General features: G+C 43.4%; 46 protein-coding genes (2 of these 46 only partly in view). 33 read left to right on the forward strand and 13 right to left on the reverse strand.

The features are described from left to right. From K7G75_RS00770 to K7G75_RS00785, 4 genes are all read left to right on the forward strand, one after another. Positions 1–286 carry the end of an NAD(P)/FAD-dependent oxidoreductase gene (locus K7G75_RS00770; RefSeq protein ID WP_222981778.1) on the forward strand. The gene continues 1,058 nt to the left of window position 1, outside the view, so only the last 286 of its 1,344 coding nucleotides appear in the window; the start codon falls outside the window, past its left edge; the stop codon is at positions 284–286. A gap of 75 nt (positions 287–361) precedes the next feature. Further along, positions 362–1,966 carry a 4Fe-4S binding protein gene (locus tag K7G75_RS00775; RefSeq protein WP_222981781.1) on the forward strand — a complete coding sequence of 535 codons (1,605 nt, stop codon included), beginning with the start codon at positions 362–364 and terminating at the stop codon, positions 1,964–1,966. A 102-nt stretch (positions 1,967–2,068) separates the two neighbouring features. Further along, positions 2,069–2,758, forward strand: coding sequence for a glycosyltransferase family 2 protein (locus K7G75_RS00780; protein WP_222981783.1), 690 nt, complete (start codon positions 2,069–2,071; stop codon positions 2,756–2,758). 1 nt (position 2,759) lies between these two features. Next, positions 2,760–4,244, forward strand: coding sequence for a cellulose synthase family protein (locus K7G75_RS00785; protein WP_222981784.1), 1,485 nt, complete (start codon positions 2,760–2,762; stop codon positions 4,242–4,244). On the opposite strand, the gene K7G75_RS00790 is transcribed toward K7G75_RS00785, so the two are convergent. Next, positions 4,241–5,353: an alpha/beta hydrolase-fold protein gene (locus tag K7G75_RS00790; RefSeq protein WP_222981785.1), complete on the reverse strand. Its 1,113-nt coding sequence runs from the start codon at positions 5,351–5,353 to the stop codon at positions 4,241–4,243. The genes K7G75_RS00785 and K7G75_RS00790 overlap by 4 nt on opposite strands. A 122-nt stretch (positions 5,354–5,475) precedes the next feature. Between K7G75_RS00790 and K7G75_RS00795 the strand changes: the two genes are divergently transcribed. Both K7G75_RS00795 and K7G75_RS00800 read left to right on the forward strand, forming a co-directional pair. Beyond that, positions 5,476–6,351, forward strand: a complete 876-nt coding sequence (locus K7G75_RS00795; protein ID WP_262420213.1) for a winged helix-turn-helix domain-containing protein — start codon at positions 5,476–5,478, stop codon at positions 6,349–6,351. Between the two features lie 92 nt (positions 6,352–6,443). Further along, complete coding sequence (locus tag K7G75_RS00800; protein ID WP_222981789.1) at positions 6,444–7,166, forward strand: helix-turn-helix transcriptional regulator; 723 nt, start codon at positions 6,444–6,446, stop codon at positions 7,164–7,166. Between the two features lie 149 nt (positions 7,167–7,315). On the opposite strand, the gene K7G75_RS00805 is transcribed toward K7G75_RS00800, so the two are convergent. After that, entirely contained in the window at positions 7,316–8,290 is a 975-nt protein-coding gene (locus K7G75_RS00805; protein WP_222981791.1) for a hypothetical protein, read from the reverse strand. A gap of 198 nt (positions 8,291–8,488) precedes the next feature. Between K7G75_RS00805 and K7G75_RS00810 the strand changes: the two genes are divergently transcribed. From K7G75_RS00810 to K7G75_RS00880, 15 genes are all read left to right on the forward strand, one after another. Beyond that, on the forward strand, positions 8,489–8,947 hold the full coding sequence (locus K7G75_RS00810; RefSeq protein WP_222981793.1) for a GyrI-like domain-containing protein: 459 nt from the start codon (positions 8,489–8,491) through the stop codon (positions 8,945–8,947). Positions 8,948–9,065: 118 nt separating this feature from the next. After that, a complete protein-coding gene (locus tag K7G75_RS00815; protein ID WP_222981795.1) occupies positions 9,066–10,442 on the forward strand; it encodes an MptA/MptB family glycosyltransferase in 1,377 nt (458 codons plus the stop codon). Between the two features lie 204 nt (positions 10,443–10,646). Continuing rightward, positions 10,647–11,261 carry a GNAT family N-acetyltransferase gene (locus K7G75_RS00820; protein WP_222981797.1) on the forward strand — a complete coding sequence of 205 codons (615 nt, stop codon included), beginning with the start codon at positions 10,647–10,649 and terminating at the stop codon, positions 11,259–11,261. Further along, positions 11,258–12,448, forward strand: coding sequence for an argininosuccinate synthase (argG, locus tag K7G75_RS00825; RefSeq protein ID WP_222981799.1), 1,191 nt, complete (start codon positions 11,258–11,260; stop codon positions 12,446–12,448). Before K7G75_RS00820 ends, argG begins: the two co-directional genes overlap by 4 nt. Continuing rightward, the gene (gene argC, locus K7G75_RS00830; protein ID WP_222981801.1) at positions 12,441–13,415 is read left to right on the forward strand and encodes an N-acetyl-gamma-glutamyl-phosphate reductase; all 975 of its coding nucleotides are present in this window, start codon (positions 12,441–12,443) and stop codon (positions 13,413–13,415) included. Before argG ends, argC begins: the two co-directional genes overlap by 8 nt. A gap of 2 nt (positions 13,416–13,417) precedes the next feature. After that, positions 13,418–13,813 (forward strand): VOC family protein, encoded by a 396-nt coding sequence (locus K7G75_RS00835; protein ID WP_222981803.1) that lies wholly within the window; start codon positions 13,418–13,420, stop codon positions 13,811–13,813. Positions 13,814–13,834: 21 nt separating this feature from the next. Then, positions 13,835–14,629 (forward strand): pyrroline-5-carboxylate reductase, encoded by a 795-nt coding sequence (proC, locus tag K7G75_RS00840; RefSeq protein WP_222981805.1) that lies wholly within the window; start codon positions 13,835–13,837, stop codon positions 14,627–14,629. Between the two features lie 78 nt (positions 14,630–14,707). Then, positions 14,708–15,835, forward strand: coding sequence for an aspartate aminotransferase family protein (locus tag K7G75_RS00845; protein WP_222981807.1), 1,128 nt, complete (start codon positions 14,708–14,710; stop codon positions 15,833–15,835). Next, positions 15,832–16,770 carry a Rossmann-fold NAD(P)-binding domain-containing protein gene (locus tag K7G75_RS00850; protein ID WP_222981809.1) on the forward strand — a complete coding sequence of 313 codons (939 nt, stop codon included), beginning with the start codon at positions 15,832–15,834 and terminating at the stop codon, positions 16,768–16,770. Before K7G75_RS00845 ends, K7G75_RS00850 begins: the two co-directional genes overlap by 4 nt. Then, complete coding sequence (gene argB / locus K7G75_RS00855; protein WP_222981811.1) at positions 16,767–17,546, forward strand: acetylglutamate kinase; 780 nt, start codon at positions 16,767–16,769, stop codon at positions 17,544–17,546. The genes K7G75_RS00850 and argB overlap by 4 nt, the downstream gene beginning before the upstream one ends. Next, positions 17,543–18,613 (forward strand): M20 family metallo-hydrolase, encoded by a 1,071-nt coding sequence (locus K7G75_RS00860; RefSeq protein WP_222981813.1) that lies wholly within the window; start codon positions 17,543–17,545, stop codon positions 18,611–18,613. Before argB ends, K7G75_RS00860 begins: the two co-directional genes overlap by 4 nt. Positions 18,614–18,666: 53 nt before the next feature. Next, positions 18,667–19,953: an argininosuccinate lyase gene (argH, locus tag K7G75_RS00865; protein ID WP_222981815.1), complete on the forward strand. Its 1,287-nt coding sequence runs from the start codon at positions 18,667–18,669 to the stop codon at positions 19,951–19,953. 184 nt (positions 19,954–20,137) lie between these two features. Further along, on the forward strand, positions 20,138–20,767 hold the full coding sequence (locus K7G75_RS00870) for a hypothetical protein (RefSeq protein ID WP_222981817.1): 630 nt from the start codon (positions 20,138–20,140) through the stop codon (positions 20,765–20,767). A 361-nt stretch (positions 20,768–21,128) separates the two neighbouring features. Then, entirely contained in the window at positions 21,129–22,694 is a 1,566-nt protein-coding gene (locus K7G75_RS00875) for a tetratricopeptide repeat protein (protein ID WP_222981819.1), read from the forward strand. A 186-nt stretch (positions 22,695–22,880) separates the two neighbouring features. Then, positions 22,881–23,738 (forward strand): hypothetical protein, encoded by an 858-nt coding sequence (locus K7G75_RS00880; RefSeq protein WP_222981821.1) that lies wholly within the window; start codon positions 22,881–22,883, stop codon positions 23,736–23,738. Positions 23,739–23,752: 14 nt separating this feature from the next. On the opposite strand, the gene K7G75_RS00885 is transcribed toward K7G75_RS00880, so the two are convergent. The 5 genes from K7G75_RS00885 to K7G75_RS00905 form a co-directional block, all read right to left on the reverse strand. Beyond that, a complete protein-coding gene (locus K7G75_RS00885) occupies positions 23,753–24,595 on the reverse strand; it encodes a pseudouridine synthase (RefSeq protein ID WP_222981824.1) in 843 nt (280 codons plus the stop codon). A 214-nt stretch (positions 24,596–24,809) separates the two neighbouring features. Continuing rightward, complete coding sequence (locus tag K7G75_RS00890) at positions 24,810–25,760, reverse strand: carbon-nitrogen hydrolase family protein (protein WP_222981826.1); 951 nt, start codon at positions 25,758–25,760, stop codon at positions 24,810–24,812. Next, entirely contained in the window at positions 25,760–26,665 is a 906-nt protein-coding gene (locus tag K7G75_RS00895) for a geranylgeranylglycerol-phosphate geranylgeranyltransferase (protein WP_222981828.1), read from the reverse strand. Before K7G75_RS00895 ends, K7G75_RS00890 begins: the two co-directional genes overlap by 1 nt. 9 nt (positions 26,666–26,674) lie before the next feature. Continuing rightward, positions 26,675–27,613, reverse strand: a complete 939-nt coding sequence (locus K7G75_RS00900; protein ID WP_222981830.1) for a mevalonate kinase family protein — start codon at positions 27,611–27,613, stop codon at positions 26,675–26,677. A gap of 111 nt (positions 27,614–27,724) precedes the next feature. Beyond that, entirely contained in the window at positions 27,725–28,822 is a 1,098-nt protein-coding gene (locus tag K7G75_RS00905; RefSeq protein WP_222981833.1) for a diphosphomevalonate decarboxylase, read from the reverse strand. Positions 28,823–28,915: 93 nt separating this feature from the next. Between K7G75_RS00905 and K7G75_RS00910 the strand changes: the two genes are divergently transcribed. Continuing rightward, positions 28,916–29,392, forward strand: a complete 477-nt coding sequence (locus tag K7G75_RS00910; protein ID WP_222981835.1) for a TspO/MBR family protein — start codon at positions 28,916–28,918, stop codon at positions 29,390–29,392. On the opposite strand, the gene K7G75_RS00915 is transcribed toward K7G75_RS00910, so the two are convergent. Continuing rightward, entirely contained in the window at positions 29,382–29,927 is a 546-nt protein-coding gene (locus K7G75_RS00915; protein WP_222981837.1) for a DUF1697 domain-containing protein, read from the reverse strand. The two genes, K7G75_RS00910 and K7G75_RS00915, sit on opposite strands and share 11 nt — an antisense overlap. 67 nt (positions 29,928–29,994) lie before the next feature. Here K7G75_RS00915 and glpK point away from each other — a divergent pair, with 67 nt between their 5' ends. Both glpK and K7G75_RS00925 read left to right on the forward strand, forming a co-directional pair. After that, on the forward strand, positions 29,995–31,491 hold the full coding sequence (gene glpK / locus K7G75_RS00920; protein WP_222981839.1) for a glycerol kinase GlpK: 1,497 nt from the start codon (positions 29,995–29,997) through the stop codon (positions 31,489–31,491). Positions 31,492–31,550: 59 nt separating this feature from the next. Further along, the gene (locus tag K7G75_RS00925; RefSeq protein WP_222981841.1) at positions 31,551–32,279 is read left to right on the forward strand and encodes an MIP/aquaporin family protein; all 729 of its coding nucleotides are present in this window, start codon (positions 31,551–31,553) and stop codon (positions 32,277–32,279) included. Here the strand turns inward: K7G75_RS00925 and K7G75_RS00930 are convergent. Both K7G75_RS00930 and K7G75_RS00935 read right to left on the reverse strand, forming a co-directional pair. Beyond that, positions 32,276–33,544, reverse strand: coding sequence for a BaiN/RdsA family NAD(P)/FAD-dependent oxidoreductase (locus K7G75_RS00930; protein WP_222981843.1), 1,269 nt, complete (start codon positions 33,542–33,544; stop codon positions 32,276–32,278). The two genes, K7G75_RS00925 and K7G75_RS00930, sit on opposite strands and share 4 nt — an antisense overlap. Beyond that, complete coding sequence (locus tag K7G75_RS00935; protein ID WP_262420214.1) at positions 33,544–34,296, reverse strand: glycerophosphodiester phosphodiesterase; 753 nt, start codon at positions 34,294–34,296, stop codon at positions 33,544–33,546. Before K7G75_RS00935 ends, K7G75_RS00930 begins: the two co-directional genes overlap by 1 nt. Before the next feature lie 178 nt (positions 34,297–34,474). Here K7G75_RS00935 and K7G75_RS00940 point away from each other — a divergent pair, with 178 nt between their 5' ends. Beyond that, entirely contained in the window at positions 34,475–34,897 is a 423-nt protein-coding gene (locus tag K7G75_RS00940) for a hypothetical protein (RefSeq protein ID WP_222981845.1), read from the forward strand. A 51-nt stretch (positions 34,898–34,948) separates the two neighbouring features. Here K7G75_RS00940 and K7G75_RS00945 read toward each other — a convergent pair whose 3' ends face one another. From K7G75_RS00945 to K7G75_RS00955, 3 genes are all read right to left on the reverse strand, one after another. Beyond that, positions 34,949–36,820, reverse strand: coding sequence for an alpha-amylase family protein (locus tag K7G75_RS00945; protein WP_222981847.1), 1,872 nt, complete (start codon positions 36,818–36,820; stop codon positions 34,949–34,951). Continuing rightward, entirely contained in the window at positions 36,817–39,123 is a 2,307-nt protein-coding gene (locus K7G75_RS00950) for a glycoside hydrolase family 65 protein (protein ID WP_222981856.1), read from the reverse strand. The genes K7G75_RS00945 and K7G75_RS00950 overlap by 4 nt, the downstream gene beginning before the upstream one ends. Before the next feature lie 64 nt (positions 39,124–39,187). Continuing rightward, on the reverse strand, positions 39,188–40,207 hold the full coding sequence (locus tag K7G75_RS00955) for a LacI family DNA-binding transcriptional regulator (protein WP_222981858.1): 1,020 nt from the start codon (positions 40,205–40,207) through the stop codon (positions 39,188–39,190). 375 nt (positions 40,208–40,582) lie between these two features. Here K7G75_RS00955 and K7G75_RS00960 point away from each other — a divergent pair, with 375 nt between their 5' ends. From K7G75_RS00960 to K7G75_RS00995, 8 genes are all read left to right on the forward strand, one after another. Continuing rightward, positions 40,583–43,693 (forward strand): SusC/RagA family TonB-linked outer membrane protein, encoded by a 3,111-nt coding sequence (locus K7G75_RS00960; RefSeq protein ID WP_222981864.1) that lies wholly within the window; start codon positions 40,583–40,585, stop codon positions 43,691–43,693. An 18-nt stretch (positions 43,694–43,711) separates the two neighbouring features. Further along, positions 43,712–45,310, forward strand: coding sequence for a RagB/SusD family nutrient uptake outer membrane protein (locus tag K7G75_RS00965; RefSeq protein ID WP_222981865.1), 1,599 nt, complete (start codon positions 43,712–43,714; stop codon positions 45,308–45,310). A 186-nt stretch (positions 45,311–45,496) separates the two neighbouring features. After that, entirely contained in the window at positions 45,497–48,766 is a 3,270-nt protein-coding gene (locus tag K7G75_RS00970) for a VCBS repeat-containing protein (protein WP_262420215.1), read from the forward strand. Beyond that, entirely contained in the window at positions 48,763–52,104 is a 3,342-nt protein-coding gene (locus tag K7G75_RS00975) for a VCBS repeat-containing protein (RefSeq protein ID WP_222981868.1), read from the forward strand. Before K7G75_RS00970 ends, K7G75_RS00975 begins: the two co-directional genes overlap by 4 nt. Next, on the forward strand, positions 52,097–55,336 hold the full coding sequence (locus K7G75_RS00980; RefSeq protein ID WP_222981870.1) for a VCBS repeat-containing protein: 3,240 nt from the start codon (positions 52,097–52,099) through the stop codon (positions 55,334–55,336). Before K7G75_RS00975 ends, K7G75_RS00980 begins: the two co-directional genes overlap by 8 nt. A gap of 11 nt (positions 55,337–55,347) precedes the next feature. Then, the gene (locus K7G75_RS00985) at positions 55,348–56,682 is read left to right on the forward strand and encodes a vanadium-dependent haloperoxidase (RefSeq protein ID WP_222981872.1); all 1,335 of its coding nucleotides are present in this window, start codon (positions 55,348–55,350) and stop codon (positions 56,680–56,682) included. A gap of 8 nt (positions 56,683–56,690) precedes the next feature. Then, a complete protein-coding gene (locus K7G75_RS00990) occupies positions 56,691–57,593 on the forward strand; it encodes a GyrI-like domain-containing protein (RefSeq protein ID WP_262420216.1) in 903 nt (300 codons plus the stop codon). Then, a protein-coding gene (locus K7G75_RS00995; RefSeq protein WP_222981873.1) for an NHL repeat-containing protein crosses the window boundary here: on the forward strand, positions 57,590–57,671 show its 5' end (the start). The gene runs 779 nt beyond the window's last position; only the first 82 of its 861 coding nucleotides appear in the window; it begins with the start codon at positions 57,590–57,592; its stop codon lies off the right edge, out of view. Before K7G75_RS00990 ends, K7G75_RS00995 begins: the two co-directional genes overlap by 4 nt.

Below are 57,671 nucleotides of genomic sequence, written 5' to 3' on the forward strand. Positions count from 1 at the left end.
CTGGCGACATGCGGAGGACAAAGTTTGTATCACTGTGGCTTTTGATAAGGATTCAAGAAAATTTTTGGGCATCAACACCTTCGGTATTCGCATGCGGCATGAGATCTTCGACCGCTGGTTGACCGAAGAAAGAAACGTGGATCATGTGATGGAGCACCTTATCGATGCCAATTTTGATCCCGAGTTTTATAGGAATTATGAATCTGAAATTGTGAACAAATTCAACGCAGATCACGGAAAATCCATCACGCCAAAAAAGAAAAGCTTTGCCCGCATTTTCGGTTGAGGCAGTAATAAAAAAATTGATTTGAATTTGAACTTGACATTTGAACTTTAACTTGATACTTGAACTTTAAAGCATATGAGCACATACGATAGAAGCATGGCCCTTACCGGCCAACCTCCAAAAAGCCTCAACAGAAATCAGAAAATGGCAACACTGCTGGGCATGTTCGGCCTTGCCATAATGCTGTTGGCCGTTTTCAATGTTTCTTTTCCCCAAAAAGGACTTTGGCTTTCCATATCGTTGGCTGCCATTTTTACCGGAACACTTTGGTTTTCGTGGGAAGCCTACTCGGAAAAACTCCCGGGCATAAAAAATGATGGAGTTTGGTTCAAGTCCATTTCAAGTAAAGGTTTCTGGGGGTGGATTGCTGGCATCTCCTTGACCGGGTTCTACATCATACTCTATTTCTACCCGGAATATCTCGGCCTCGTGCAAGGGGGCGACAATAAAGGCGTAATCGCCCTATTTGATCCCCTAAGCAAAGCATTGAGCGGAAACGCTGCCAGTCAGTGGTTTGTTTACGGAACATTGTACACCGTGGCCATTTTGGCCTTTGGTATCAAGTTTATGTGGAAATACCGCCATAACCGATACGAGCGTATCCGCACCATGAGCGTCATGTTCTTTCAGACAGCCTTTGCCTTTATCATTCCAGAGCTTATGGCCCGTTTGAATGGTGACAAAATATTGAATGGCGGTAGTCTTCCCTATTATGATCTGAAAAATGTCTGGCCCTTGAACTATTATAATTTTGAAGGGTATAGGATCAAGGCTTTCCTAAGTTCTGGAGACATCGGTTTTGCTTTGTTGATATTTGGTATCCTGTCCATATTCGTCATCACACCCATCCTTACCTATAAATATGGTAAAAGATGGTATTGCTCCTGGGTCTGTGGTTGTGGTGGATTGGCGGAGACCGCGGGAGATTCTTTCAGACAATTGAGCGATAAATCCCTGAAAGCATGGAAAATTGAACGTTGGGTGGTCCACAGTGTGGTGGTTTTCGTCACGTTGATGACCACTGCGGTAATTTATTCTTATTTGGGAACCGACACCAGCAAGTATTGGCTCACCAAAAGCACATTTTTGATTGGGATTGCCACCTTGCTGACCCTGGTATTCGCTTGGGTGATGCTTTTCAAAAGAGCGCAGTTGCAAAAGGATGCACAATATGGGGCCATCGGATACTTCGTAATCATCATGGCCCTGATCGGCATGCACTTTTTCAGTGGTGATGGCAATGTATTTCTGTTTAAATCGGAAACACTACGCAAATCCTACTCCTTTTTGATTGGAAGCATTTTTTCCGGAGTTATTGGCACAGGCTTCTACCCCATTTTCGGAAATAGGGTGTGGTGCCGCTTTGGCTGCCCCATGGCCGCCATTTTAGGGTTTCAACAACGACTTTTCTCCCGATTTAGGATCACCACCAATGGCGGACAGTGTATTTCCTGCGGAAACTGTTCCACCTACTGCGAGATGGGCATCGATGTGCGTGCCTATGCACAGAAAGGAGAGAATATTGTGCGCTCCAGCTGTGTGGGATGCGGGATATGCTCCGCGGTTTGCCCAAGAGGTGTTCTAAAATTGGAAAACGGCCCATTGCAAGGTAGAATCGACAGCAACCAAGTCCTTTTGGGCAACGATGTCGATTTAATGACCTTAGTAAATCAAAAATGATTTGGGCTTTGGGTTTTTCAACCAATTTTTCCTCATACAAAAGTACAGAATAGTTTAGTTTTGGCATCCTCAACCGCAAAACAAAAACGCCCAATCCAGGCCATGGCAGTCATCAAGGTCATCATTCCAGCCATAAACGAAGGGGATTCCATCGCCAAGGTCATTTCAGAATTGCCAGCTTCGGTCTCCGAGATCATCGTGGTGGACAATGGTTCTTCCGACAACACAGCCGAAAATGCAAAAAAAGCCGGGGCTACCGTAATCACCGAAAACCAGAGGGGATATGGTTCTGCCTGTTTAAAAGGACTGCATTACGTCGACGAACAATCCAAAGTGCCCGACATCATCGTATTTATTGACGGTGACTATTCAGATTATCCTGAAGAGTTGGACAAAGTGGTCGCCCCCATTTTGGAACAGGACATTGATTTTGTGATAGGTGCGCGAAAAAAATCGCTCAGGGAACCCGGTTCCATGACACCGCAACAGGTTTTTGGTAACCAATTGGCCACCTTTTTAATGAAAATCCTGTTCGGGGCAAGATTTACGGATTTGGGACCTTTTAGGGCGATTAAATATGAAAAGCTCAAAAAATTGGACATGCAGGACCAAACTTATGGATGGACGGTGGAAATGCAGTTGAAAGTATTGCGCAACAACATGTCATATACCGAAGTACCAGTACGTTACAAACGAAGAATTGGGGTGTCAAAAGTTTCAGGTACGGTAAAAGGTACTATATTTGCAGGCGTAAAAATTTTAGGTTGGATTTTTAAATACAGTATAAAGTAACATGGGACTAGCTATTACATACATCATTATTGCTATTTACAGTACGGCCTTGATCTTGATTTTTCTGTACAGTCTATCCCAATTAAATCTTTTGATCAACTACTTGGGATACAAAAAGCGTAATGAGGTAGCTCCCAAATTCAACCTATTGGATCCCAAGGAAATTCCATTTGTCACCATCCAACTGCCCATCTACAACGAGGAATATGTGATGGAGCGCCTGCTGGACAACATTGCAAAAATAGAGTACCCAAAAAGTAAACTGGAGATACAGGTTTTGGACGACTCCACCGATGATTCCGTCATTGAGACGGCAAAACGTATCGAGGAACTTCAAAACACCGGTCTTGATATCCAGCACATCCGAAGAGAAAACAGGCAAGGCTATAAGGCAGGTGCCCTGAAAGAGGGATTGGAACATGCCAAGGGAGAGTTTATCGCCATTTTTGATGCCGACTTTCTTCCGGAAAGTGATTGGTTAAAGAAAACGGTTCCCTATTTCAAGGATGAGGAAATTGGTGTGGTACAGACCCGTTGGGGACACATCAACAGGGATTATTCCACGCTTACCCGTATTCAAGCTTTTGCTTTGGATGCCCACTTTACCTTGGAACAGGTTGGAAGAAATTCCAAAGGCCATTTCATCAACTTCAATGGCACCGCCGGTATCTGGAGAAAAGAATGCATCTATGATGCAGGCAACTGGGAAGGCGATACCCTGACCGAAGATTTGGACTTGAGCTACCGTGCCCAATTAAAAAACTGGAAGTTCAAATATTTGGAAGATGTGGAAACTCCTGCTGAGCTTCCCGTGGTGATCAGTGCAGCACGTTCCCAGCAGTTCCGATGGAACAAAGGTGGTGCGGAAAACTTTAGAAAAACGGTTTGGAATGTCATCAAAGCGAAGAACATTCCTTTTAAGACCAAATTCCACGGAGTGATGCACTTATTAAACAGTTCCATGTTCCTTTGTGTGTTTATCGTGGCGCTCTTCAGCATTCCAATGCTCTACATCAAAAATACATTTGGGCATCTGGATTGGGTTTTTGAAGTGACCAGCTTCTTTATCGTGAGCACAATTATCTTGTTCATCTGTTATTGGTTCACCTACAAGAGCATTCAAGGCAGCAGTTTTGACAATTTTGTGGACTACATCAAATTGTTTTTTACCTTTTTCTCCGTAGCGCTCGGGTTTTCCTTGCACAATACGGTTGCTGTTTTGGAAGGCCATTTGGGCAAGCGCAGTGAGTTTGTGCGAACCCCCAAATTCAACATCAATAACCTGACGGATTCTTGGAAAGGCAATAAATATTTGGCGAAAAAACTATCCCCCAACATGATTTTGGAATTCGCTCTGATGATTTACTTCCTGTTCGGTATGTACAGCGCTATTCCTTTAAATGATTTCGGATTATTTCCTTTTCATTTAATGTTGTTTTTGGGCTTTGGTTTTGTATTCTTTAAGTCGCTCACTTCCAAAGCTTAATCTAACAATTTTTCAAGGGCTTCAATTCTTTTCTTTACATAATCCGTAGGGAATAATTTGTAGGCCATCTCGTAGTTCTCCTTGGATATTGCGTATTTTTTCAAATCGAAATTAATGTCTCCCAAGGCCGTGTAGGGAATAGGGACATTGGGATAGACTTGCTTGTAGTAATTAAATATTTTCCTTGCTTCAATGCTGTTGTCAGCTTCAAGTGCACCATAACCCCGATTGAATAAAATACGCTGAGGCACACGCTTGTCATAGTCAAAAGTGCTTCCCACTTTTTCATAATACTCCATAGTCTTTGAAAAATCAAAGTTATTATACTCCTCCGGTAACTGAAAAGAGTCGAAAATAAATTTAATACCATCAAAATAAGCCTTCCAAGGAACCGTAACATGGGATTCATCCAAATATTCTTTATAGGTAAAACCTAAAAAACTGTGGGATTCCAGTAGTTTCTTCAATCGTAATACACCTTCACGCTCCGGTCCAACTTCATTTCCTATCCCTATAAAAAATGGTTTTTCGGATTGTGTCAATTTCTTCATGAAATCTGGTGTAAAACTATCCAGCAGTTTAAAATTATCCCATCGTATGGTAGGTGTTATCGTGACTATGGCGTTAAAAGCATCCATATCTTGAGTTATGGCATATGTGGCAAACAACCCACCCAAGGAATGTCCCAGTAAGGTTCTGAAATCAGATATCCTATAATCCTCCTCCAAACGCTTCAACAATTCCTCATTGATGAACCGACAAAAACTATAAGCATTGCCACTACTGTCAATTTCAGGTGTATTGGAAAAAGTCAAATCCCTTCCTCTATTGGTATTCACAATAGCGGCCACAATAATCTTTGGAAAACCGTTTTGGTATAGCAATTTTGTGGCCCTATAAACCATATCAAAATGCCATTCCCCATCGGTGAGCAAAAGCAAGGGGTACTTAAAATCTTCCCCATCGTATTCATAAGAATCGGGCAGCCCAATTAAAATCTGCCTTTCTTCATTTAATATATTTGAAGTAAGTGTTAGCGTTTTAGGTTGGGCATGCATGTTAACATTGCCCAACAAAACCATGATTACTATTAGTTTTATATTTTGCATTGTAGTTTTATTGTTTTTGCTCTTTACCGCTATCAATTTTATGGCAATAGTTTTTAATTGGGGGTGTGTAGACCTGAATTATTTCTGAATTCGACAATTTCCCACTTTATACCCAACAGAGGATGTCAGACAAAACATATCAATACAAAATAGGACATTGGACATTAAATCCTTGGACTTCAGAATTGATACATGGAAATAATAAAACCCACTTGCAAAATCAAGTGGCAAAAGTCCTTGTTATCCTGATTGAAGCCAATGGGAAAGTAATTTCCAAAAAAGATTTATTAGAAAAAGCTTGGGAAGGTGCTATTGTGACTGAAAATTCATTGGACAAGAGCATATCCGAATTAAGAAAAATATTAGGGGATTCAAGAGCCAATCCACAATACATAGAAACCATTCCAAAAAAGGGATATCGACTTATAGCTCCCCTAAAAAAAGTTGAACTTGAGGAAAGTATCCTTCCAATGATAAAAAAACGAAGTGTCTTTAAATGGATTCTTTTGTTTTTATTGTTGACAATATCGGCCCTGGCATTCTTTTTCAATCAAAATATCCGCTCAAAGAAAATATTGGCTCCCAACGGAAAAACAATCGCTTCCGTAAAGAGTGACGGTAGCCACTACGGCCTGTACACCGAAAACATCATAAATGGTAAAGTGCACAAATTGGATTCATTTCCAAAACCGGAGTCATTAGTGGTAAATTGGTCTTCAGACAGCAATCATATTATCTATAATACCACGCTGTCCAAAGATGATTTTTACGCCATTAATGTTCTTGACCTGTCAACGAACAATATTAGCTATATCAAATTTTCAAAAAACGAAAGCAAATCCATACCATACCCAAATGACTTGGATTCGCCACCCAAGTTTTTAGAGCACAAAAAACTATCCAAAAGTGATAATACGGTACATTATATAGCTTATACCAATAAGGACACCATTAAAGTGCTTTTTAATGACAACGTAATAAGTGATTTTAAATGGTAAATTGATTTTATCCAAGTGATCGTTGTTAAAGAACTCGTTTCAGAATCCCTACTTTTATACGGTCTTTAATTAAAGAAACATTCCAAGTTTACATGGAAGAAAAACCACGACTCTCCCGGCTTACGGCCATATTAACCCAATTGCAATCCTCCAGGATTGTTACCGCCAAAACGCTGGCCGAAAAGCACAACGTCAGCATTCGGACCATATATCGGGACATCCGTACACTAGAAAAGTCGGGAGTTCCCGTGGTCACCGAAGAAGGAAAGGGCTATTCCATGATGGAAGGCTATCAACTGCCCCCGGTCATGTTCACCGAAGATGAGGCCAATGCCCTGATCACCGCGGAACAGTTGGTGCTCAAGAACAAGGATGCTTCCTTTGTGCAATATTACGCCGATGCCATCCTAAAAATAAAAGCGCTGTTGAAGGGTTCACAAAAGGACAAGGCCAACTTGCTTAAAGACCGTATCTATTTTACCGATAATTATCTCCACCAAAGAACCAGCAATTATCTCATGCGCATCCAATCGGCATTGACCAATTTTCAGGTGCTGAATATCGAGTATAGGTCCCTGGAAAACAAGCTCACCAATAGAAACATAGAGCCTTTTGCCCTATACAGTACCGAAGAAAAGTGGTTGCTCATTGCCTATTGCCGCCTCAGAAAAGCGTTTCGGGTGTTCCGGATAGACCTTATCCAAAAAATCACGAATACCTACGAGGCTTTTGAATCCCATAATATGACCCTGGAGGAGTACTATAAGAATTATGAAAGGTATAATGGGAGTTATTCCAATTCAGAAAACCAATAAGAATCCGTTGCACTTATCGGTTCGGCTATGATTTCGTTGCATGAAAAATCCATCGGATTTTTCGGTACGGAATCCAGCCGATTCGATTGTTTATAGGTTGAATTTAGTTAAAATGGAGCAATGGATTATAGCCAATGTTACCTGTAGTTTTATTTATTATAAATTAACCTCCACCTTTGGTTTATTTCGTCGCGCAATTCAAGCACCAGTTTTTTCTTAGATATTGAATCAACTTTCCAAACTGTATTAAATCGAATTGGTGAAGAATTGCTTGTGATAAACTTACCAGTATTGCTAGCTCTCCACCCAGCTTTAAATTTGAGGCCATAAACCTCATATTCTAAAGAATCCCTGGTAATATTAATCCATGACATTTTGTTTATTGGGGCAGCAGGAGTTGATGAGCCAATAGGTTCTAATTTCGAAAACGTCCACAGACCAAGGATTTCTTTTGAAACTTCATTAGGCTTCTCTAACTCAAAGGTGAATCGATTAATACTTGATTCAAAATATGAAGCAAATACTTTTTCATCAACAATTGAATCTATAAGAATTGGAATTGGATCAAAATGGGTAATGATCATCAAGGGATAGCCATTTAATTTTGCAGACCCCCATTTTCTAACAGCGAAATTACCAGATTTTTGGTTGAGTTCTATAAGAGCAGAATCGTTAACGAAGTCCCAGATAATCGATTCTGAATTTACACTATTAAAGCGATAAACTTTGTTCATGGGATTCCATACTTGTTGTCCAGAACTGTAAGGTAATTTCTTGCAAATTATTGAGGTTTTTTTAGTAGAATCTCTGGATTTAAGAATTAGACTATCACCGTTTACAGAATCCAAGTCCAAAATATACCTATCACCCAGCTTACAGATTTTATCATCTCTTATGAGGTTATAGGTATAGTGTTGATTGGCAATACCGTAATCTTGATTACCTAAAATGTATTCGTTTATACTATCATTTTTGAAATCAAATATGGCTGCTGAAATAGGTTCAAATTCGAAATTACCTGACTCATCCAGACCATAGCAATAAATCCATGAGCCTTCAATTTGTTTTTTGCTTGTGCAGGCGACAAAGCAAATCATCATAATTAGTGCAGGAAAGTATTTCATTAAATTACAGGTAACGTTTAAGATATAGCTCCGTTTCAATGGGCCATATCGCCCGATACGTGAAGTTACCGATTTTCAACTTAAAAATCCAGATGCACTTGATGAACACAAGAGATGAATTGATCCGTTTCAACCACCCCTGACATACCCTTGTCATAAACCGAGAATACTTTTGGGCAAATCTTAAAAGTTAACATCATGACAAACACCAAAAAAGGAGAATTGACCATTGTTGGCATTGCCGCCCGAACTTCAAACAACGCTGGAAAAGCGGAAAGGGACATCCCAAAATTGTGGGATAAATTCATGGCTGAGAATACCCTCAACCGTATCCCAAACAAAGTGGACCATACCATTTATGCCATTTACACGGATTACGAAGGGGACCATACCCAACCCTATACTATCGTTATTGGTTGCAATGTGTCCAGTTTGGACAATATCCCCGAGGATATGACCGTAAAAATCGTACCCGAGTCCAACTACACCCAGTTCATCGCCAAAGGCGACTTGACCAAGGATGCCGTCATCAACACCTGGATGGAGATTTGGAATACCGATTTAAACCGCACCTTTACCACGGACATGGAGATTTATGGAGAAAAAGCCATGAACCCCACTAGCGGTGAAGCCGAGATTTTGGTGGCAACCGCATAGGAATAACTGCTATCCTGCCAACTGGGTTTTGCACAGGCCATTGCCATTAGATGGCAGGATAGCACTCCCAATTCAATATTATTTATATTTATTGCCGACCAAAGAAGTGTCGTTGGCAATGCCCCATAAAATCATAACGTTCGGGAAACTCCATAAATACCCTTTGCTTTTTGCATTGGGCAGTGTCCTCTTTTATTGGGGTTTTGGTTACGATTTAAATCGCGCCGACTTCATAAAACTCCTCATGCTCTACGCAGGAGCATTCTATTTTTATTATAAACTTATACAACTTCAACATTGGAACTTCAACTTTCTTTTGATTGTCGGGGTCTTCTTTCGATTGATTTTTTTCCTTGCGGAGCCTAACCTTTCCCAAGATTTCTATCGGTTCATCTGGGATGGGGAACTAATCAAAAACGGAATCAATCCCTATCTGTTCACGCCAAACGAAATCCTGGCACAAAACCAACCCATCTTTCCGAATGCGCAAAACCTGGTTGATGGTATGGGAGCACTGAGTGCCAAACACTACAGCAATTATCCACCCGTAAACCAAGCCATATTTGCCTTGGCTTCCCTAATAAGTGGTGGAAACCTGCTGGGTTCCATGATCGTTATGCGGGCGACGATAATCTTGGCCGATATCGGCATACTCTATTTTGGTAAAAAACTACTGGTATTCCTGGACCAACCCGCCCACAAGGTTTTTTGGTATTTCCTAAACCCATTGGTCATCATCGAACTGACTGGAAACCTCCATTTTGAAGGGGTAATGCTCTTTTTCTTCATATGGTCCCTATACTTAATATCCAAAAACAAATGGCTTTGGGCAGCTCCTGTATATGCCATTTCCATTATGATAAAGCTCATCCCCCTCTTGTTTTTGCCCATTTTCCTTAAGTTTTTTGGGATGAAAAGAAGCCTGCTCTTTTATGTTTCCGTTTGGGTTGGCTGTATTCTCCTGCTGCTTCCTTTTTATGCATCAACCTTTATTGACCATTATTCCGAAACCGTGGGGTTGTGGTTTTCCAATTTCGAGTTCAATGCCGGCATCTACAATCTTGTCAAAATCATCGCCGTTGCCTTTTTTGAGGCCAAACCCTGGGAGCTGATTGAAGTCTACGGTACCATTGTGATTGGTTTGACCGCAGCAATTGTCCTACTTATAACCTTTCTTCGAAAGAATGACTCATTGCAAAGTATAATAATCTCTATGCTGCTCGCTTTGAGCGCATACTATTTGCTTTCCAGCACCGTGCATCCCTGGTATCTGATATTTCTTTTGGGCCTGGGCATGTTCACCAAGTTTAAATTTCCCGTCCTGTGGTCGTTCTTGGTTATTTTGAGTTATCACGCCTACTCCAATCCCGATTATGCTGAAAACCTGTGGCTCCTGGCCATTGAGTATATTTTGATTTTTGGGCTGTTCATTTATGAAATCGTGGGTTACGATACCAAAAAGTTATATTTCTTCAAAAATTGGCCCGGCCATTAGGCCAATTGGAATTAATTTGTACTTTTATTCCATTATGAAAGGACAAGAGTACATAACATTCATCTTGAGCAACTTAGCTCCAGTTCGTCCATTCTCCCCCCGTCGTCGCCCGTAAGGGTGCACTTCATTCATGGAAATAGGTGAGTCCATTTCCGCAAAACACAGCCGAGTTTTTCATTTTTTTTTTCAGTTTAAACGCTTGCAATGGAAATTGTAATTGCCAACGAATCACATTTTAAGTACGCCCAGATCATCAGCGACACCATTACCGAGTCGGCCAAGGTACGTGGCACGGGAATCGCGCGCCGAACTCCGGAATACATCATAAAACGGTTACAGAACGGAAATGCTGTCATTGCATTGGATGGCGAAAAGTTTGCCGGGTTTTGTTATATCGAAGTATGGGGAGACAAAAATTTTGTGGCCAATTCAGGCCTCATAGTCCATCCTGATTACAGAAACCAGGGACTTGCCAAAAAGATAAAGAAAGCTGTTTTTGAACTGTCGAGAAAGAAATTTCCAGACGCAAAAATCTTTGGGATCACCACCGGCTTGGCCGTAATGAAGATGAACTACGAACTGGGCTACAAACCGGTCACCTTTTCCGAGTTGACCGATGATCCCGAATTCTGGAAAGGCTGCCAAACCTGTAAGAATTTCGACATTTTGACCCGTACTGAACGGAAAATGTGCCTTTGCACCGGCATGTTGTACGACCCCCATGCCAAAAAACCCGATCCCCGTAAAATCAATGGAAAGGCCTTTCAACGCTTGAAAAAAATGAAAGAAAACCTGTTTCTAAAAAAGAAAACAAAATGAAAAAACTAGTACTGGCATATAGCGGAGGGTTGGACACATCGTACTGCGCCAAATATCTTTCCCAGGAAAAGGGGTATGAAGTGCATGCGGTGAGTGTGAACACCGGTGGGTTCAGCAAGGCCGAAATTGGGGAAATTGAACAAAAGGCCCTGGCGTTGGGTGCATCCTCCTATACTTCCATAGATGCTGTGTCCAATTTCTATGAAAAAGTGGTCAAGTACCTCATCTTTGGCAATGTACTGCGGAACAACACCTATCCCCTTTCGGTAAGTGCGGAGCGCATTGTCCAAGCCATTGAAATTGTCAACCATGCCAAAAAAATAGGCGCAAAATATATTGCCCATGGCAGCACGGGCGCGGGCAACGATCAGGTTAGATTCGATATGATTTTTCAAATTCTGGCACCGGAAATTGAGATCATCACCCCCATACGGGACAACAAGCTGGCCAGAGAGGCTGAAATTGAATATCTTCAAAAAAATGGGGTGGACTATTCCTGGCAAAAGGCCAAATATTCCATCAATCGCGGATTATGGGGCACCTCCGTCGGGGGCGATGAAACGCTGACATCCCATTTGTCCCTTCCAGAAAGTTCCTATCCCAGCCCATTGGAAAAAGAAATCCCGAAGGAACTGAAATTGACCTTTGAAAAAGGGGAACTGGTGGCCTTGGATGGGGAGTCCGATAACCCAGTGGCCAATATTGAAAAACTCTCAGAAATTGCATCAAAATATGCGATTGGAAGGGACATTCATGTGGGTGATACCATTATCGGCATAAAGGGCAGGGTCGGTTTTGAAGCAGCGGCCCCTTTGATCATCATCAAGGCACACCATTTACTGGAAAAGCATACACTGAGCAAATGGCAGCAGTACCAAAAAGAGCAATTGGGCAACTTTTATGGTATGCTCCTGCACGAGGGCAATTATTTGGACGAAGTGATGCGGAATATTGAAGCCTTTTTGACCGACACCCAAAAAAATGTTTCGGGTGAGGTTTTCGTCACACTCCATCCTTACCGATTTGAACTGAACGGGATTTCATCCAAGCACGACCTAATGAACGCTTCCTTCGGAAGTTATGGTGAAATGAACAAAGGTTGGACCGCGGACGAGGCCAAGGGATTCATCAAAATTTTGGCAAACCCAGGAAAAATTGCAAACCACATAAATCAAGGGAATGATTAAAGCAGGAATTATAGGAGGCTCGGGATACACTGGGGGTGAGTTGATTCGACTACTCCTAAACCACAGTGATGTGGAAATAGATTTTGTATACAGTACGACCAAAGCAGGTGCCAAGATCTCCAACGCGCACCCCGACCTGCTAAGTGTCACCGATATGGTATTTTCTGGAGAAGTGAATGCCGATGTGGATGTGGTCTTCCTCTGCCTGGGACATGGCAACTCCTCAAAATTCCTTAAGGAAAATCTCTTCTCGGAAAATACCCTCATCATTGACCTTAGCAATGATTTCAGATTGAGTCAGAACAGCACCTTTTCCAACGAAACATTTGTGTATGGCCTACCGGAACTCAACCGAAAAAAAATCCAAAGCTCCAGATTGGTGGCCAATCCCGGTTGCTTTGCCACTGCCATTCAGTTGGCCTTATTGCCATTGGCCAAAGAAAATTTATTGGACAAGGATATCCATGTCAATGCGGTCACAGGAAGCACGGGAGCCGGGATAAAACCCAGTGAAACATTGCATTTCAGTTGGCGAAACAATAATGTATCCTGGTACAAGCCGTTTACCCACCAGCATTTGGGTGAAATTGGTGAAAGTCTGGGATCCTTTGGAAATCAAATAGGCAAATTGTTGTTTCTGCCCAATAGGGGGAATTTTACAAGGGGGATTCTGGCCACGGCCTATACCCATTTTGAGGGTTCTTTGGAAGAAGCAAGGAAAATTTACGGTGATTTCTATTCAACAGCCCTTTTTACGCATGTTTCGGATGAGCCCATACATCTAAAACAGGTGGTGAACACCAACAATTGCCACATACACCTGCACAAGCATGAAGATGTACTATTGATCACCTCGGCAATAGATAATTTATTGAAAGGTGCCTCGGGGCAGGCCGTCCAGAACATGAATTTAATGTTTGGTTTTGATGAAGGTGAGGGTTTGAAATTAAAAGCTGGGGTATTTTAAGCATGAAGCAGAAAATAATACATATCGCCCTAGTGGTCAAGGACTATGACGAAGCCATTGATTTTTATACCAAAAAGCTGAATTTCCATTTGTTGGAAGACACAAAATTGGATGAAAACAAGAGGTGGGTTATCGTAGCTCCCCCAGGTAGCACAGAATGTTCTCTTTTATTGGCCAGGGCATCAAATGAGGAACAGCTTAAAAGTGTGGGCAACCAAACTGGTGGCAGAGTGTTTCTTTTCCTAAATACCGATAATTTTTGGAGGGACTACAACGCTATGTTGGAGCAAAAAATAAAATTCGTTCGGGAACCTAAAGAAGAAGACTATGGCACTGTGGCCGTATTTGAAGACCTATATGGCAATTTATGGGACTTGATCCAAACCAAAAGACGATAATTCAATACTAAAGAACAAAAAATGAAAATAGCAATCATAGGAGCGGGAAACTTGGGACTGGCCATAGCAAAGGGCATTTTGCACAGTAATGGGGCCACCACCATGTACCTCACAAAAAGAAACACATCGGAAATCCAAGAGTTTGAAAAGTATGGCAATGTGACTGTCACTTCGGATAACAGGCTAGCCGTTCAAAACTCTGATATCCTCATTTTTGCCGTGCAGCCGGGCCACTTTGGTTCCATTTTGGAAGAAACCAAGGACCTCCTGGAAGAAAACCATGTGGTGATAAGCACCATAACCGGTTTCAGCATTTCAAAAATGGAAGAAATTATAGGCTCGGACAAGTTCATCATCCGTAGTATGCCCAATACGGCCATTTCGGTAGGTAAATCCATGACCTGTATTTGTAGCAATCAACCAGGGAAAAAGCGCATTGAGCTAGCCAAGGCCATTTTCAACCGTATGGGGCATACCTTGGAAATTCCCGAGGAACAGATGCAGGCGGCCACCGTGATCTGCGCCAGTGGTATCGCCTTTTGGATGCGATTGATACGGGCCACCACCCAAGGTGCCATTCAATTGGGTTTCGATGCCAAAGAAGCCCAGGAACTGGCCATGCACACCTGTAATGGGGCCGCAAGTCTGTTGATAGAATCGGGGAACCATCCTGAAGAAGAAATAGATCGGGTAACCACGCCCAGGGGATGCACTATTGAAGGATTGAACGAAATGGAACACCAAGGATTGAGCTCTTCCCTGATCAGGGGCATTGTCACTTCCTATGAAAAAATAAGCGCCATTAGAAAAGGATGAAATTATCATATTGAACGCATGTGACATATCTCAATTGATCAGCGTACATCACAGTTCGAAATGACGAAAATCTAAGCAATGAAACTATTTGACGTATATCCACTTTACGATGTAACTCCAGTCACCTCAAAAGGTGTGGAAGTTTGGGATGATAAAGGCCAAAAATATCTCGACTTCTACGGGGGGCATGCTGTGATCTCCATTGGTCATTCCCATCCGCATTACGTGAAGCGAGTCAAGGATCAACTGGATAAGATGGCCTTTTACAGCAATTCCATCCAAAATCCACTTCAACAAGAGCTAGCGGAAAAACTTGGGCAAATATCTGGATGTGGTGATTACGCCCTTTTCATGTGCAACTCCGGGGCCGAAGCCAATGAAAATGCCCTCAAAATGGCTTCTTTTCATACTGATGCGTCAAAAGTGATAGCATTTAACAACAGTTTTCATGGCAGAACCTCGGCCGCCGTTGCCGCTACGGACAATCCGAGTATCCAGGCACCCATCAACAGACAACAGAAAGTTACCTTTCTTTCGTTAAACGATTTTGAAGCGTTTGAAAAAACCATTACATCGGGTGGCTACTGCGCCGTAATCATCGAAGCTATCCAAGGCGTTGGAGGATTGGATGAACCAACAACGGAATTCTATCAATTCATTGCCAAAAAATGCAAAGAAAATAACGTAGTCCTCATCGCCGATGAAGTTCAGTCGGGCTATGGAAGGACCGGAAAATTCTTTGCATTTCAACATCATGGCATCCAACCCGATATCATTTCCATCGCAAAGGGAATGGGAAATGGTTTCCCTGTGGGTGGTGTCCTTATCCATGAAGCGTTTAAGCCTTCCTATGGCCTTTTGGGCACCACTTTTGGTGGCAATCATTTGGCCTGTGCAGCCAGTCTTGCCGTGCTGGAAGTGTTGGAAATGGAAGATCTTATGGAAAATGCAGTGAACATGGGCGACTATTTTCGAACCAAAGCCATTGACATCCCATCAATCAAAAAAATAAAGGGAAAGGGCTTGATGCTGGGCCTGGAGTTTGATTTTGAGGTGGCCGACCTAAGAAAGCAGCTAATCTATGACCATTATATGTTCACAGGCAGCGCAAAGAACAAAAAGTTACTTCGTTTTTTGCCGGCCCTGAACATTACCAAAGAGCATATTGACCTTTTCTTTGAAGCCTTGACAAAAGCATTGAAATGAAGCATTATCTATCCATAAAAGACATTGATTTCCTGCCCGAATGGGTTGAAGGAGCTCTTGCCCTAAAGAAAAATCCATACCATTTCCAGGATTTGGGCAAAAACAAAACCCTTTGTCTTCTGTTTTTCAACAACAGTCTGCGAACACGGTTGAGTACGCAAAAGGCCGCCATGAACCTTGGAATGGAAGTCATGGTGATGAACTTTGGGAGCGAGGGTTGGTCCCTGGAATTCGGCGATGGAACGGTAATGAACCAAGGTACTTCGGAGCACATAAAGGAAGCTGCACAGGTAGTGTCCCAATATTGTGACATTGTTGCCGTTCGTGCCTTTGCAAAATTGGAAGATAGGAACGAGGACGAAGCCGAGAAAATTCTTAAAGGGTTTGCCCAATATGCCGCTATTCCGGTGGTGAACATGGAAAGTGCCGCCGAACACCCTCTTCAGGCCCTGGCCGATGCCATTACCCTGGCCGAGCACAGCACCCAACGGAAACCAAAGGTGGTTTTGTCCTGGGCGCCCCATCCCAAAGCCCTGCCCCATGCCGTTGCCAATTCCTTTGTGGAGATGATGAAGCTGCAGGATGCAGAATTTACCATCACCCACCCCAGGGGATATGAACTCAATCCAAGAATCACACACGGGTGTCGAATAGTGTATGACCAAAATGAAGCCTTGAAAGATGCCGATTTTGTTTATGTCAAGAATTGGAGCAGCTATTCAAATTACGGAAAAGTGTTGCTGGAAGATTCAACCTGGATGATGACACAAGCGAAATTGGGTCAGGCCAAATTCATGCATTGCCTGCCCGTGCGAAGAAATGTCGTGGTGGAAGATGCCGTTTTGGACAGCGCACAATCCTTAGTGCTGGAGCAGGCCAACAACCGGACTTTCGCGGCCCAAATCGTGCTAAAAAAACTGTTGGAATCGTTATGAAGCAAAAATTGTCCATAGTAAAGATTGGAGGTAACCTAATAGAGGATACTGCTCGTTTATCCCATATGCTGTCCTTGTTCTCCAAAATGGGGGGAAACAAAATATTGGTCCATGGAGGTGGAAAAAAGGCTACAGAAATCGGAAATAAACTGGGGGTGGAAGCCAAAGTTGTGAATGGCCGACGCATAACCGATGCCAAAAGTCTTGATGTTGCGATCATGGTCTATGGAGGATTGGTCAACAAAAATATAGTGGCCCAATTACAGGCTTTCGGGACCAACGCATTGGGTATGAGCGGGGCTGATGGCAATGCCATCCAAGCCTACAAAAGACCTGTCAAGGAAGTGGATTTTGGTTTGGTGGGCGACGTGAAAAACGTAAATACCTATGGTATTTTTCAACTGTTGCAGGCCGGATTCACACCCACTTTCTGTGCCCTTACCCATGATGGAAAAGGGCAGCTGTTCAACACCAACGCGGATACCATCGCTGCGGAACTTGCCATTGGACTATCCAACCAGTTCGAAACTACACTGTACTATTGTTTTGAAAAAAAGGGGGTGCTGAGCAATGTGGATGACGAAAATTCGGTTATCCCCACCATTGATTCCAAAAAATACGATTCCCTTTTGGCCGAAGGCATCATTGCCGATGGCATGCTTCCCAAAATGCACAATTGTTTTTACGCGCTCAGGAACCGTGTGGCCAAAGTCTGTATTGGGGACGATGCAATGCTCAGGGAAGGCAATTCAAATTTTACGACCTTAACACTATGAAAATCAATCAAGAAATATTGAAGGATAAGGCTATCTCCCTCTTGAAAACCCTCATAAGCATCCCCTCTTTTTCCGGGGAAGAGGATGGAACCGGTGATGCCATCCAAGCCTTCTTGAACGATTTTGGCATCAAAACCGAGCGACAGTTCAACAACGTTTATGCCTTCAACAAGTATTTCGACCCAAACAAGCCCACCTTATTGCTAAACTCACACCATGATACGGTTAAGCCCAATAGCGCCTATAGCAAGGACCCTTTCCATCCGCATATCGAGTCAGGAAAATTGTTTGGATTGGGCAGTAATGATGCTGGTGGCTGTTTGGTCTCTTTATTGGCTACGTTTGTGCATTTTTATGGGCAAGAGGGATTGAACCATAATATCATAATGGCGGCTACCGGGGAGGAAGAGGATGCTGGTGAAAAAAGCATCCGCGCCCTGCTTCCCATTTTGCCAAAGATAGATGTGGCCATTGTGGGAGAGCCAACCCTTATGGATCTGGCCATTGCCGAAAAAGGTCTTGTGGTTTTTGATGCTGTGGTGGAGGGCACCCCATCCCATGCGGCGCATCCCAACGACAACAATGCTATATATAATGCGATTGAAGTATTGCAATGGTTCAAGGAATACCGGTTTGAAAAAGTCTCCGATGCCCTCGGAGAGGTAAAAATGACCGTGACCCAAATAAAGGCGGGAAACCAGCACAATGTGGTTCCTGCCCAAGTGGACTTGGTGGTGGACGTGCGGGTAAACGATTGCTACACCAATCAGGAAATTGCTGAAAGGCTTCAAAAAGTAGCACCCTGTAAAATGACCCCCCGTTCGTTGCGTCTGAATTCATCCAGCATAGACCCAAACCACGATTTGGTCAAAAGTGGCGTAGCCCTCGGAAGAAAAACCTATGGTTCCCCAACCCTATCTGACCAAGCCGCATTGACCTGCCAATCGGTGAAATTGGGCCCTGGGGACAGTACCCGCTCGCATTCTGCGGACGAATTTATTTATATTGACGAGATCGAGGAGGGAATCGATTTGTACATCAAAATCCTAAAGGGATTTTTACAATAAACTATAACCAATAAACAATTGGCAATTGTTTATTGTTAACTGATAATTGAATTATGAAACTCTGGGACAAAGGATTCAGCACCGATAAAAAGATTGACCATTTTACTGTAGGTAATGACCGGGAATTGGATTTGGTATTGGCCAAATATGATGTTATTGCCTCAAAAGCCCATGCCAAAATGCTCGGGAAAGTGGGGTTGATTTCAGAAAAGGAAGCCCAAGATTTGGTCAAAGCCTTGGACGGCATCTCCAAGGATATTGAAAAAGGAAAGTTCACTATTGAGGATGATTTTGAGGACATGCACTCCAAAATTGAATTCCTACTGACCGAAACCTTGGGAGATACTGGCAAAAAAATCCATACCGCAAGATCCCGGAATGATCAGGTGCTGGTCGCCATTCAGCTCTATTTAAAAGATGAACTAAAGGAAATCAAAGATCAGGTAAAGGTATTGTTTGACCTGCTGCTGAAATTGGCCGAAAAACATAAAAGCATCTTACTTCCGGGTTATACACATCTTCAGATTGCCATGCCCTCTTCTTTCGGGCTGTGGTTTTCGGCCTATGCGGAAAGTCTGGTGGACGATATCTATTTTGTGCAGGCTGCTTATAAAATTGCGGACCAAAATCCCTTGGGCAGTGCGGCAGGGTACGGCAGTTCATTTCCTATTGACCGTAGCTTCACTACCGCCGAAATGGGCTTTGAAACCTTAAAGTTTAACGTAGTGGCGGCCCAAATGGGCCGGGGCAAAGTGGAAAAGGCAACGGCATTTGGACTTTCGGGCATAGCTGGGACTCTCTCCAAACTAGCCATGGACATTTGCCTTTACATGAGTCAAAATTTTGATTTCATCTCCTTCCCCAATGAGCTCACTACGGGTAGCAGCATTATGCCACACAAAAAGAATCCCGATGTTTTTGAGCTGATCAGGGCCAAATGCAATAAAATTCAGTCCGTTCCGAACCAACTCACCTTAATTACCAACAACCTCCCTAGCGGTTACCACAGGGATTTACAGTTGGTCAAGGAAGTCATTGTACCCGTCATTCAGGATATGAAAGCTTGTTTGGAGCTAATGGCTTTTAGTTTAAAAGAAATCAAAGTGAACACAACCATCTTGGATGACCCCAAATACGATTATCTTTTTAGTGTGGACACCCTTAATGAAATGGTGAAGCATGGGATGCCCTTTAGAGATGCCTATAAGACCATGGGCAAGGCCATTGAAAATGGAAACTTCAAACCCAAAAAGGACATTGACCACACCCACGAGGGTAGTTTAGGAAACTTATGTTTGGAGGAGATTGGGGCCAAAATGGAGCGGCAATATGGTTCATAGTGCGGCTTCTTTTCCAGATTATGTTGAAATTATCAACCCATATCGGCACTACGTCAATTTAACCACTGTTAAAAATTAGATTTTCACATATTACACCTAATTATTTATCAAAACGATTGAACGAACCTTTGTGTTAATGTCGTTCTATCTTCAAATAATGAATCATTTGTCCTATAGATTCTTAATGCCGATTAGATTGCCACAAAACAAAGCGGATGATTGGATCTATGCTTTCAATAAGGAGTTCTCTTTTTGGTTGGACAATTTTCATATGCTTGGTCGATTTCAATACCTTAAGTTAAATGAGGTTAGGGAGAAATTCAAAAATGACACCTGGTTTACACATAAAAATCGTTGTCCTTATTTGTACGAGATAGTTGGATATATAAATTGGGAATGGTGGACAAACAATGACAATGAATTTGAGGATAAGAAATCGATGCTATTGGAATGGTTGGCCTTTAGCAATGGTTTTATCATTCGATTGGATATTCAGCAATTTTTCGATCCAATCACAATATTGAAATATCCGTTGGAAGATGTCCAATTTCGATATGGTTTTGAGCAAGGTCAAGTGTTTTTGAAAAATGTTAGCACAGACTATTTGGATGATTTAAAAAGTAAAGTGCTCAATGTTCTGGCCAAAAAAGGTATAGACATTTGCTTTTCGGAAAAGTACTCGACCGGCAGAAACGAATTATATATTTTCGAAAGCATTCCTGAAGGAGCTTTGGATTATGAAACCATAGAGTTTTGGGGTTTTGATATTAGGGCCGCCAATTGTGACTCTTGGAAGACCTTCATAAACAAATAAGGGCAATGCTCTTAATAAAAAAAGATGTAAGCTTAATACCAGTTTTATTGCATCCATCAAGGTAGATTAAAAACAGGGGGGCAATATATCATCGATCCCTTGTCATGAGAACATAAAATTGGTAATTATGAACCCAAAAAAGGACATTGCCCACACCCACGAGGGTAGTTTGGGGAACTTGTGTTTGGAGGAGATTGAGGCAAAAATGGCTAAAGCTGTTGCCCAATAATACCCATTTATTGTTAATGGTTGAGCGGCCAATTGTCAACCCAAAAACCTTATTCATCAAATAAGCTTCTCCTAAATAGGGAATTTATAAGACTTTCGGTTCGGCTTAATAACTTTTGGGCCAACCATTGCCATGCACAAAAATCGAATCCAAAAAATAAAAGAAAAACTACAAAAGTTCAGATTTGTTTATGGAACGCTAAAATACAATAGCACCGAAGCATACAAATATGACTGGGACCCGCACCCGATTTCCATTTCAGAAATTGAGCTTACTGAAAACTATTACCACATCCATTTACCCATTGAGTACAAGATTTTCTTGAGTGAAATAGGTAATGGGGGCTTGGGGCCATCTTCCTATCCCCTGCTCCATCTGAATAAAAGCATCCAAACATCGGGGGTTAACCGGATTGGTAAAAAATTCCCTTTACACAGGTTATGGCTAAGATGTGGCACCAAAGAACATTATTACAGGGACTGGGAACCCGAGGATTTTTTGGATGAAGATCTGCCCACTTATGAAGACTTTCTTGCCCAGTGCAGAAATGATCTGATCTCCGCTGAAATGTTGGAAGAAGACGATCCAATGGACAATTACATCTACGACCTTCCGCTTGGAAGTAAGGAAACGGACGGGACCCTGTTTCTTGGCACATCTGGCTGTGGACTGGATTTTCATCTTATTTTGAATGGTGAACACACAGGGGAGGTTTGGCATTGCAGAAATGGTGGCATGGGGCCTGTATCCACTGATTTTCTCTCTTTCATTGAAAACTGGTTGGATTTGCGTTTGGAAAAGGTTTCCAGCAAAACCGTGTATTATTATATCAACAGAAATAATTTCACAGAGGCCAGGTTTGCCTTGGAAAATTTAAAAAATACCGCTGACGTTAGCTATACCAATGATACCCTGATCCTGTTGGAGGGACTTATCGCGGCCAAGGAAAAAAATCAAAGTTCAGTGGTTTTGCAAATGGAAGGACTCCTAAAGAAGACCCTTCCTATTTCAAGGGTGAACCATCTAATGAAAGATTGCGTTGCACGTTTTTACGACACCCTTTATTCCACATTGGAGGCGTACACATATCAAGAGTTTCTGAAGCAAAAAAAGAGTTTATTGGCCAACGGGGTTTTCAATTGGGAGTTTGATCATGCCCTAGCACGAGCCAAAAAAATACAACCGCTTATCCCTCAAAATAATGTTGTCACTTCAGAAATTGCATTGTTTTACTATAACATGGGAGATTTTGAAAAATTCCGGGAATGGGACAAAAAAATCAAAAAAGACAACCTATTCTCCTATAACCTTAAAGGTTGCTATGCGCTTGATGTCACAAAAGATTTTGAAAATGCCGTTGGACTCTTCAAAAAGGCGCTATCCATAAAAGAAAACTGGCTTCCGGCCCGCAGCAATCTAGGATTGGCCTATGCCCACTCGGGAAGATTTGAAGAGGCTGAACAACTGTTCTTCCAACTGATCGAAGACAGTCCTGATTATTCTTGGTCCTATGTTGGATTGGCGACGAATTATCTATTGCAAGGAAAACTATCCGAGGCCATGGAACAGTTGAAAATTGCAGTTTTGGACAAGGATCATGACGCTTGGAGAATCGTAGGGGCCCCAATATGGGCCAAATGCTATCATCTAACAGAATACCAAAACTTGTTTAGGGAAGTTTTTCAAAAGCTACAATAATCATAGTGCACATCGCCTTGATTGGACCTTCCAGGATAAGTTAAAAACCCGGTACTACTTTCTGGATGAACTCATTGCTTTTTCCAATATTTGCTTCGGATCCGTCAATTCATAGGCTAAATCCATCAATTTGGATACCGCAGACAAGCAAAAGATTCAGAAGTTTATTTCATATAAACGTTTCATATGTGCCGAATTTTTGGATTGAAAAGCTACGTGGTCCGTGTGTCCCTTCTATGTTTTTGCAACCTCTGCTTTTCACAGCAGCAGACTTTCGAAAATCGTTTGCACTTGGATCCCATTGAAAAGTACGGGAGTCTGTTAGGAAACGAAAACCAGGGCTGGCCCTTTGAAATGAAATCCAAGTCGTGCCTCTCCGGTGGGCTTTGGGAACATATCCTCCCAAAATCCGTGGTCGATGGAGACCAAATGGTCATCACCCGGAAAGAACTGGAATACCTTCTTGAAATGGATGGCAATAAGATTCTGTCAGAAAGTCCTTCCATATCAAATCCGCCACATTGGGAAAATCGTTTTGGAAAGCAAATCCAGACCATAACATTCGATAAGCCCTTGCATGCACTGACCATAAGAAAGAACCGTTTGGAGCGCATTACTTTGAAATCACTTCAGGGAATGCGCTACGCAACGTATTATCCGTATGGAGAATTGGATATTATTGACCATATAAGTGTGCCGATTGTCTATAAGCAGGAAAATATATTGGAATCGAACACCTTAATTTTACTGGTAACTTCCCATTTTCTTGACCAAATTGATTTAGAAAAAGTGAAAATAAACAGCAACAAAATGGTTCATGGCAACGAAGAATATTCAGAAACGATGCTGACCTTGGGAGTGGACTTCAACAACGATGGACAGCATGAGGTTTTAATGTACCAGAACCGGATTGAGGATGCCTTTGCAATGGAGGAAGATGGAGTAAGCCATCAACCAAACAGCATTATAGGCCTCTATTTTGAAAATTGCTGGTACCGTACTTCCTTTTGGCAAGAAGGACAAGATGGCCTGGAAGGTTTTTAGTCAAAAGAACCTAATCACTTTATCATTTTCAAATTGATGACCTCCTGTTCAGTCAAATGGCGCCAATGTCCGCGTGGTAAATCCTTTTTCGTAAGTCCTGCAAAGATGACACGGTCCAGTTTGACGACTTCGTAACCCAAATGTTCAAAAATTCGGCGGACAATGCGGTTGCGTCCGCTATGGATTTGGATTCCTATTTCCCGTTTTGGCGCTCCTTGGATATAGCTGATACTGTCCACCTCAATGGGACCATCCTCCAACTCAATACCTTCCGCTATTGCTTGCAAATCGCTCATGTTAAGGCTTTTATCCAGATGCACATGGTACAATTTGCGTACCCCATGGGTGGGGTGGGTCAATTTTTTGGTCAAATCGCCATCATTGGTAAAGAGCAAAAGCCCGGTAGTGTTCCGGTCCAAACGGCCCACGGGCAACAGGCGCGCCTTTGAGGCACTGGACACGAGTTCCATGACCGTGCGCCTGCCCTTTTCGTCGCTGGTGGTGGTGATAAAATTTTTGGGTTTGTTCAATAGAATGTATTCCTTTTTCTCTGGATTGAGCTTGCGCCCGTCAAAACGGACATCGTCGGAACGTTTTACCTTGTGTCCCATTTCGGTAATCACCTTGCCGTTGACGGTCACGTTGCCAGCGGCTATATAGGTGTCCGCTTCCCTTCGGGAACAGATACCCGCATTGGAGATATATCGATTCAATCGAATCTCATCTGGATTGCTTTTTTTGGGAGCTGCTTTTGGTTTTATACTTGAAGTAACCTGTCTTTTGTAGGGCTTTTGGAAATTGCCCTTTTTTGAACCATGGCCAGGTCTTTTGCCGCGATTACTGTCTGATTTCGCCATCAGTCTTTAATTTTTTGCAAATGTAATTAAACGCTTGGATTGTTTGCTTAAAGATGAGAATAATGTCCAATCAATCGGTTCAATGGGTGAATTTATAAATCTGGGTCCGCTCCTTAACTAAAAAGAGGTTAACTTCACTTATCGGATGCTAAATGGTCATTAAAATGATTTTTAGCAAACGATAAGTGCCTTTACAAAAATTCAATTCAGCTTTTCATTCCTCAAACCCGACTGTAGACTGCCGCTCCCTGTTCACCATTAACTTAGTGACATCTGGTCGGGAATAATGCCCCACAGGGTCAAAGTTTTGGCGTTCTTCGTATACCCGGTTAAAATCCAAAGTGTGGTAAAAGATTCCCTCGTTGTCGGCGATGGGTTCCACTAGCCATTCCCCATCGGGTCCAGCAATGCAGCTTCCACCATTTGCCAGGACTTTGGGCGCTTTTGCCAAGATTTTGTCCAAGTATGGGGTGTCTTTTGGAAAATCCGAGGTGCGCATCAGTGAAGATACCGAAATAACAAAGCTTCGGGATTCGCGGGCAATGAACCGCGTGATGTCCTTGGTGTTGTGCACCCCGCCGGGCCAAACGGCGACATGCAAGTTTTCGCCCTGGCCATATAACGCCGTCCTGGGAAGCGGCATCCAGTTTTCCCAGCAATTGAGTCCGCCCACGGTAAACTGTTTCAAAGGGTGCACCCGTAACCCATGGCCGTCACCGGGTGCCCAGGTCAACCGTTCATCATAGGTGGGTTGCAACTTTCTGTGGACCGATTTTATCTCCCCTTCTCGATTGATGTAGACCAACGAACAATACAAGCTATGTCCCCCACGATCTCTGGCCCTTTCCATCATCCCCAAATAGATGGCCATACTATTTTTCTTGGCCAGCGCACAGATTTCATCCAAGTCACCTGCCTCAATCTGGATGGAATTTCGGGCATAATGCGCATGTAGTTCCTTGTTCACCTTTAAATCCCAGGCAGCGCCATCGGTATAGGCCAGCCAAAAGGGATAGCCAGGCAAGAAAGCTTCTCCGAACACCAAAAGCTCGGTATTTTCCTTGGCTGCCGACCCAATGGTTTCGTAAATTTTATTCAAGGTGGCCGATTTATCCAACCATACCGGTGCTATCTGGGCCATGCCCACTTTTAGAAGATTTTCCATTACAGAATCCTGTTTAATACAAGGTCAACATCGATGAGCAAAATACTGAACACCCCAAAAACAATAATGAATTTAAGGATGTTGTGCAGCCAAACGTAGTGCTTTTTGCCGCTTGATTTCCATAGCAAAATCAGAAACAGTACCAACAAAACGATACAAGCTATAAAATAAAGGTGCATGTAGCCAACATCAAAGATTTCAATCAACAGCAAGGCGGGTATCCAAGTAAGTAAAATAAGCAGGGTTATTATAGACTTGGAGGCCTTGGGACCCAAGATAATTGGAATCGTGCGATAGTTCTGGGCTATGTCCCCGGCCATATTTTCCAAATCCTTGATCATTTCCCTGGCCAAAATCAATAGGAACAGGAACAGGGCATGGACAAAAATCACCGTCTCAAAATTTTGGTAGTACACAAAAACCACAAAGAAGGGGGCAATGGCCAAGGTGGATGAAACCAAGTTCCCCACCAATGGAATTCTTTTAAGCTTATGTGAATAGATCCAAATGCCAAAAATGTAGGCCGAGAAGAACAAAACCGCCCTAAAGGATATGTAGCTCGCGGCAAAAACGGCCAAAAAATTGAGAATGAAATAGGTGGTGAGCTTAAACCGCTGGCTCACCAGTCGGTCCAACATGCTTTTCGTGGGCTTGTTGATCAAATCCTTTTCGGCGTCGTAAAAATTGTTGATGATATACCCGCTGGCAATGGTGAGGGCCGAAGCAGTGACTATCAAGAAGAGATTAAGGTCAAGGATGACCTCTCGAAGGGGTAGATCAGGCGATAAAATGTAGATGGAAGCCAGGTACTGGGCCAAGGTAATCACCAAAATATTGTAGCCCCGAACCACTGAAAACAGACTCAATAGCTTAAAAAGCAAGAGTTTGTTTTTTCTGCTAAGCATGGGATGTTCTTAGAAGTTGTACACCACCTCCAACTTGTGGCCTTCCAGTGCTTTCTTGGCTCTTTCCATATCCTGGGTAAAGCCCAAAATATAGCCGCCGCCGCCGGAGCCGCAAAGTTTTAGGTAGTAATCGTTGGTCTCTATGCCCTGTTGCCAAAGCGCGTGGAACTTGGAGGGAATCATGGGTTTGAAATGGTCCAAGACCACATGCGAAAGCTGTTTCAGATTTCCAAAAAGGGATTTTACATTGCCGCTCAAGAAATCCTCTACACAGGCATCGGTATGTTTGATGAACTCATTCTTGATTACGTTCCGGAAACCTTCCTGCTTCATCTTTTCCATAAAAATCTGCACCATGGGTGCAGTTTCACCCGTAATACCGCTGTCCAATAAAAATACGGCTCCCTTTCCTTCGGCATTTTGCGAGGGAATGCTGGTGGATTCGATATTGTCCTTGGAGTTGATCAGAATGGGAAGGCTCAAATAACTGTTCAGTGGGTCCAATCCCGAGGATTTTCCATGGAAAAAGGATTCCATCTTGCCAAAAATCTTCTTCAATCTCAGCAATTTGTCCCTGGTGAGGTTTTCCAGCACCGTAATTTTGTCATTGGCATACTTGTCATAAATGGCCGCTACCAACGCACCACTGCTTCCAATTCCGTATCCCTGGGGAATGGAACTGTCAAAATACATGCCTTGATCAATATCTTTTTGAAGTGATTCCAGATCAAAGGAAACCAACTTGGGTTCATCCTTTTGGAGCTTGGCCAAATAGGCGGCAAACCTACCTAAGGATTGATTTGATTTTTTTGCGGTTTCGGAAAGGTCCTTTTCCGTCTTCAATGCACCCTTAAAAAAATTGTAGGGAATGGAAAGTCCTTTTGAATCCTTGATGATGCCATACTCACCAAACAACAAAATTTTGGAATAAAACAGTGGTCCTTTCATATAATGGGACTAAAATACAAATTATTCTGTTTAACTCTTTAAATATTACCGATAAACAAAATTAAATGGGCTCACATTGCCCGGAACAAATAACGCAAAAAAACCGTTTGCCTACTCCCTTTTAGGTGTTATTTTCTTGGCTCCCATTCCAATTCGGTCGCAAATGTACTGCCCGTTTTCACAATGTGCAACCAATTCATCCTGAATAAATTGTATTACTTTTTGCCTTGTGGACTCGGGGTACAGCACATGCACATTTGCCCCAGCATCAAGGGTAAAGCAAACAGGGGTCTTGGCTCGGCTTCTAAAGTCCCAAATTTTGTTGATGATCTCCAAAGTGTCCGGCTTCATCAGAATAAAATATGGTGCGCTGGTCATCATCATGGCATGCAGGGTCAATGCTTCACTTTCAACCACCTCGATAAAGTCATCGAGGGCTCCCTGGGCCAAAATCGGCCTCAGTCTGTCCAGATTTTGATGCGCCTGTTGAAACCGTTCTTTGGCAAAGGGATGTCCTTTCATCAAATTATGGCCCATTGTGCTGCTCACCTGTTTCTGACCCTTGTGCACCAGCAGGATGATGTCGTGGTACTTCTTAAAAACGGGGTTGACTTCAAAAGGATACTTGATCCCATAAAGATCTGAGCTTTTAGGTATCCCAGCATGCCTTCCCCAAGCAATCAAATCCCCCTCAATGCTCCTACAAGCACTTCCGGAGCCCAAGCGGGCCAAAAAGGAGGCCTTTTGATTAAATTCGGCTTGTGACATATCGGAGCGCATCTGTCTTTCCATATCCATAAGACAGAGGGCCAAAGCAGCCATTCCGCTAGCGGAGGAGGCTATACCACTGCTATGTGGGAACGAATTGGAGGTTTCTATAGTGAACTGGTATTCCTTTAGGAAAGGCATATAGGGCTCGATACGTTCTAGAAACGTGTTCACCTTGGGCTTAAAATCTGGTTTGGACTTGCCTTCAAAATAGAGATCGAATGAAAATTGGGAGGCTTTTGAGCTGTTCTTTTTAAAGGAGACCGAAGTGGTCGTAGCGCAGGCGTCCAAAGTGAAACTTATGGATGGATTGGCGGGAATTTGGTTTGGGTGCTTTCCCCAATATTTTACCAATGCTATGTTGCTGGGCGCCTTCCAGGTCACTTTTCCTTCTGCTGGCAATGCTGTATATGCTTTTGGCAGAAAGTCTTTCTCCGTCATTCGTTATGGGTTTTGGCAAATATAGCCCATGTAAGTTGCTTCTTTGGAAGTGGAAATAAATAAATTCTTATTTTAGACGGAGTTGCACCAACCATGAAAAAAAGAATCCTTTACATTGCCATCTGTGTCGCCATTTGCATTCTGGTAGGTTTTCTATCAAGTTTTGCCACTCAAAGCTCTGTAAACGAATGGTATGTGACCTTAAAAAAGCCAACCTTTAACCCGCCCAACGAGATTTTCGCCCCGGTATGGACCTTGTTGTACATCTTGATGGGTGTCGCTGCCGGCATTGTATGGTCCAAAGGATTCCATCACATTTGGGTAAAGACCGCGCTCTACCATTTTGGCATTCAATTATTATTGAACGCCCTTTGGAGCATTGTCTTTTTTGGATTAAAAAGTCCCTTTTGGGCATTGATCGTGATCCTGGGCCTGCTTTCGATGATCATGTTGACCATTAGATGGTTCAAGGTAGTGAGCAAACCGGCCGCCTATTTAATGCTGCCCTATTTGGCCTGGGTATGTTTTGCCACATTGCTGAACTACAAAATTTGGGAGCTCAATCCCTGACCTCCTGTGTCAGTTCCAAAAGCTTTTGCATGGTTCTCAAATTTCGGGTGGTGGCCTCTACCTTTAATTTTCTTTCGATAAGGTTGTTGTTCAGCTTGGCTTTGCCATACCCTGTTCTGCAATTCAGATACACACAGTTGGCTGCCACATGAAAATCCTCATTGTCAAATTTGAGTTTGTTGAATTCGGATACCAATGCATTATTGGGCACTTCTTTCAATAAAACAAAATAAAGGCCTTTTTCGTTGGTCTCTTCTTTGAAAGGACTGGATTCCAAAATATGGTGGATGGCATTTCCTGTCAGCACCAAATTGGGCACCTCAAAACCAAAATCGGTCAGGATGGCTTGATAAATTGTGGCTTCCAATGTTTTGATTTCGGCTTCCATGCTGTCAAACACAATATTCCCACTTTGAATGTAGGTCTTCACCCGGTGCAGGCCAACATTTTCGAGGGTCGCCCTCAAATCTTCCATTCTAATTTTCTTCTGTCCACTTACATTGATTCCCCGCAATAGTGCTACATAGGTGTTCATACTCATCATTTAAAAAAGGATTCCCGAATATATTTTATTAAATTCAAGCGCAATTAATATAATTAAAATGAGTGAGTACATCCTCGCCTTGGACCAAGGCACCACCAGTTCCAGAGCTGTAGTTTTTGATAAGAAAGGAACCATAATCTCCGTCGCACAAAAAGAATTTACCCAAATCTTCCCCAAACCGGGATGGGTGGAGCACGATCCCAACGAGATTTGGGCCACGCAGGCTGGGATGGCCGCAGAGGCTGTCAGTAAAAAAGGACTAAAGGCCGAGCAATTGGCCGCTATTGGCATCACCAACCAGCGCGAGACCGTGGTGGTTTGGGACAAAAATACAGGGGAACCCGTTTACAATGCCATTGTGTGGCAAGACAAACGAACCGCCGACTACTGTGACCAATTAAAAAGCGAAGGAAAGTCGGACATGATCCGTACAAAAACGGGATTGGTGATCGATGCCTATTTTTCAGGGACCAAGGTAAAGTGGATTTTGGACAACGTGGACGGTGCCCGAAAGAAAGCGGAAGCTGGTGACTTGGCCCTGGGCACCATCGATACCTGGCTCATTTGGAAAATGACCGAGGGCAGGCTGCACATTACCGATGTGACCAATGCCTCACGTTCCCTCCTCTTTAATATAAACAGCATGGCTTGGGATGATGAACTCCTCGAGTTGTTGACGGTGCCAAAAAGCATGCTTCCAGAAGTAAAACAATCCAGCGAAGTGTATGGCTATACCAGTCCGAATTTCTTTGCTTCCAAAATACCCATTGCAGGGATTGCCGGGGACCAGCAGGCTGCGTTGTTTGGTCAAATGTGCACGAAACAGGGTATGGTCAAAAACACCTATGGTACGGGCTGCTTCATGCTTATGAACATTGGTGAAAAACCCATTGTATCAAAAAATAACCTATTGACCACAGTTGCTTGGAAAATCAACGGAAAAACCCATTATGCCCTGGAAGGAAGTATTTTTATCGCTGGGGCGGTGGTCCAATGGCTTCGTGATAGTTTAAAAATCATCAAAACCTCATCGGAAGTGGAAAAATTGGCGAGTTCCGTGGAAAGTTCCGAAGGTGTCTATTTTGTTCCGGCATTTGCGGGCTTGGGTGCGCCCCATTGGAACCAGCGGGCACAGGGCACCATTTTTGGATTGACCCGAGGGAGCACCGATGCCCATATCGCCCGTGCCGCTTTGGAATCCATCGCTTATCAGACCATGGATATTTTGAAAGCCATGGAAGCCGATTCGGGGATTTCCATTAAAGAACTTCGCGTGGATGGCGGTGCTACGGTCAACGACCTTTTGATGCAATTCCAAGCCGATGTTTTGAACACGATTACCGTACGACCCAAAATTGTTGAGACCACGGTGATGGGTGCTGCTTATTTGGCTGGATTGGCCGTGGGTTATTGGAAAAGCCCAGAAGAAATCCAGGATATTTGGCAAACCGATGTGCATTTCAACCCAACCACCGAACGGAAACCCATTGAAGACGGTATAAAGGGGTGGTATCGGGCCATTTACGCGCTGGAACATTGGACAAAAAATAGTTAATAGTTGACCGCATATGATTTTGGTCTTTTCTTTAATCCATAAATCTTGATAAACGTACCATGAGTCCATTTGTTTCTGAAATTGTTGGCACCTTCCTTCTGATACTTTTGGGGTGCGGCGTAAATGCCAATGTATCACTCCAAAAAACCTACGGAAGTGGTTCTGGCTGGATAGTAATCACCACGGGATGGGCATTTGCGGTTTATACCGGTGTTGTGGTCGCCGGACCTTACAGTGGAGCGCATATAAATCCGGCAGTGACCATTGGGTTGGCATTTGCCGGTGAATTCCCCTGGAAAGATGTTCCCATATACATTGCAGCGCAATTTATCGGGGCCATGTTGGCTGCCTTTATGGTTTGGCTTACCCACAAGGCTCATTTTGATGCCACTTCGGATGGAAATACCAAAAGGGGTGTGTTCTGCACGGCTCCAGCAATTCAGAATGTGGGCCTAAATTTATTGATGGAGGCGGTGGGCACTTTCGTGCTGGTTTTCACAGTGCTTTACTTTACGGATGCCGTAATGTCTTCAGATGACACAATAATAGGACTTGGCTCACTCGGGGCACTTCCGGTTGCCCTGTTGGTCTGGGGAATTGGATTATCTCTCGGTGGAACCACCGGTTATGCCATTAATCCCGCACGGGACTTGGGGCCACGCATCGTGCATGCCCTATTGCCGCTAAAAGATAAAGGTTCCAACGGATGGGAATATTCCTGGATTCCAGTGGTTGGACCCATTTTGGGAGGAATCCTTGCCGCAGGACTTGCAATGGCGCTAAGTTAAGCCTTGTCCGATGCCATGGCCCTAGCCGCGATATAGGCCCCTGTCCAGGCATTTTGAAAGTTGAATCCGCCGGTAATGGCATCCACGTTGATGATTTCCCCAGCAAAATAAAGATTGGGGTGCAGTTTACTCTCAAAAGTCTTAAAATTGATTTCCTTCAGGTCGACACCTCCTGCCGTGACAAATTCTTCCTTGAAAGTGCTTTTGCCATCGACCCTAAATGTTGACGCCGTAAGCTGTTCGGCCAAACCTTGTAATTGCTCCCTGGTGATATCAGCCCATTTCAGCGAATCATCAATCCCTGTGGCCCGTACCAATTTTATCCAAAGCTTTCTGGGAAGATTCAACGCCTGTGTGCGACTAATGGTTTTCTTGGCCTCAATCTTTTTGATTTCCCTAAGATAGCCCTCCATGGAGCTACCAGTGTAATCGGGTGTCCAGTTGATTTTGATTTGAAAGGTGTAATTATACGTATTCAAAATTGATGCTCCCCAGGCCGAAAGCCGCAAAATGGCCGGGCCACTCAATCCCCAGTGGGTTATCAAAACCGGTCCCTCTGCCTTTAGTTTTGGTATCTCTTTGGAAAGGCTTTTCAAGTGCAATGCTCCTTTGATGGATTCCATCTTTGGGACAACCTCTACCGTAGCATTTGTGCTGACCCCTTGTATGTCCCTTATCCGGTCATCATCAATATTGAAAGTGAAGAGGGACGGTACGGGTGGGATGATGGTATGGCCCATATCTTTTAACAGTTCCCAAATTTTGGGGTTACTGCCCGTTGCCAACATCAGCTTCTTGGCCTTGTATGTCGCATTTCTTGTTTCAATTGACCAAAGATTCCCATCTTTTTCGAGTCGGACCACTGAAGTATTTCGCAAAATCTTCACACCCAATTTATTGGCTTCTCCCTCAAAACAATCTATTATGGTTTGGGAGGAATTGCTTTTTGGGAACACACGGCCGTCTTCCTCAATTTTTAAGGGCACGCCCCGTTCTTCAAAAAATGACATGACATCTAAGGGGGCATGCTGGTGAAAGGGACCCAACAATTCCCTTTCTCCCCTTGGATAATTGATGGCCAATTCTTTTGGTGAAAATTCCCCGTGGGTCACATTGCATCTTCCACCCCCCGATACCTTTACTTTGGCCAGGACGGTTTTACCCCTTTCCAGAATGGCAATCTTTAGGTTCGGGTTCTGCTCTCCAACTTGGATCGCGGCATAGAATCCGGCTGCACCTCCCCCAACAATAATTACATCATACATTAATGCACCCGTTCCGGGTAATCGCTGATAATGCCATCCACCCCAAAATTCTTCATTTTCCCAATCGCGTCCGGTTCATTGACCGTCCATGTGTATATCTTAAATCCATCACCGTGGATTTGGGCCACGTTTTCTTCCGTAAGGGTCTTATGGTCTGGATTGATGGCCACGGCCTTTAATTCTTTTGCCACCGAAATTGCCTTCAGAGGGTCATCTTCGGTCAGCACGGCGATATTTATTGTATCGTTAAGCCTTCTCATTTCACGGAGCTCGTCCCAATTGAAGCTTGAAATAAGGATATTCTCCCAGGTCCAACCCTTTTCCCGGACATAATAATCCAAAATAAAGTTTACACGATCCGCAGTGTTGGCGCCTTTTAACTCAATATTCAACGCCACTTGATTTTTTACAAGCTTGAGAACATCCTGTAGCATGGGTATCTTGTGGCCGCCGTCCAAAATGAGCTGATGCAGGTCCACAATATTGTATTCTTCCACCCTTCCTCCACCATTGGAGAGACGTTCCACACGCTCATCATGGAATACTACAATTTCCCCACTTTCAATTCTAAAAACATCAATCTCGATCATGTCCACTCCCAAATCCATGGCCTTTTGAACAGATGCCAACGTGTTTTCGGTTTCGTGCCCCATGGCACCCCTATGACCAATGACCAGTGGTTTGGATTCCATCATACTACAGTTATTGAACAAAAAAATAAGTGCCAATGCACATAGTACATTTCTTTTCATAAGTTTCTCAATTTTGACCCCTAAAATACGATTTGAAAATGAATCAAAATGAATGAAAAAAGTGTTCTAAATTGTAACGATAAAAGTTATTTTACTAATTTTTATCTTAATTTTTTATTAAATCCTTACATTTTATTTAATACATTTATCACATCAATAACCAATAAATCAATTAAGCATGTTTTCAAAATCTAATTTACTTGCCACTTTGGTGGGTGCCATTGTCATGTTCTTTTTGGGATACCTGATTTGGGGTATTGCCACTGTTGATTTCTTTGCGGAGCATACCATTGTGAACACCATGAAAGAAGTTCCCAACTTGGGATTGATTGCCCTTGGCAATCTTGTGGGCGCTTTTGTTTTGAGCACGCTGTACAGTAAATGGGCCCGTGGCCATCATTCTGTTAGTGAAGGATTCCAGTTCGGTGCATGGATTGGGGTCTTTGTAGGTGTTGGAATGGGACTTATCTGGTACGCCACAGCCGAGTGGATGGACTTGACAGGCCATGTTGTGGAGGCCATTATTGACATAATATTCTATGGAATAATAGGTGCCATTATCGCTGTGATCTACCAGAAAACCGCTGCCAAAAAAGATTAGCTAAACAACTGACCAGCCTTACTTGGGCGGATTGGAAACAATCCGCCTTTTTTATTCAACAACGGTGAAAATCCTCGATTCCAACGGCCCGAGCTCTATGGGAAAGCTACCGCCAACATCATTTGTAGAAAGTGTTCTTTTTATTTGGCCATAAAGTGCATCAATTACCTGATGGCTTCCGTTGGCCAAGCCCCACTTGTCAATTATGTCCTTTGGAATCTTCAAATCGATATCATAGCTCCTTTCACCATCAAAATTGGACACAATGATGAGTTTTTCATCACTGGACCATCGTACGTAGGACAGCAATCTATGGTCATAGCCAGCGGTGTGTTCTTTGTTGTAAAAATGGATCTCTTGATAATCGCCCATTAAGGCATTGCTCGTTATGGTAAAATTGAGGAGTCTTTTATAGAAATCCCTCAGTTCTTTTTCATTTTCATGCAGTTGGCCTCCATCGAATTTTTTGTCGTTCATCCAACGTTGGTGGTGCGGCACTCCTATATAATCAAAAATGGATGTCCTTGTCGGTTTTCCAAAACCGGCATCCTCAGCACCCGGCTCCCCGACTTCCTGTCCAAAATAGATCATAGTGGGCGAGGTGCTCAATGTTGAGGAAACTACCATTGCCGGCTTGGCAAGTTCGGCGTTCCCGGCAAAATCTGGACTAGCTATCCTTTGTTCATCATGGTTTTCCAAAAAATGGAGCATGTGGTGCTCTATATCCGCCATGCCCTTTTGGACCACAGGAATATGATCGGTCCACCCGTACCCTTTCATGATATGTTTGATGCTGTCATAGAGCTCCACTTTATCATATAGGTAGTCCATTTTGCCCTTCCGGATGTAATCGCGGTACAGGCTTGGGTTGTATACTTCAGCCAGAAGAAAAGCATTGGGATTCTTCATTTTGATATTGGAATTGAGGTAGCTCCAGAATTCAACGGGGACCATTTCGGCCATGTCAAACCGAAACCCATCCACACCAAAATCGAGCCAGTACAATGTGATATCCCGAAACTTTTTCCAAGAATCGGGCAGGGCCTTATCCTGCCAAAACTCGAAATGGGCCCTATGATCTTTGGTATCAAATCCGTTGGGCAATTCCTCAAAGTCCTTGGTCCCATCGGGCCGGATGCCATAGTTCACTTTAACGGTCTCATACCAATCATTAAAATGGGGCTGTGCCAATCGAGAACCGTTTCCAGTCCATTTGGCCGGATTCTCCTCAAATTTTCCGTTGGATAGCCTGTGCTGCTCTCCACCCAATGGAAGATATCCATCCTGCCATTCGGGAACACGGAATGCCTTGCCAGGGATGTAATAGAAATTGTTGTTTACATCATATTCCTTGGATGTATCATCATTTGCCCCAAAATCGGAGACGCCCTCTGGATTGGTCAATCCCTCATAATTTCGGGCCACATGGTTGGGGACGATATCAATGATAACCTTCATCCCCACATCGTGGGTTCTTTGTATCAATGCCCTGAATTCTTCCAATCTGTTGGCAGGGTCCAAGGCCAAATCCGGATTCACATTATAGTAATCTTTTACAGCGTAAGGTGAACCTGCCCGTCCTTTTACCACATCGGGGTCGTCGTTGGAAATTCCGTATGGGGTGTAGTCATTGATCACTGCATGATGGGGCACTCCTGTGTACCAAATGTGTGTGACTCCCAAATCCTTTATTTCCTTGAGTGCGTTTTCGGTAAAATCCGCAAATTTTCCCACTCCGTTCTCTTCAAGTGTGCCCCAGGGTTTGTTGTTGGTGTTGGTATTTCCGAATAGGCGCGTAAAAACCTGATAGACTACGGTCTTCTTTTTCATAGGTGTTTCAATGGGTTTTTGTTCGGGTTTTTCTTCACAAGACAATAGGATTGTGAATGTGATCAATGCTAGTATCAGTCGACCCACTTTCATGTCACAATGGTTTTGCTGGGTGTCAATTTCACCGTTTTCCCGTTGGCCAAAATGCTCAGTTCCCCGTTTCCAGAAATTTGAAATGATGTTGCCTCTCTGGTTACGTTAACGGTGATTATTTGATTCCTGAAATTGATTTTGAAGGAATAGGATTTCCATTCTTTGGGAATTCGTGGGGCAAAACTGAGTTGGCCATCCACGATTCGCATACCGCCGAATCCCTCTACTATGCTCATCCACGTTCCCGCCATGGATGTGATATGAAGCCCTTCTTCCACTTCCTTGTTGTAATCGTCAAGATCAAGTCTAGATGTCCTTAAGTAGAACGTGTATGCCTGTTCCATCCTGCCCAATTTGGCTGCCTGTATGCTGTGCACACATGGTGATAGGGAGGATTCGTGCACCGTGAAGGGTTCATAAAAGTCAAAATGCCTTTCCAATTCTTCTTGTGAAAAATGATCTTCAAAAAAATAGAAGCCTTGCAGCACATCGGCCTGCTTTATATAGGGAGATCGCAAAATACGGTCCCAACTCCATTTTTGGTTGATAGGTCTTTCGGACTTGTCCAAATCGGCCACCTTGATGAGTTCCTTGTCCAAAAAGCCATCCTGTTGCAAAAATACCCGGTGTTTTTCGGAATAGGGGAAATAAATGTTGCCGGCCACCTTGGCCCAATCTTGGAGTTCTTCGGGTCCAATATTGGTTTTTTCAGTAATTCTGGCATAATCCTTTGGGTACTCACGTTCAACCTTTGCCAGTTGTTCCAAAGTATACTCCACGCACCATTTGGCCAAATAGTTGGTGTACCAGTTGTTATTGACATTGTTTTCGTATTCGTTGGGACCCGTGACACCGAGCATGACGTATTGCTCTTTTTCGTTTGAAAAATTCACTCTTTGGTGCCAAAATCTGGCAATTCCCACCAATACTTCAAGTCCCATTTTGGGAATATAACTGTAATCCCCGGCAAACCTGGTGTAGTTGTAAATGGCGAAGGCGATGGCCCCGTTTCTGTGGATTTCCTCGAAGGTTATTTCCCATTCATTATGGCATTCTTCCCCGTTCATGGTGACCATGGGATACAGGGCTGCACCATTGGAGAACCCAAGTTTTTGGGCATTTTCAATGGCCTTGGCCAAATGGTTGTACCTATATTTCAATAAGTTCCATGCCACCTTCTGGTTTTTGGTTGCCATGTAGAATGGAATGCAATAGGCCTCCGTATCCCAATAGGTGCTGCCGCCATATTTTTCGCCCGTAAAACCTTTGGGACCAATATTCAACCTGGAATCCTTGCCCAAATAGGTCTGGTTCAATTGAAAGATATTGAAACGTATACCTTGTTGGGCCTTGATATCCCCTTCTATCCCAATATCGCTCATCTCCCAAATCTGGCCCCAGGCTTCCTTTTGTTTTTGCAACAGTTTGGCAAAGCCTATTTGTGAGGCTTCATCCAAAACCTGGTTTGCCGCCTGCTGCAATTGGTCCGTAGGATGGTTTCTATCCACCGTATAGCCCCCGTATTTTGTCAATGTGAGCGTGGCATCCCTTTTTACCATAACGGTATAGGAATGTGCAACGGAAGTATCATTTTTTATTACATTGGGGCCGGATTCAATGGGGAATCCATCCAACAAAACCTCATTGTGCATGAAGGTACAGACCCCAAAATTGGTCTTATTGGTATGCGAATGGACAAATGCCCGATTTTCTTTGGAATCTACCTGGGTAATGTTCCAGAACTTGTCGTCCCAGTTGCTATCCATGTTCTTGATGCCCCCATCAAGATAGGGTCCCAGCACCACCTCTGCATCTGAATTCAGAATTTGAAGGTTAAGCTGAATCGCTCCTGTCTCATCCAAGTCCAAGCTCAAAAATCGGATAGCCTCAAAGGCAACCTCAAGGTCGTTGGGCATGGTGGCAACAAAACTTCGACGGTACCAGCCCTCTTTCATGTTGAGTTCCCTTTTGAAGTTCTCCACTTTTTTGCAGGTGTTCAAATCCAGGATGACCCCATTTATCTTGATATCGATACCAATCCAATTGGGTGCATTGAGCACTTTGGCAAAATATTCAGGATATCCATTTTTCCACCATCCCACTCTGGTCTTATCGGGATAATAGACGCCGGCAATGTAACTGCCCTGAAAGGTCTCGCCGGAATAATGTTCTTCAAAATTGGCTCGCTGCCCCATGGCACCGTTACCTATGCTAAAAAGGCTTTCGGAAGATTTTACCCTTTCCTTATCAAAACCTTCCTCTATAATGGACCATGGGTCCGCTAAAATATAATCTTGATTCATTCTGATTAAAATATCTGGCTGATCGGCAAGGATGATTCCCTGCGATGCTAAATTTGGTGTAAACTTAGTTGATTGTGGAATCCCGAACCACTAAAGTGGGTTCCAAGATCTTGGTTTGATAATTTCCTTCATCGTTTTCATTCTCTACCCTATCTATGAGCATTTGGGCCGCGATCTCACCCATTTTTTCGCCATGCTGGGCCACCACGGTCAAACTTGGATTAGCGTATTTGGACAACAGTCCGTCGGTAAAACCTATAAATGAGATGTCATCGGGGATCCTTATTCCCTTTTTCTGAATAAGGCGCATACTATATACTGTAAAAATCTCATTAACGCAGAGTACGGCATCCACACTATTTTTATTGAAGAAGTCTTCAATGCTTTTTTCATCCATTTCCATGGAGGACAGTTTTAGGATTCTTTTTTCGTCTATTTCCATATTGCTTTCCAAAAGCGCCTTCCTATATCCTCCTGTCCTGGCCTTGCTGACACTTAGGTAATCGTCCGTGGTGATTAGAGCGATTTTCTTTCTTCCCTGTCCTATCAATTTTTTTGTGGCCATATATGCCCCCAACTCATCATCTATGATGACCTTGTCGCAATCCACCTCGTTGGTGACCCTATCCACCAACACCAAGGGTATACCCTGCTCGGTCACCTCCTTTAGGTGATTGTAGTCCCCTTTGCGCTGGGTTTCGGAGGATAATGACATTATAAAACCGTCTATACTGCCATTGGCCAACATTTCCATATTGATGACCTCTCGGTCAAAGGATTCCTCTGAAAGGCAGACAATGACATTATACCCTTTGGCGTTGGCGTGTTTTTCTATACCACGAATCACCGTTGTAAAAAAATGGTGTACTATGGCCGGGATTACGACTCCGATATTTTTTGTGCGCTTATTTTTGAGGCTTATGGCAATGTTGTTGGGCTTATAATTATAGAGCTTGGCAAACGCCTGGACCTTTTCCTTCGTGTCTCTGCTGATTTCCTCACTATTCTTAAGTGCTTTAGATACCGTGGATATGGATACCTCCAATTCCCTCGCAATATCCTTTAAAGTAATTTTTGCTTTCAAAAAAATGAAAAATGATTGTCCCGCAATATGGGAACAAGAGATTAATAAATCGTGACTATAACCCTACTTGGCAACTTTACCTTCTTAAACAAAAAAGCACCGAAATTTACGAAACCCCAAGAAATACATGAGCATCATCTGAAAAAATAATGGTATATTAGTCACCATGTTAAGAATCCTTTTGGATTCTGCTAATTAATTTGCGATTTAGGCAAAACAGCTCTTATAGTTTTATCAACCTTCAATGTCTTCAAAGTTATCAACACGAAACCGTTTTCGCTTATTGTTAATATATACTTAAATTTTGATTAACCTTTTTTTTATATATGTTTAACACTTGAATTAAAATTAACTAAACTTAAAAATCTATTATTTATGAAGATTACGCTACTTAGAAGCTTTTTGCTGTTGGGTGCATTTTTATGCTTTACCATGGCGGAAGCGCAGACAGTATCTGGTACTGTTTCTGATGCAAATGGTCCATTGCCAGGAGCTAGTGTTGTCGTACAAGGTACCACAACCGGTACACAAACTGATTTTGATGGTAACTATACCTTAAATGATGTCCCAAGTGGGTCAACCTTAGTATTTAGCTATATTGGCTATTCCACTCAACAGATTTCTTACAGCGGCCAAGCAACCGTTGACGTTGTTCTTCAAGAAGATGCCCAAGCATTGGATGAAGTTGTGATCATAGGTTATGGTCAAACTACCGTAAAGGATGCCACCGGTTCTGTATCGGCTGTAACCTCGAAAGACTTCAATACAGGGGTGATTGCTTCTCCAGAACAATTAATACAAGGTAAAACGGCTGGTGTGCAAATAACTGAAACCAGTGGTCAGCCCGGTGCCGGGATTGATGTACGTATCAGGGGTACAAACTCTGTGCGTTCAAACAATAACCCACTTTTCGTTGTTGACGGTATTCCTTTATCTGGCGGGGCAACAGCACCCAATACGGGTAATACCGGTGTAGGTACTTCTCCCGCATCGAATCCTTTGGCGTTTTTGAACCCCAATGACATTGAAAGTATAAGTATTCTTAAAGATGCTTCCGCCACTGCCATATATGGGTCAAGAGGTGCGAACGGTGTTGTAATAGTTACCACAAAAAGTGGTAAAGGTAGCCGTGGTGGGGTTTTGGAGTTTTCATCAACCTTAAGTATTGCAACTCCTGCGAACGAGTATGATCTTTTAAACCGTGATGAATTCCTTGATGGTGTTGCACAGTTTGGCGGTGATCGCGATGCGCAAGATTTTGGTAATAACACGGATTGGCAAAGATTCGTTACAAGAACCTCAGTTTCACAGAACCAAAACTTGTCATATGCCCACAGCTATGAAACAGGTAATATTAGAGCCACATTTGGGTATGGAAAGCAGTTTGGTGTTGTTGAAAATTCCTCCTTGGAGCGTATTACAGGAAGAATAAACGCAACGCAAAAGTTTTTGGATGATGATTTGACCCTTAACCTTCAGGCTTCCGTTTCCCGTGTTAATGAAGAAGTTGCTCCTTTAAGTGGTAGTGCAGGTTTTAGAGGTGACCTTTTAGGTGCCGCCTATTCAGCAAACCCCACATGGCCTGCTAACCCCGACTTCAACACTGGCGGACAGTTGAGCCCCGCTACTTTATTGGCGTACACGCAGAATCTCACAAATACCAACAGGTTTTTATTGAACGGCTCTGCCGAGTATAAACTGTTGCCAGAATTAAAGGCCAAGATAAACTTAGGGTACGATCGTTCAGAAGGTCAGGCTACTGCTGTTTCTTCAGCAGCAGCTAGAAATTTGGACAGGAACACCTTCGGAAATGGTCGGGGCGCCTATGGCACTCAGGAACTGGAAAACCGTTTGTTGGAGGCCACCCTACAATACACCAAAGAGTTTGAAAATTCCTATTTGGATGTAGTTGCGGGTTATTCATTCCAAGATTTTAAGACAAGCTCAAGAGTATCTGAAGCATTCGGATTTGGCACAAGGGATTTGAACCAAATGGCACAAGATGTAATTAGTTCCATAGAGGCCGTCGAGGCCAATTTATCCGGTAGCTATCAGCAATATGGCTTTGACCCGAGGTCTAGCACCATTTTTGTCAATAGATTGTTCCCTACCGTAACCCAGGACCAAATTGATGGCGTTGCTGGTACAAGGGTGCAATCCCTGTTCGCAGACAGAAACTTCAGCGTAGATGAGCTTCAATCATTCTTCGCGCGTGCGAACTTCACATTGGCGGACAAGTATTTGTTCACCGCAACGCTGAGGGCAGATGGTTCTTCGCGATTTGGTGGAAACAACCAATATGGATATTTCCCCTCAGGTGCAATTGGCTGGAAGATTCATGAAGAAGATTTCATGGGAGATACTTTCTCTACATTAAAACTACGTTTGGGTGCTGGTATAACAGGTAACCAAGAAGGTCTAGGTTATGGAAACTTCATTAGGAGGGAGCGTTACGCGGGTGCCACCCTTCAGGACAATGGTAACATTGATGCTCCAGGTACTACTCCAGTAACATTTGCCAACCCCGATTTAAAGTGGGAGGAAACCTTCGACGTTAACATAGGTATCGATTATGGTTTTAATAATGATAAAGTGTCTGGTAGCATCAACGTCTATAGAAAAGAGACAACGGATCTTTTACTTAACATTGAAGCTGCCCAACCATCTCCGCAGCCAAGGTTTTTCCAAAACTTGGATGCTACTTTGATTAACCAGGGTGTTGAGTTCGACATTAATGTAGATTGGTTCCAAACCGAGGATGTAAGTTTCAGTACGGCCTTCAACATTGCATACAATGACAACGAACTACAAGACTTCGGAGGTCAAATCCCTGCCGGTACTATTAGGGGACAAGGACTTTCATTGGCCTTTGCCCAGATTTTGGCAGGCGACAGACCATTGTTTTCCTATTTCTTGAGAGAATTTGAAGGTTTTGACTCCAATGGCCAGCCGATTGGAGACGTTCAAACATTTGTGAACGAAGATGCATTACCGGATATCAATGCTGGTCTATCCCTGAACCTTAACTACAAGAATTGGGATTTCTCCGCATATTTGGCCGGACAGTTTGGGTTTTCTGTATATAACAACACACGAAATGCCTTCTTTACCGCCGGTGCGATCAATAATGCCAGAAACGTAACCCCAGATGTACTAACCTCGGGAGAAGCTGGTAGTGCAGCTGCCGAAGTTTCTACTAGATTTTTGGAAAGTGGCGATTTTGTGAGGTTACAAAACGCAACCCTTGGATATACTGTGCCTCTTAATGCTGAAGGGACATTCAAGAGTTTAAGACTTTCGGTTACAGGACAGAACTTGTTCCTTATTACTGATTATAGTGGATTGGATCCTGAAATTAGTGTTCAGCCAGGAGCTCCCATCAATGGTGTCAGTGATGCATTGAACAATCTGCCTTCCGCTGGTATAGATTATACAGCCTACCCAAGACCAAGAACAGTCACCTTTGGTGTAAATGCTACTTTCTAATCAAAAAAATTGAGTAAAATGAAAAGAAGTTTTAAATTAATTTATGTTGCCGCACTAAGTTCGGCACTCACGCTCTCCTGTACCAATCTGGAGATTGAAGAAACCGATTCGGTTTTCCCAGAAGATACGGGAGGAGGTTTCTCAGGAGTAGAAGATCCGGCATCCGCAGTGGAGGCTCTTTACAATGATGTCCAGGGTCAGGTTGGAGACCAGGCGAATTTATTTGCCCTTAACGAAGTAACAACCGATGAACAGTTGGTGCCTACAAGAGGAACCGACTGGGGGGATAATGGTATATGGAGGACTTTGCATTCTCATACATGGTCATCTACGCATCAATATATTCTTAACACATGGAACAATTTGAACCAAAATGTGTTCCGTGCATCAGAGATTATAGATTCTAGATCCAGTGCTCCTGCAGATGTAGCAGCCAATGCAAAGTTTCTTAGAGCGTGGAGTATGTGGTATGTGTTGGATTTCTGGGGACAAGTTCCTTTCCGTGAAGTGGATGAAGGTCCTGAAATCAATCCAAGAATCCTGACACCAGCAGAGGCGATGACTCTTATCGTAACAGATTTGAACGAGGCTATTGCAGATTTACCTGCCGTTGCGGCCCCGGGCGGTGATGACCTTGAAAGAGCAAGTAAAGCTGCAGGACGTCATTTATTGGCAAAGGTTTTGTTGAACAAGCATATTTACTTGGGTACTTCACCTGATGCAGCAGACATGAATCAAGTAATTTCCTTGGTAGATCAAATAGCTGGAGAAGGGTATGAATTAGAAGCTGGCTATTTTGATATTTTCCGTGAAGCCCCTGATAATGAAACCATTTGGTGGCTTGGCGCCGCCGTTGGAAACCGTATTTTTAACGGATTGCATTATAACTCTACTGGTATCAGTGGTGGTGGATGGAATGGATTCAGCACATTGGCAGAATTTTACGATCTATTCGAGGGAGATGCCAACAATAATAGAGGGGAATTGGATGGAACACCCCTTGATGGCCAAGAAGAGCGAAGAGGATGGGTTCCTTCTGGGGGCACACCTTTCACCGGTGCTGAGGAAACCACAGATAATGGTGGCTTTGAGGATGGTTCCAATGTAGGACTAGGTTTCTTGATTGGACAGCAATATGCGTTGAATGGAAGTAAACTAAGAGACCGTCCAGGTAACGACTTGATTTTCACAAGAGAATTCCCAGGATTGGTTGGTAACAACGAACGTACAGGAATAAGGGTTCAAAAATATGCGGCAAGATACGATGCGTTCAACCCACACCAAATTGTATTTAGATATGCTGATGCCCACTTGATGAAAGCAGAAGCTATCATGCGAACTGGAGGTGATCCAACATCATTGGTAAATGAGCTGCGTGTTATACGCGGAGCCACTCCACTGGGATCTGTTACCGAACAGGACCTATTGGATGAAAGGGGAAGAGAGCTTTATGTTGAATTCCAGAGAAGACAAGATATGAGAAGATTTGGACAGTACACTAGGGACTGGGAGTTCAAAGATCCCGAAGCCGTTGGTGATGTTAATAAGGAATTGTTCCCAATTCCAGTTAATGCACTTCTGTCAAACCCCAATCTTGTTCAGAATCCAGGTTACTAAAAGTGACCAAAGTTTAATTGTTTTGAAATTATTTGGAAGCTGCCCTTTTAGGGCAGCTTCTTTTTTTGCAATTGTCCAGCCCATGTCACATCTTAACTTTAATCAGTTTCCACGATCTTCGAGAATTAATTATCTTTCCAACTTCTTTTTTTATACCGTCAGATGAGAGAAAAATGCGGAATCTTGATGATTTTCTTCCTAGGGTTGAGCGGTTGTATCAAGAACAGTACGGAAACTCTTTTCAAAACCAAGCCCTCAACCTTAACAGGGATATCCTTTGTAAACAAATTAGATCCAACTCCCGACCTGAACATACTGAACTATCTCTACTACTATAATGGGGCTGGGGTAGCAGCAGGAGATTTTAACAACGATGGTAGGGTCGATCTCTATTTTACCTCAAACCAGGGGTCTGACAAACTATATATCAATACAGGTGATTTCAAATTTGAGGATGTCACCGAAAAGGCCCAAATTAAAAATGGGGACGGATGGTCCACAGGGGTAACCCACGTGGACATCAACAATGATGGTCTCCTGGACATTTATGTATGTAAGGTAGGCGACCATTTGCAGTTAAATGGTCAAAACAGGCTCTATATAAACCAAGGAGTAACCGAAGATGGCGTGCCCCTTTACAAAGAAGAAGCCGCCAAATACAATTTGGCTTTTATAGGCTATTCTACCCAAGCTGCCTTTTTCGACTACGACCTTGACGGGGATCTTGATATGTACCTGTTGAACCATTCTGTCAACCCGAACAGATCTTACGGAAAAGGCGCCAAAAGAAATATGATCGATCGCCTGTCCGGAGATGTGCTATATAGAAATGACCAAGGAACATTTACGGATGTCTCACAAGAAGCTGGTATATTCCAAGGAAGCATAGGCTACGGTTTGGGACTCGCTGTAAGTGACATCAATAATGATGGATACCCTGACATTTATGTGGGTAACGACTTTTTTGAAAACGATTATCTCTATCTGAATCAAAAGGATGGGACGTTCAAAGAGGTTATCTCCAGTGACGGTAATCGTTTGGGGCATACCTCACATTTTTCCATGGGCAACGACCTTGCTGACATCAACAATGATGGCCTCTCGGATATATTGTCTCTTGACATGCTTCCGGAAGATTTGGAAACTTACAAAACCTCTGGCCTGGAATATCCATACCCAATATATCAGCAATACATAAAAAATGGGTATTCCCACCAATTTATGCAGAATGCGTTACATCTCAATTTAGATGGTGAAAATTTCAGTGAGATAGGAAATTTGAGCGGAATCGATGCCACAGAATGGTCCTGGGGCGCCCTATTTGCCGATTTTGACAATGATGGGTTTAAAGATCTTTTCATTTCGAATGGAATCAAAGGAGTGACCAACGACATGGATTTCATCAACTATATCTCCAATGAAGAAATCCAGAGAAATATTGAATCCGGTCTTTCTGACAAAGACATGGAACTAATTGACCGCCTACCACAAAAAAAGGTCCCCAACTATTTCTTTAAAAATGAAGGCGCACTGACCTTTTCCAATGTCACAAAACAGTGGAGCACGGAAAAACCTAGCTATAGCAATGGGTGCGCCTATGCCGATCTGGACAACGATGGCGATCTGGATTTGGTGGTAAACAATGTGAATGAAGAAGCTTTTGTCCTTGAGAACACAACCGAAGATGGAAATTGGATTAAGATAGGGTTCAAAGGTCCTGACCAGAACAAGTTCGGAATTGGAGCCAAGGTAATCGTGTACCGAAAGGGCAAAAAACTTACGCAAGAGAATATTGCCACACGGGGTTATCTTTCTGCCAAGGACAACAGCCTAAATTTCGGTGTTGGAAAGGACACAATTATCGATTCCATTCAAGTTATTTGGCCCGGTGGCGCTTACCAAACACTTCATAATGTTGCCACTAACCGCACATTGGAAGCATGGGAGAAAAATGCGTCCGGTAATTACTTTGCAAAAAACAGAAAACCACCTTCCCATTTCTCCACCCCTGCCGAAAAGTTGGATTTTATACACAACGAATACCCTGCGCTCGATTTCGATAGAAATCCTCTGCTCCCCTTTTCCAACTCCAATGAGGGCCCTTCGGTTGCTGTGGGGGACATCAACAATGACGGTTTGGACGATCTATTCATCTGTGGTGCCAAAAAGCAGGCTTCCAAACTCTATGTTCAAGACGATAATGGTGTTTTCACCGACCATCAAGCCGAATTGTTTGAAGAGGATGCCGTCAACGAAGACACCGACCAAGCATTCTTTGATGCGGACAACGACGGTGATATCGACTTGATGGTGGTCAGCGGTGGAAATGAATTCACACAGGGCAAACCCTTGCGACCGCGATTTTATATCAACAATAACGGTATTTATGTCAAAGAAGATAAATTCAAGACTATAGAGGTTAACGCCTCCAAAGTAACTGCCGTAGATTTTGACGACGATGGGGACATGGATATCTGCATCACATCGAACATAGTGCCGACACAGTTCGGTATAAAATCAAAACAATACCTCTTGGAAAACGACGGTAGCGGCAATTTCACTGAAATAACAAAAACCTTTGCCCCTGATTTTGAAACCGTGGGAAATGTAAAAGATGTTGTTTGGCAGGATTTGGACGGCAATGGCTATCCCGATCTTGTAGTCGCTGGTCACTGGACGGCATTGACCATTTTTATGAATGACGGAAAAAACCTGACAAAACAGGCCAACAATGGTCTCGACAAAACCGATGGTTGGTGGAACTGTCTGGAACTGGCGGATTTGGACCACGACGGTGATTTGGACATCCTTGCGGGCAATTGGGGGCTGAACACAAAATTCAATGCGTCCTATGACCGCCCCATTACCCTTTACATAAACGATTTTGATGATAATGGGTCTGTGGAAACCGTGGTGACCTACTTTCATGGTGACAAGGAAACCGTTTTTGCATCTAAGGATGAACTGGCCAAACAGATGCCCTTTCTAAACAAAAAGTTCCTGTACTATAAAGACTTTGCCAAAGCCTCCCTTGAAGACCTTTTTGGAAGTGAAAAATTACAAAAAGCCAAAAAGAGGAAAGTATACCTTCTGGCCACTAGTTATTTTCAAAATGATGGAAAAGGCAACTTTTCACACAAGGAACTGCCACTTTTGGTACAATCTTCTACCATTAATGACATCCATATGGAAAAGATTGATAAAGAAAGGATTAATGAAATATTAATGGTCGGAAATAATTTTGAGATAAGCACACAACTTGGTAGATTAGATGCCCTGCATGGAATTTTGCTACAAAATGATGGAAAAGGCAAGCTAATATGGACCCAAAGTCTGGATGTTTCAGGAGCGGCCAGAAAGATTGAAAAGATAATGATAAATGGGAAGGAACATTACATCATAGCACGCAACAACGACTCTCCCGTTTTTATAACCAAAAATGACACTGCCGAATGAAATTGAAATATAGTATACCCTATTTTCTACTTGTACTTATGGTGGCCTGTGGCACAGAGGAAACCGATAAGGCCAAGGAAAAGTCGGAAACACTGTTCACCCTGCTTACTCCCGAAGAAACGGGGGTAACCTTCATCAATAAAGTGGAAAACCAGAAGAACTTCAATATTTTCAAGTACCGCAACTTTTATAATGGAGGTGGTGTGGCCATTGGGGACATCAACAATGATGGTCTTTCCGACATTTATTTGACAGGCAATATGGAACCCAACCGCCTGTATTTGAACAAGGGGGATTTTAAATTTGAGGATATCTCGGAAAGTGCGGGTGTAACTGGCAATAAACCTTGGTCCACCGGAGTGGTCATGGTAGACGTGAACCAAGATGGCCTGCTGGACATCTATGTGAGTAACGCCGGAAACATGGAAGGTAACAACCATGACAATGATCTTTACATAAACAATGGTGATCTGACCTTCTCCGAAAGGGCCTATGAATTCAATTTGGCAAAGACAGGTTTCAGTACCCATGCCACTTTCTTCGACTATGATAAGGACGGGGATTTGGACGCCTATATTTTGAACAACAGTAATATACCGGTTAGCAGTCTTGGATATGCGGAACAGCGTGAAGTAAGGGCACAGGACTGGGAAGGTGTTCCCGACATTTTTAAAGGTGTTGGCGACATGTTGCTTCGCAATGACAATGGAAGATTTGTCGACGTTAGTGAAGAAGCGGGGATCTATGGCAGCCTCATCGGTTTTGGATTGGGCGTAATGGTCACGGATTTTAATGATGACCTCTACCCCGATATCTATGTTTCCAACGATTTTTACGAAAGGGACTACCTCTATATCAACCAAAAAGATGGCACCTTCAGCGAAGAAATCAAGGATTGGACCTCCCATTTGAGCCTGTCGGCCATGGGCATTGATGTTGCAGATATAAACAACGATGGCCATAACGACATATTCATCACCGATATGCTCCCTGAACCCGAGCAGCGTGTTAAATCGGTTATGGAGTTTGAAGGCTACAACGTTTTTAAACTCAAGCAGGATAAGGACTTTTTTCAGCAGTATATACAAAACACCTTGCAATTGAACAATGGAAACGGTACGTTCTCCGAAGTGGCCTATTATAGCGGTATTGATGCCACGGACTGGAGCTGGGCGGGCCTTATGTTCGACATGGACAATGATGGTCTAAAGGACATTTTTATCACCAATGGCATAAACCACGATCTTACCGACTTGGATTTTGTGGATTTCTTCGCCAATGAGATAATACAGAAAATGGCCTTGACGGGCAGAAAAGAGTCCATCGATTCCATTATCAACAAAATGCCAATAAAACCGCAACCGAATTATGCCTATAAAAACAACGGCGACATCTCCTTTAAAAATGCCAACAAGGAATGGGGGTTTGAACTGCCCACCCGTTCCAATGGTGCTGCCTATGGCGACTTGGACAATGATGGTGACCTCGATTTGGTCATCAACAATGTAAATACCGAGACATTCATTTATAGGAACAATACGGATGCCCAACTGGAGCACAATTATATCCAACTGCAATTCCAAGGCCCCGCCAACAATCCTTTTGGTGTGGGCGCCATGGCCAAATTTTATTTTGATGGCAACATTATAAAGCAAGAGCTCATTCCTTCGCGTGGTTTTCAATCTTCCATAGACTATAAAATGACACTCGGAATGGGAAAAAGTCCAAAATTGGACTCCATACGTGTGGTTTGGCCAGATGATAAAACCCAAAAGTTGGAAAATGTCGAGGCCAACCAATTGCTTGTGGTGAAACATTCGGGAGCAACCGAAACCTACGTCCCGACCAAAAAAATTACTAGGGAGCCCTACTTGAACGAAATCGACTCCAGAAGCTTGACTTCCCACCAAGAAGATATCTACAATGATTTTGACTATGAAGGGCTTATCTATCATAAACTTTCCCAGGAAGGCCCATCCTTGGCCGTGGCAGACGTAAATGGGGATGGTAACGAGGATTTTTTCATTGGAGGTGCCCATAACCAGTCGGGCACGCTGTACCTGCACCGTGGCGACGGCAACGTTTCCCCCAAACCTGTTAGAGCCTTCGAGGAGGATAGAAACTTTGAAGACGTTGCTGCTGTTTTCTTCGATGCCGATGGCGACGGCGACCAGGATCTACTGGTCGGCTCGGGTGGTAACAACGTTAATTTGCAGCGCAGTTATAAGCCTCGCCTATATCTTAATGATGGCAAGGGGAACTTCACAAAATCTGGAAATGAGTTGCCATCTACGTTCAAAAATATTTCCACCATCTCCGCCCATGATTTTGACGACGATGGGGATATGGATGTGTTTATAGGATCTAGGAGCGTTGTTGGGGTATATGGCATTTCCCCAGACCATCTCTTTTTGGAGAATCAGGGTAATGGGATATTTATGGACGTTACGGAGCGTCTTGCCTACAACCTAAGGGATGCCGGTATGGTAACGGATTCCAAATGGGTGGACATTGACGGGGATTCCAAGAAAGATCTTGTCGTAACATCAGAATGGGATACTCCAAAAATCTACAAGAACACAGGTAGAAGGCTTACAAAAATGCAAACCACACTCGACAGCCTGCATGGTTGGTGGAACACCGTGCAATTTGCGGATTTGGACAAAGACGGGGACCAAGACCTGATTTTGGGGAATCAAGGTCTGAACCTGCATTACAAGCCCAAGGAAGGTAGCCCCATGAAACTTTGGATCAACGATTTTGATGGCAATGGAACCGTAGAACAAATCACCACCCTTGCCGAAAACGGTGCGGATTATCCCATCCATCAAAAAAGAGAGCTTACGGAACAACTGGTCTCCTTAAAAAAAGAGAACCTCAGGGCATCGGACTATGCAAAACGAAGCATCCATGAGCTGTTTCCAAAGGAAATTTTGGACAATTCAATTGTAAAAAAGTCGGAAATTTCGGCTTCCATTATCGCCATAAACAATGGTGGAGGAAATTTCACGGTGCAGGTTTTGCCCCCAAGGGTGCAATTCTCTTGTGTGTGTGACATTACATGTGCCGATGTAAACCGGGATGGAAACGTCGATTTGATAATGGCCGGCAATAATTTCGAATACAAGCCCCAGTTCTCAAGGTCAGATGCCAGTTATGGAAACGTCCTTCTCGGTGATGGCAAACTCGGATTTGAATGGCAGAACTATGATATCAGTGGCTTCAAGATCAAGGATGAAGTCAAGTCCCTGAAGCAGTTTAGGGACAACAAGGGCAAAACCTTCGTTATAGCGGCAATCAACAACAACAAACCGAAAATCTTCACCCTCAATGAATAAATTGCTGCTCGCTTTATTGGTATCAATTTTTCTTTCTGGTTGCAAAAAAACAGGTGACCTGTTTGAGAATCCTTCCCCCGAGTCAACAGGCATTACCTTTACCAATACCCTAACGGAGTCGGATAATCTCAGTATTTTGGATTACCTCTATTTTTATAATGGGGGCGGCGTTGCCATTGGTGATATCAATAACGATGGCCTGCCAGATATTTTCTTCACCGGGAACCAAGTAAAGAACAAACTGTACCTGAATAAGGGAAACCTTGAGTTTGAAGACATTTCGAATACAGCGGGAATAGAGGGAAACAGCAGCTGGAATACTGGGACCACCATGGCCGACGTAAACGGCGACGGCCTGTTGGACATATATGTGTGCGCCGTGGTTGGCCTAAGTGGTTTCAATGGGTTTAACGAGTTGTATATAAACAACGGTGATGCCACCTTCACGGAAAGTGCAGCAGCCTATGGGCTTGATTTTGATTCCTATAGTTCCAATGCCGCCTTTTTTGATTATGACCTGGATGGCGACCTTGATGTTTACCTGTTGAACCACGCCGTTCATACCCAAAACTCCTTCGGAAGCTATGATTTGAGGTACGAACGCCGCTACGAAACCGGGGACAAGTTGTTGCGCAACGACAATGGGAAATTTGTGGATGTAAGTGAGGAAGCCGGAATCTACGGTGGAATAAATGGATACGGTCTCGGGTTGGCCATCTCCGACTTCAATCAAGATGGATACCCCGACATTTATGTGGGCAACGATTTTCATGAAGACGACTACTACTATCTCAATAATGGTGATGGCAGCTTTACCGAAAGCCTGAAGAAATACTTTGGCCATACCAGCCGCTTTTCCATGGGGAATGATGTGGCGGACATAAACAATGACGGTCGCCCCGATCTTATATCCCTCGACATGTTGCCCGAAGATGAAGTGGCATTGAAATCATCCGAAGGGGATGACAATATCCAGACCCAAAAACTTAGGACCGGACGATTTGGATATAACTACCAATTTACCCGAAACATGCTGTATGTGAACCAGCCGGATGGCAACTTCATGGAAACTGCCCTGATGAGCAGGGTGGCCGCTACCGATTGGAGCTGGAGTGCCCTTTTTGGAGACTACGATCTGGACGGGAACCAAGATCTTTTTATTTCCAACGGGATTCCGAAAAGACCCAACGATCTGGACTTCATTAATTTCGCTTCCAATGACCAAATCAAGCAAAAAATGGACAATACCAAGCTTGTGGACAAAAAGGCCCTAGATCTTATGCCCAGTGGGAATGTCCACAACTACATTTTCAAAGGAGGCAGTGGATTGGTTTTCCAGGATATGTCAAACAAATGGATTGCCAACGACACCCTAATTTCTGGCGCAACGGCCATGGGAGACCTTGATGGTGACGGAGATTTGGATTTGGTGACCAACAATTTGAACCAACCGGCTACCCTTTACATCAATAAGGCAAATGAAAAGGGCAATCATTTAAAGATCAGATTTGCATATAAAGAGAAGAACAGGTTCGGGATTGGAACAAAGGTCTATTCATACCATAAGGGACAGCTTCAATTCAAAGAATTGTTTCCCGCTCGGGGTTTTCAGGCTTCTTCGGAGCCTATAATCCATTTTGGTTATGGAGATGTTGAAAAAATAGACTCGTTGAAAATTGTTTGGCCGGACAAGACATACCAGGTTATCCGAAATGTGGATGCCAACCAAACACTGACCATTGCCCCGCAAGGCACAAGACGCTTTGAATATGGCACCAAAAATGGACGTGAAAAACTTCTTTTCACTGCAGTAGCAGACAATTTGGGCATTGACTTCACACATATTGAGGACAACTACACCGACTTCAACAGGGAAAAACTAATCCCCTATCAAATTGCCGATAGAGGTCCAGCCTTCGCCATCGGGGATCTTAACCACGATGGAAAGGATGACATTTATCTTGGGGGTTCCAAGTTTATGCCGTCTCAAATCTATGTTCAGCAGGATTCCATTTTTGCCAAACAGGCTTTTGATGAAATAGCCAAGGATTCCATTAAAGAAAATATTTCGGCCACCATTGCCGACTTCAACAATGATCACAGAAACGATCTTTTTGTTAGCTCCGGTGGAGGCGATTTCTTCGGGCAGTCCAATGCCCTTTTGGAATCATATTATGTACAAAAGGAATCCTCTTTTGTTCAAATGGAGTTGCCCGAATTGTATCAAAATGCATCCGTGGTTCGCCCCCACGATTTTGATGACGACGGGGATTTGGATGTTTTTGTGGGAGGCCACACCCTAACCGCCAAGTTTGGAGCTCCGGCCACATCGTATATATTGGAAAACGACAACGGGAAATTCACTGTGTTGGAAAGTTTTGATGCGCACTCCAAAGGAATGGTCACGGATGCCATTTGGGACGATTTTGATAACGATGGCACCAAGGATTTGATTCTCGTGGGAGAATGGATGTCCCCAAAGTTTTTAAGATATGATGGAAGAACATTCGAAGAAGTGGGCAGCCTGAAACTGAACGGGCTTTGGCAACGGGTCGCTCCTTTCGATATTGATGGGGATGGCGATATGGATTACCTTTTGGGCAATTGGGGCACCAACACCAAGTTTAGGGCATCAATGGAATACCCATTAAAACTGTACTTCAACGATTTTGATGACAATGGGCAAACTGAGACCATTACTGCCCTGCCCAAACGCGGAAAATACTATCCATTGGAGACTTTGGATGGGCTTTCATCCCAATTGGTATATCTGAAAAAGGAATTCAACACGTATAGATCTTTTGCCGGAAAAACCATGGAAGAACTTTTTGGAAAGGAAGCATTGGAAAAATCCACACTATTGGAAGTAACCGTCCTTGAATCCGGATACCTAAAAAACAACGCGGGCAATTTCGATTTTGTCCCGTTCGCCGACGAGCTGCAGGTGGCTCCCATCATGGAATTTTTGGTTTCTGATTTTGACGGCAATGGTTCTCTTGAGGCGTTGGTCGGTGGAAATTATTTTGGTGTAAAACCTTATCATGGTCGTTTCGATTCCTTTCCCGGAGCATTGATAAAAAATGAGGCACAGTTTACGCTGGGTAGTGAACTTGGTCTGGATTTTACCAAAAAAACATTGAGGCACATGGGTACAATAACGCTCAATGGCCAAGAGTATCTTTTAGCCGTTTTTAATAATGAAAGAGCACAAGTATATAAAATCAACAAGTAACCAAAAAGGCCATGAAAAGAAAATATAGTGTAGTGTTGGCATCGATTTTTATGATGGTCTCTTGTCAAAAAAAGCAAGAGCCGATTACCATAACCCCTGAAGATTATCACGGTTCGGTTGACGAGGTGACCCAAGTGATGATCCACGATATTTTTTCACCTCCGGTGGCGAGTCGAATCTATGTGTATCCGAATGTGGCGGCCTATGAGATTTTGGCGCAGCAGGAAGGCATATACAATTCGTTGGCCGGTCAATTGCGTGATTTGAAACCCATTCCATCACCAGGGGACACAGCAAACATCAATTTTCCACTTGCCGCGCTGATAGCCCACATCGACCTCAGTAAAAGACTGATTTTTTCCGAGGAACGCATCGAAAAATATAGGGATAGCCTGTATAACCTCTGGCAAGAAAAGAATGAAAAGGAGTTCAACGCGTCCAAGGACTATGCACTACAGGTATCGGAACACATTGCTGCTTGGATGGACAAGGACAATTACAAACAGACCCGTACCATGCCCAAATTTTCTGTCAACTCCGAAGAACCTTCGCGTTGGCAGCCAACCCCTCCAGCCTATATGAGCGGCATTGAACCCCATTGGAACAAAATACGCCCTTTTGTTATAGACTCAGCAGCCCAGTTTAAACCCGTTCCCCCCCCGCCCTTTTCCATGGAGAAAGAGTCTGACTTTTATAACGAGGTTATGGAAGTGTACGAAATCAGCAATAAAATAACCGCAGAAGGCGATGCTTCAGAGGAAGTGCAGATTGCGCAATTTTGGGATTGCAATCCATACGTATCGGTTACCAGGGGTCATCTTATGTTTGCCACCAAAAAAATTACCCCGGGTGCCCATTGGATAGGCATAGCCAAAATCGCGTCTCGCAAATCCAATGCAGATTTTGCCAAAACCGTGTATGCCTACACCAAGACCTCCATTGCCATTGCGGATGCATTCATAAGCTGTTGGGACGAAAAATACCGAAGCAATCTCATAAGGCCCGAAACCTTGATCAACGAGCATATCGATGACAGCTGGGAGCCTATTTTGCAAACCCCTCCATTTCCAGAGTACACCAGTGGCCATAGTGTGGTTTCGGGTGCTGCCTCCATTGCCCTCACCAGCATTTTTGGGGATAATTTTGCATTCGACGATGATACCGAAGTGCCTTATGGCTTGCCCGTGCGTTCCTTTACCTCGTTCCGGCAGGCTGCCGATGAAGCGGCCATTAGCAGGATGTACGGTGGAATCCATTACCGGACCGCAGTGGAAGTGGGAATAAAACAAGGGCGAAATCTTGGTGAGCATGTTGTTACCAATCTCAACATGACCAAAAACGATTAATTTTTTTGATGAAGATGAAGAAAACGCTTGTCGCTTTGGGAATACTTACGGTACTGGCACTGTTCTGGTACTTCTTTTTGAAACCACAGGACTATCAAGTTAGCTTTAAGGTAAAAACTTTACCAGGGACCATTTACGAAACAGTAAAAGTCTGGAACAACACCCTAAAGGATCCCCAACCCATAAAGTACCATGCTCTTACAGATTTTGAGCAAACCATAAGGATAAACGATTCCGTACATGTCTATCGGTGGAACATAACCACGGTCCACGATTCGTTGAGCCAGGTAAAGGTGAACATTTCGGATGCCAATCATTCCCTGATGAACAAGGTCCAGATTCCTTTCTCCGATACCAATTTTGAAAAAGGTTCAAGAAAAAGCCTTTTGGATTTCAATGATTTTTTGAACGACCATCTTAAAAAAATCAGGATAAAAATAATTGGTGAGGATGAATTGTTCTCCACATTTTGTGCCTGTGTTTCCCTGACCACAAAGCAGACCATGAAGGCGGGCGGAATCATGGACAACTATTCTTTTTTGAATTCCATGATGTTTGAAAATGGGGTACAACTGAACGGCCCTCCATTTTTGGAGGTTTTGGATTGGAATTTGGAAAAAGACAGTCTTTCCTATAATTTTTGTTACCCCATCATAAGATCGGAGAAGTTGCCCAGTCATCCTGATATAGTATACAAGCGCATCTTTGGTAAAAGGGCATTGAAGGCAGAATACAACGGCAACTATATCACATCGGATAGGGCGTGGTATGCCCTGCTGCACTATGCCGAAAAAAATAATATTCCGGTGGAGAAAAAACCAATCGAACTTTTTTACAACAACCCCAATATGGGCGGGGATGAATTGAAATGGAAAACTGAGGTTTTTATGCCCATCAAAGAATCACAATGATCCGATATCTTGTTGTTGCCCTCCTTTTCTTTGTGCAGGCCTGCGCTCAAAAAACGCATTTTGGCCCCATGGTCTACC

Origin of the sequence: Flagellimonas meishanensis (assembly GCF_019880545.1) — a bacterium.
In the GTDB taxonomy this organism is placed as follows: domain Bacteria; phylum Bacteroidota; class Bacteroidia; order Flavobacteriales; family Flavobacteriaceae; genus Flagellimonas; species Flagellimonas meishanensis.

Coding starts and splice junctions, on each gene's coding strand:
- K7G75_RS00775 (WP_222981781.1), top strand. CDS start 362: ATGAGCACATACGATAGAAGCATGGCCCTTACCGGCCAACCTCCAAAA.
- K7G75_RS00780 (WP_222981783.1), top strand. CDS start 2,069: ATGGCAGTCATCAAGGTCATCATTCCAGCCATAAACGAAGGGGATTCC.
- K7G75_RS00785 (WP_222981784.1), top strand. CDS start 2,760: ATGGGACTAGCTATTACATACATCATTATTGCTATTTACAGTACGGCC.
- K7G75_RS00790 (WP_222981785.1), bottom strand. CDS start 5,353: ATGCAAAATATAAAACTAATAGTAATCATGGTTTTGTTGGGCAATGTT.
- K7G75_RS00795 (WP_262420213.1), top strand. CDS start 5,476: ATGTCAGACAAAACATATCAATACAAAATAGGACATTGGACATTAAAT.
- K7G75_RS00800 (WP_222981789.1), top strand. CDS start 6,444: ATGGAAGAAAAACCACGACTCTCCCGGCTTACGGCCATATTAACCCAA.
- K7G75_RS00805 (WP_222981791.1), bottom strand. CDS start 8,290: ATGAAATACTTTCCTGCACTAATTATGATGATTTGCTTTGTCGCCTGC.
- K7G75_RS00810 (WP_222981793.1), top strand. CDS start 8,489: ATGACAAACACCAAAAAAGGAGAATTGACCATTGTTGGCATTGCCGCC.
- K7G75_RS00815 (WP_222981795.1), top strand. CDS start 9,066: ATGCCCCATAAAATCATAACGTTCGGGAAACTCCATAAATACCCTTTG.
- K7G75_RS00820 (WP_222981797.1), top strand. CDS start 10,647: ATGGAAATTGTAATTGCCAACGAATCACATTTTAAGTACGCCCAGATC.
- argG (WP_222981799.1), top strand. CDS start 11,258: ATGAAAAAACTAGTACTGGCATATAGCGGAGGGTTGGACACATCGTAC.
- argC (WP_222981801.1), top strand. CDS start 12,441: ATGATTAAAGCAGGAATTATAGGAGGCTCGGGATACACTGGGGGTGAG.
- K7G75_RS00835 (WP_222981803.1), top strand. CDS start 13,418: ATGAAGCAGAAAATAATACATATCGCCCTAGTGGTCAAGGACTATGAC.
- proC (WP_222981805.1), top strand. CDS start 13,835: ATGAAAATAGCAATCATAGGAGCGGGAAACTTGGGACTGGCCATAGCA.
- K7G75_RS00845 (WP_222981807.1), top strand. CDS start 14,708: ATGAAACTATTTGACGTATATCCACTTTACGATGTAACTCCAGTCACC.
- K7G75_RS00850 (WP_222981809.1), top strand. CDS start 15,832: ATGAAGCATTATCTATCCATAAAAGACATTGATTTCCTGCCCGAATGG.
- argB (WP_222981811.1), top strand. CDS start 16,767: ATGAAGCAAAAATTGTCCATAGTAAAGATTGGAGGTAACCTAATAGAG.
- K7G75_RS00860 (WP_222981813.1), top strand. CDS start 17,543: ATGAAAATCAATCAAGAAATATTGAAGGATAAGGCTATCTCCCTCTTG.
- argH (WP_222981815.1), top strand. CDS start 18,667: ATGAAACTCTGGGACAAAGGATTCAGCACCGATAAAAAGATTGACCAT.
- K7G75_RS00870 (WP_222981817.1), top strand. CDS start 20,138: ATGCCGATTAGATTGCCACAAAACAAAGCGGATGATTGGATCTATGCT.
- K7G75_RS00875 (WP_222981819.1), top strand. CDS start 21,129: ATGCACAAAAATCGAATCCAAAAAATAAAAGAAAAACTACAAAAGTTC.
- K7G75_RS00880 (WP_222981821.1), top strand. CDS start 22,881: ATGTGCCGAATTTTTGGATTGAAAAGCTACGTGGTCCGTGTGTCCCTT.
- K7G75_RS00885 (WP_222981824.1), bottom strand. CDS start 24,595: ATGGCGAAATCAGACAGTAATCGCGGCAAAAGACCTGGCCATGGTTCA.
- K7G75_RS00890 (WP_222981826.1), bottom strand. CDS start 25,760: ATGGAAAATCTTCTAAAAGTGGGCATGGCCCAGATAGCACCGGTATGG.
- K7G75_RS00895 (WP_222981828.1), bottom strand. CDS start 26,665: ATGCTTAGCAGAAAAAACAAACTCTTGCTTTTTAAGCTATTGAGTCTG.
- K7G75_RS00900 (WP_222981830.1), bottom strand. CDS start 27,613: ATGAAAGGACCACTGTTTTATTCCAAAATTTTGTTGTTTGGTGAGTAT.
- K7G75_RS00905 (WP_222981833.1), bottom strand. CDS start 28,822: ATGACGGAGAAAGACTTTCTGCCAAAAGCATATACAGCATTGCCAGCA.
- K7G75_RS00910 (WP_222981835.1), top strand. CDS start 28,916: ATGAAAAAAAGAATCCTTTACATTGCCATCTGTGTCGCCATTTGCATT.
- K7G75_RS00915 (WP_222981837.1), bottom strand. CDS start 29,927: ATGAACACCTATGTAGCACTATTGCGGGGAATCAATGTAAGTGGACAG.
- glpK (WP_222981839.1), top strand. CDS start 29,995: ATGAGTGAGTACATCCTCGCCTTGGACCAAGGCACCACCAGTTCCAGA.
- K7G75_RS00925 (WP_222981841.1), top strand. CDS start 31,551: ATGAGTCCATTTGTTTCTGAAATTGTTGGCACCTTCCTTCTGATACTT.
- K7G75_RS00930 (WP_222981843.1), bottom strand. CDS start 33,544: ATGTATGATGTAATTATTGTTGGGGGAGGTGCAGCCGGATTCTATGCC.
- K7G75_RS00935 (WP_262420214.1), bottom strand. CDS start 34,296: ATGAAAAGAAATGTACTATGTGCATTGGCACTTATTTTTTTGTTCAAT.
- K7G75_RS00940 (WP_222981845.1), top strand. CDS start 34,475: ATGTTTTCAAAATCTAATTTACTTGCCACTTTGGTGGGTGCCATTGTC.
- K7G75_RS00945 (WP_222981847.1), bottom strand. CDS start 36,820: ATGAAAGTGGGTCGACTGATACTAGCATTGATCACATTCACAATCCTA.
- K7G75_RS00950 (WP_222981856.1), bottom strand. CDS start 39,123: ATGAATCAAGATTATATTTTAGCGGACCCATGGTCCATTATAGAGGAA.
- K7G75_RS00960 (WP_222981864.1), top strand. CDS start 40,583: ATGAAGATTACGCTACTTAGAAGCTTTTTGCTGTTGGGTGCATTTTTA.
- K7G75_RS00965 (WP_222981865.1), top strand. CDS start 43,712: ATGAAAAGAAGTTTTAAATTAATTTATGTTGCCGCACTAAGTTCGGCA.
- K7G75_RS00970 (WP_262420215.1), top strand. CDS start 45,497: ATGATTTTCTTCCTAGGGTTGAGCGGTTGTATCAAGAACAGTACGGAA.
- K7G75_RS00975 (WP_222981868.1), top strand. CDS start 48,763: ATGAAATTGAAATATAGTATACCCTATTTTCTACTTGTACTTATGGTG.
- K7G75_RS00980 (WP_222981870.1), top strand. CDS start 52,097: ATGAATAAATTGCTGCTCGCTTTATTGGTATCAATTTTTCTTTCTGGT.
- K7G75_RS00985 (WP_222981872.1), top strand. CDS start 55,348: ATGAAAAGAAAATATAGTGTAGTGTTGGCATCGATTTTTATGATGGTC.
- K7G75_RS00990 (WP_262420216.1), top strand. CDS start 56,691: ATGAAGATGAAGAAAACGCTTGTCGCTTTGGGAATACTTACGGTACTG.